General features: G+C 70.9%; 53 protein-coding genes and 1 pseudogene (1 of these 54 only partly in view). 23 read left to right on the forward strand and 31 right to left on the reverse strand.

The genetic code is table 11. From position 1 onward, the window contains the following. The first annotated feature begins 59 nt into the window (after positions 1-59). From HNR51_RS12815 to flbD, 8 genes are all read left to right on the forward strand, one after another. Positions 60-1,469, forward strand: a complete 1,410-nt coding sequence (locus HNR51_RS12815) for a flagellar hook-length control protein FliK (RefSeq protein ID WP_182555179.1) — start codon at positions 60-62, stop codon at positions 1,467-1,469. A 9-nt stretch (positions 1,470-1,478) separates the two neighbouring features. Beyond that, the gene (locus tag HNR51_RS12820) at positions 1,479-2,150 is read left to right on the forward strand and encodes a flagellar hook assembly protein FlgD (protein ID WP_182555180.1); all 672 of its coding nucleotides are present in this window, start codon (positions 1,479-1,481) and stop codon (positions 2,148-2,150) included. Between the two features lie 141 nt (positions 2,151-2,291). Further along, positions 2,292-2,567, forward strand: a complete 276-nt coding sequence (sciP, locus tag HNR51_RS12825) for a CtrA inhibitor SciP (RefSeq protein WP_009865968.1) — start codon at positions 2,292-2,294, stop codon at positions 2,565-2,567. Between the two features lie 232 nt (positions 2,568-2,799). Continuing rightward, positions 2,800-4,416 (forward strand): flagellar basal-body MS-ring/collar protein FliF, encoded by a 1,617-nt coding sequence (gene fliF / locus HNR51_RS12830; protein ID WP_012456273.1) that lies wholly within the window; start codon positions 2,800-2,802, stop codon positions 4,414-4,416. A 43-nt stretch (positions 4,417-4,459) separates the two neighbouring features. Then, a complete protein-coding gene (fliG, locus tag HNR51_RS12835) occupies positions 4,460-5,515 on the forward strand; it encodes a flagellar motor switch protein FliG (RefSeq protein WP_012456272.1) in 1,056 nt (351 codons plus the stop codon). Beyond that, positions 5,512-6,138 (forward strand): FliH/SctL family protein, encoded by a 627-nt coding sequence (locus tag HNR51_RS12840; protein WP_012456271.1) that lies wholly within the window; start codon positions 5,512-5,514, stop codon positions 6,136-6,138. The genes fliG and HNR51_RS12840 overlap by 4 nt, the downstream gene beginning before the upstream one ends. A gap of 5 nt (positions 6,139-6,143) precedes the next feature. Next, complete coding sequence (gene fliN, locus HNR51_RS12845; protein ID WP_012456270.1) at positions 6,144-6,491, forward strand: flagellar motor switch protein FliN; 348 nt, start codon at positions 6,144-6,146, stop codon at positions 6,489-6,491. Between the two features lie 119 nt (positions 6,492-6,610). After that, the gene (flbD, locus tag HNR51_RS12850) at positions 6,611-7,981 is read left to right on the forward strand and encodes a sigma-54-dependent transcriptional regulator FlbD (RefSeq protein ID WP_141953493.1); all 1,371 of its coding nucleotides are present in this window, start codon (positions 6,611-6,613) and stop codon (positions 7,979-7,981) included. Positions 7,982-8,007: 26 nt separating this feature from the next. On the opposite strand, the pseudogene HNR51_RS12855 reads toward flbD, so the two are convergent. The 3 genes and pseudogenes from HNR51_RS12855 to HNR51_RS12865 form a co-directional block, all read right to left on the reverse strand. Further along, positions 8,008-8,987: pseudogene (locus tag HNR51_RS12855) on the reverse strand (phosphatase PAP2 family protein). Between the two features lie 245 nt (positions 8,988-9,232). Further along, positions 9,233-9,517 (reverse strand): hypothetical protein, encoded by a 285-nt coding sequence (locus tag HNR51_RS12860; protein ID WP_141953491.1) that lies wholly within the window; start codon positions 9,515-9,517, stop codon positions 9,233-9,235. A gap of 216 nt (positions 9,518-9,733) precedes the next feature. Beyond that, positions 9,734-11,080, reverse strand: a complete 1,347-nt coding sequence (locus HNR51_RS12865; protein ID WP_012456266.1) for a KpsE/RkpR family capsule polysaccharide export protein — start codon at positions 11,078-11,080, stop codon at positions 9,734-9,736. Positions 11,081-11,336: 256 nt separating this feature from the next. Here HNR51_RS12865 and HNR51_RS12870 point away from each other — a divergent pair, with 256 nt between their 5' ends. Then, positions 11,337-11,795: a hypothetical protein gene (locus tag HNR51_RS12870; RefSeq protein WP_182555181.1), complete on the forward strand. Its 459-nt coding sequence runs from the start codon at positions 11,337-11,339 to the stop codon at positions 11,793-11,795. Continuing rightward, positions 11,788-12,990, forward strand: a complete 1,203-nt coding sequence (locus HNR51_RS12875) for a lysylphosphatidylglycerol synthase domain-containing protein (RefSeq protein ID WP_182555182.1) — start codon at positions 11,788-11,790, stop codon at positions 12,988-12,990. Before HNR51_RS12870 ends, HNR51_RS12875 begins: the two co-directional genes overlap by 8 nt. Before the next feature lie 60 nt (positions 12,991-13,050). Here HNR51_RS12875 and HNR51_RS12880 read toward each other — a convergent pair whose 3' ends face one another. The 4 genes from HNR51_RS12880 to HNR51_RS12895 form a co-directional block, all read right to left on the reverse strand. After that, positions 13,051-13,614, reverse strand: a complete 564-nt coding sequence (locus tag HNR51_RS12880) for a biliverdin-producing heme oxygenase (protein WP_182555183.1) — start codon at positions 13,612-13,614, stop codon at positions 13,051-13,053. A 67-nt stretch (positions 13,615-13,681) separates the two neighbouring features. Next, positions 13,682-16,306 carry a histidine kinase dimerization/phosphoacceptor domain -containing protein gene (locus HNR51_RS12885; protein ID WP_012456262.1) on the reverse strand — a complete coding sequence of 875 codons (2,625 nt, stop codon included), beginning with the start codon at positions 16,304-16,306 and terminating at the stop codon, positions 13,682-13,684. Between the two features lie 235 nt (positions 16,307-16,541). Next, positions 16,542-17,912 (reverse strand): dihydrolipoyl dehydrogenase, encoded by a 1,371-nt coding sequence (locus HNR51_RS12890; protein WP_182555184.1) that lies wholly within the window; start codon positions 17,910-17,912, stop codon positions 16,542-16,544. Positions 17,913-17,915: 3 nt separating this feature from the next. Then, on the reverse strand, positions 17,916-18,722 hold the full coding sequence (locus tag HNR51_RS12895) for an SDR family NAD(P)-dependent oxidoreductase (protein WP_012456260.1): 807 nt from the start codon (positions 18,720-18,722) through the stop codon (positions 17,916-17,918). Positions 18,723-18,990: 268 nt separating this feature from the next. On the opposite strand from HNR51_RS12895, the gene HNR51_RS12900 reads away from it, so the two are divergent. Then, complete coding sequence (locus HNR51_RS12900; protein ID WP_182555185.1) at positions 18,991-19,419, forward strand: VOC family protein; 429 nt, start codon at positions 18,991-18,993, stop codon at positions 19,417-19,419. A 20-nt stretch (positions 19,420-19,439) separates the two neighbouring features. Beyond that, the gene (locus HNR51_RS12905) at positions 19,440-19,910 is read left to right on the forward strand and encodes an SRPBCC family protein (protein ID WP_012456258.1); all 471 of its coding nucleotides are present in this window, start codon (positions 19,440-19,442) and stop codon (positions 19,908-19,910) included. A 67-nt stretch (positions 19,911-19,977) separates the two neighbouring features. Here HNR51_RS12905 and argF read toward each other — a convergent pair whose 3' ends face one another. From argF to HNR51_RS12925, 4 genes are all read right to left on the reverse strand, one after another. Next, positions 19,978-20,928 (reverse strand): ornithine carbamoyltransferase, encoded by a 951-nt coding sequence (argF, locus tag HNR51_RS12910; protein WP_012456257.1) that lies wholly within the window; start codon positions 20,926-20,928, stop codon positions 19,978-19,980. A 28-nt stretch (positions 20,929-20,956) separates the two neighbouring features. After that, the gene (locus HNR51_RS12915) at positions 20,957-22,147 is read right to left on the reverse strand and encodes an aspartate aminotransferase family protein (RefSeq protein ID WP_182555186.1); all 1,191 of its coding nucleotides are present in this window, start codon (positions 22,145-22,147) and stop codon (positions 20,957-20,959) included. A gap of 193 nt (positions 22,148-22,340) precedes the next feature. Further along, entirely contained in the window at positions 22,341-23,243 is a 903-nt protein-coding gene (locus tag HNR51_RS12920) for a helix-turn-helix transcriptional regulator (RefSeq protein WP_041372150.1), read from the reverse strand. Positions 23,244-23,580: 337 nt separating this feature from the next. After that, complete coding sequence (locus HNR51_RS12925; RefSeq protein ID WP_012456254.1) at positions 23,581-23,799, reverse strand: hypothetical protein; 219 nt, start codon at positions 23,797-23,799, stop codon at positions 23,581-23,583. Between the two features lie 479 nt (positions 23,800-24,278). Between HNR51_RS12925 and HNR51_RS12930 the strand changes: the two genes are divergently transcribed. The 4 genes from HNR51_RS12930 to HNR51_RS12945 all read left to right on the forward strand — a co-directional run bounded on the left by HNR51_RS12930 (position 24,279) and on the right by HNR51_RS12945 (position 29,051). Continuing rightward, entirely contained in the window at positions 24,279-25,568 is a 1,290-nt protein-coding gene (locus HNR51_RS12930; protein ID WP_182555187.1) for an HlyD family secretion protein, read from the forward strand. Next, the gene (locus HNR51_RS12935) at positions 25,565-27,736 is read left to right on the forward strand and encodes a peptidase domain-containing ABC transporter (protein ID WP_182555188.1); all 2,172 of its coding nucleotides are present in this window, start codon (positions 25,565-25,567) and stop codon (positions 27,734-27,736) included. The genes HNR51_RS12930 and HNR51_RS12935 overlap by 4 nt, the downstream gene beginning before the upstream one ends. A gap of 83 nt (positions 27,737-27,819) precedes the next feature. Next, entirely contained in the window at positions 27,820-28,293 is a 474-nt protein-coding gene (locus HNR51_RS12940) for a RidA family protein (protein ID WP_012456251.1), read from the forward strand. Then, positions 28,290-29,051, forward strand: a complete 762-nt coding sequence (locus HNR51_RS12945) for a glycerophosphodiester phosphodiesterase family protein (protein WP_182555189.1) — start codon at positions 28,290-28,292, stop codon at positions 29,049-29,051. The genes HNR51_RS12940 and HNR51_RS12945 overlap by 4 nt, the downstream gene beginning before the upstream one ends. 56 nt (positions 29,052-29,107) lie before the next feature. Here HNR51_RS12945 and HNR51_RS12950 read toward each other — a convergent pair whose 3' ends face one another. From HNR51_RS12950 to HNR51_RS12990, 9 genes are all read right to left on the reverse strand, one after another. Beyond that, a complete protein-coding gene (locus tag HNR51_RS12950; RefSeq protein WP_012456249.1) occupies positions 29,108-30,793 on the reverse strand; it encodes a methyl-accepting chemotaxis protein in 1,686 nt (561 codons plus the stop codon). Between the two features lie 177 nt (positions 30,794-30,970). Next, positions 30,971-32,134 (reverse strand): alpha/beta fold hydrolase, encoded by a 1,164-nt coding sequence (locus HNR51_RS12955; RefSeq protein ID WP_182555190.1) that lies wholly within the window; start codon positions 32,132-32,134, stop codon positions 30,971-30,973. Then, the gene (glpK, locus tag HNR51_RS12960) at positions 32,134-33,639 is read right to left on the reverse strand and encodes a glycerol kinase GlpK (RefSeq protein ID WP_182555191.1); all 1,506 of its coding nucleotides are present in this window, start codon (positions 33,637-33,639) and stop codon (positions 32,134-32,136) included. The genes HNR51_RS12955 and glpK overlap by 1 nt, the downstream gene beginning before the upstream one ends. 89 nt (positions 33,640-33,728) lie before the next feature. Continuing rightward, positions 33,729-34,271, reverse strand: a complete 543-nt coding sequence (locus HNR51_RS12965) for an ankyrin repeat domain-containing protein (protein WP_182555192.1) — start codon at positions 34,269-34,271, stop codon at positions 33,729-33,731. 77 nt (positions 34,272-34,348) lie between these two features. Then, positions 34,349-35,059, reverse strand: a complete 711-nt coding sequence (locus HNR51_RS12970; protein ID WP_141953459.1) for a di-trans,poly-cis-decaprenylcistransferase — start codon at positions 35,057-35,059, stop codon at positions 34,349-34,351. 73 nt (positions 35,060-35,132) lie between these two features. Beyond that, positions 35,133-35,585 carry a transcriptional regulator gene (locus HNR51_RS12975; protein WP_182555193.1) on the reverse strand — a complete coding sequence of 151 codons (453 nt, stop codon included), beginning with the start codon at positions 35,583-35,585 and terminating at the stop codon, positions 35,133-35,135. Continuing rightward, positions 35,572-36,207 (reverse strand): hypothetical protein, encoded by a 636-nt coding sequence (locus HNR51_RS12980; RefSeq protein ID WP_182555194.1) that lies wholly within the window; start codon positions 36,205-36,207, stop codon positions 35,572-35,574. Before HNR51_RS12980 ends, HNR51_RS12975 begins: the two co-directional genes overlap by 14 nt. Positions 36,208-36,294: 87 nt before the next feature. Next, positions 36,295-36,777, reverse strand: a complete 483-nt coding sequence (locus tag HNR51_RS12985; protein WP_182555195.1) for a VOC family protein — start codon at positions 36,775-36,777, stop codon at positions 36,295-36,297. Between the two features lie 24 nt (positions 36,778-36,801). Then, a complete protein-coding gene (locus HNR51_RS12990) occupies positions 36,802-37,197 on the reverse strand; it encodes a DoxX family protein (protein WP_012456241.1) in 396 nt (131 codons plus the stop codon). Between the two features lie 128 nt (positions 37,198-37,325). On the opposite strand from HNR51_RS12990, the gene HNR51_RS12995 reads away from it, so the two are divergent. Continuing rightward, positions 37,326-38,237: a LysR family transcriptional regulator gene (locus tag HNR51_RS12995; protein WP_182555196.1), complete on the forward strand. Its 912-nt coding sequence runs from the start codon at positions 37,326-37,328 to the stop codon at positions 38,235-38,237. Between the two features lie 6 nt (positions 38,238-38,243). On the opposite strand, the gene HNR51_RS13000 is transcribed toward HNR51_RS12995, so the two are convergent. Both HNR51_RS13000 and HNR51_RS13005 read right to left on the reverse strand, forming a co-directional pair. Next, positions 38,244-38,630 (reverse strand): type II toxin-antitoxin system VapC family toxin, encoded by a 387-nt coding sequence (locus HNR51_RS13000; protein ID WP_182555197.1) that lies wholly within the window; start codon positions 38,628-38,630, stop codon positions 38,244-38,246. Next, positions 38,600-38,875, reverse strand: a complete 276-nt coding sequence (locus HNR51_RS13005; protein ID WP_182555198.1) for a type II toxin-antitoxin system Phd/YefM family antitoxin — start codon at positions 38,873-38,875, stop codon at positions 38,600-38,602. The genes HNR51_RS13000 and HNR51_RS13005 overlap by 31 nt, the downstream gene beginning before the upstream one ends. A gap of 122 nt (positions 38,876-38,997) precedes the next feature. On the opposite strand from HNR51_RS13005, the gene uvrB reads away from it, so the two are divergent. The 5 genes from uvrB to HNR51_RS13030 all read left to right on the forward strand — a co-directional run bounded on the left by uvrB (position 38,998) and on the right by HNR51_RS13030 (position 46,170). Further along, positions 38,998-41,766 carry an excinuclease ABC subunit UvrB gene (gene uvrB, locus HNR51_RS13010; RefSeq protein ID WP_182555199.1) on the forward strand — a complete coding sequence of 923 codons (2,769 nt, stop codon included), beginning with the start codon at positions 38,998-39,000 and terminating at the stop codon, positions 41,764-41,766. Between the two features lie 116 nt (positions 41,767-41,882). Next, on the forward strand, positions 41,883-42,197 hold the full coding sequence (locus HNR51_RS13015) for a hypothetical protein (RefSeq protein ID WP_012456236.1): 315 nt from the start codon (positions 41,883-41,885) through the stop codon (positions 42,195-42,197). 90 nt (positions 42,198-42,287) lie between these two features. After that, on the forward strand, positions 42,288-42,965 hold the full coding sequence (locus HNR51_RS13020) for a YidB family protein (protein WP_182555200.1): 678 nt from the start codon (positions 42,288-42,290) through the stop codon (positions 42,963-42,965). Positions 42,966-42,975: 10 nt separating this feature from the next. After that, positions 42,976-43,704, forward strand: coding sequence for a glutathione S-transferase (locus HNR51_RS13025; RefSeq protein ID WP_182555201.1), 729 nt, complete (start codon positions 42,976-42,978; stop codon positions 43,702-43,704). A 108-nt stretch (positions 43,705-43,812) separates the two neighbouring features. After that, positions 43,813-46,170 (forward strand): PAS domain-containing protein, encoded by a 2,358-nt coding sequence (locus HNR51_RS13030; RefSeq protein ID WP_012456233.1) that lies wholly within the window; start codon positions 43,813-43,815, stop codon positions 46,168-46,170. 173 nt (positions 46,171-46,343) lie between these two features. On the opposite strand, the gene HNR51_RS13035 is transcribed toward HNR51_RS13030, so the two are convergent. The 5 genes from HNR51_RS13035 to mutM form a co-directional block, all read right to left on the reverse strand. Beyond that, the gene (locus HNR51_RS13035; protein ID WP_012456232.1) at positions 46,344-46,937 is read right to left on the reverse strand and encodes a chemotaxis protein CheB; all 594 of its coding nucleotides are present in this window, start codon (positions 46,935-46,937) and stop codon (positions 46,344-46,346) included. 152 nt (positions 46,938-47,089) lie between these two features. Then, positions 47,090-47,998 carry an NAD(P)/FAD-dependent oxidoreductase gene (locus HNR51_RS13040; RefSeq protein ID WP_182555202.1) on the reverse strand — a complete coding sequence of 303 codons (909 nt, stop codon included), beginning with the start codon at positions 47,996-47,998 and terminating at the stop codon, positions 47,090-47,092. Beyond that, the gene (locus HNR51_RS13045; protein ID WP_012456230.1) at positions 47,988-48,452 is read right to left on the reverse strand and encodes an Rrf2 family transcriptional regulator; all 465 of its coding nucleotides are present in this window, start codon (positions 48,450-48,452) and stop codon (positions 47,988-47,990) included. The genes HNR51_RS13040 and HNR51_RS13045 overlap by 11 nt, the downstream gene beginning before the upstream one ends. Before the next feature lie 148 nt (positions 48,453-48,600). Further along, positions 48,601-48,816, reverse strand: a complete 216-nt coding sequence (locus tag HNR51_RS13050) for a hypothetical protein (protein ID WP_012456229.1) — start codon at positions 48,814-48,816, stop codon at positions 48,601-48,603. Positions 48,817-49,034: 218 nt separating this feature from the next. Further along, positions 49,035-49,925, reverse strand: coding sequence for a bifunctional DNA-formamidopyrimidine glycosylase/DNA-(apurinic or apyrimidinic site) lyase (gene mutM / locus HNR51_RS13055; RefSeq protein WP_012456228.1), 891 nt, complete (start codon positions 49,923-49,925; stop codon positions 49,035-49,037). Between the two features lie 271 nt (positions 49,926-50,196). Here mutM and HNR51_RS13060 point away from each other — a divergent pair, with 271 nt between their 5' ends. Next, entirely contained in the window at positions 50,197-51,321 is a 1,125-nt protein-coding gene (locus HNR51_RS13060) for a carboxylate-amine ligase (protein WP_012456227.1), read from the forward strand. 3 nt (positions 51,322-51,324) lie between these two features. Here HNR51_RS13060 and HNR51_RS13065 read toward each other — a convergent pair whose 3' ends face one another. From HNR51_RS13065 to HNR51_RS13080, 4 genes are all read right to left on the reverse strand, one after another. After that, a complete protein-coding gene (locus tag HNR51_RS13065; protein ID WP_182555203.1) occupies positions 51,325-52,251 on the reverse strand; it encodes a sulfite exporter TauE/SafE family protein in 927 nt (308 codons plus the stop codon). A gap of 194 nt (positions 52,252-52,445) precedes the next feature. Beyond that, positions 52,446-53,786: a ribosome biogenesis GTPase Der gene (gene der / locus HNR51_RS13070; RefSeq protein WP_012456225.1), complete on the reverse strand. Its 1,341-nt coding sequence runs from the start codon at positions 53,784-53,786 to the stop codon at positions 52,446-52,448. Positions 53,787-53,877: 91 nt separating this feature from the next. Then, positions 53,878-54,591 (reverse strand): tetratricopeptide repeat protein, encoded by a 714-nt coding sequence (locus HNR51_RS13075; protein ID WP_012456224.1) that lies wholly within the window; start codon positions 54,589-54,591, stop codon positions 53,878-53,880. A 294-nt stretch (positions 54,592-54,885) separates the two neighbouring features. After that, on the reverse strand, positions 54,886-55,093 hold the final stretch of the coding sequence (locus HNR51_RS13080; RefSeq protein WP_141953434.1) for an NnrU family protein. It continues 398 nt past the right edge of the window; 208 of the gene's 606 nt are visible here — the last part of the coding sequence; its start codon lies off the right edge, out of view; it ends in the stop codon at positions 54,886-54,888.

Below are 55,093 nucleotides of genomic sequence, written 5' to 3' on the forward strand. Positions count from 1 at the left end.
AGTGGTGCGCGGATTGCTGGGCCCCTCACGGCTTCGACCCCGAAGGAAGGGACGGCATCGTGGTTTCGCGCGCAGATCTGGCGGAGGTGTTTTTCAGGCAGACCCTGCGGCCCGCCGCGTCCGCGGCGCGGGGCAGCGGGGGCACGGCGCGCTTCAGCCTGGAGGCCGCGGAGCGCAAGCCGGCGGCCCCGCCCCGGCCCGCCTCCCGCCGCGACGAGACGGCGTCCGCGCGGAGCGAAGCCGGCAGGGCGGACAGGGCCCAGGATGCACGGGCCCAGGATGCACGGGCCGAAGACGCGCGGGCCGAAGACGCCAAGAGCCGGGCAGCCCGGACCGATCGCGCCGCGAATGCACGATCGGCGACATCGCAGGAGAGCCGCGCGCAGGCCGCCCCTGCCCGGAGCAAGCCGCTCCCGGCCGGCTCGGTGCGCCCCGGCACGGAGGCCGCCGCGGCCCGGACGTCGGGAGCCGCCGCGAAATCCGCGGCGGAGGGGCCGGAGCGTCCGGCCGGCGACGGCACGGAGCCGGCGCAGAAGGCGGCTGCGGAAGAAGAAGCCGCCGAGGAGGCCGGCGCCGCGATGGCGTCGGAGAAGGACGCGCGGGAGACGAAGGAGACCGATTCCGGAAGCCCGGACGCGACCGCCGTCGCCGATCCCTCCGCCCTCCTCTCGCCGCCCGTCCCGACGCCCGCTCCCACGGCCGCGGGTGCCGCGATCGCGGGTCAGGGCGGACCCGGCGAGGGTGAACCGGTCGAGGCCGCGGGAAGCACCGCACTGGGACATGCGGCATCCACGGCCGCGACCGCCGCCGCCACGGGAGATGCCCCGGTGTCCGCCGCTGCGGGCGCGGCCGGCTTCGAGGCCGCGCTGGCCGGGATGCAGGAGGCCGCCGCCTCGGCCGCCCCGCCTCCCGCCGGCCCTGCGGCCGCCCTCCCCCCGCCCGGCAGCGGCGCCCCACAAGGCCTTCATGCGGCCGAGGCCGCGAGCCAAGCCGCGGGCATAGCGGCCGCGGCGCCTCCGCCCGCGACCCCGCCGATTCCCCTGGGCGCCGTGCCGATGACGATCGGGCTGCGCTCGCTCTCGGGCGTGAACCGCTTCGCGATCCGCCTCGACCCGGTCGAACTCGGCCGCATCGACGTCTCGCTCGACCTCGACAAGGAGGGCGGCAAGGCCCGCGCGCATCTCGTCGTGGACCGCCCCGAGACGCTCGCCCTGCTCCAGCGCGACGCGAGCGCCCTGCAGCAGGCCCTGGCGCAGGCGGGCTTCGACGTCGGCGCCGAGGCGGGCGGCGGCATCGACCTGTCCCTGCGCAGCGAGACCGGATCACAGCAGGGCAACCGGGACGGCGAATCCGCCTCCCGCGGCCGCTCCGACACCGGGCCGGGCGGGCGCGACGACATCGCCGCCCCCCTCGACCGCCTTCCGCTGCGGCACCTGCGTGCCGTCAGCGGCCTCGACATCCGAATCTAAGGCAGCGCCATGGCCTCCGGGATCACGAGCAGCACCAGCATCACCGGCACCAGTGCCGCCGCGACCGCCGACACCAAGTCGATCGCGGGCAACTTCACGCAGTTCCTGACGCTGCTCACCACGCAGCTCAAGAACCAGAACCCGCTCGATCCCCTCGACACCAACCAGTTCACCCAGCAGCTCGTGCAGTTCGCCGGCGTCGAGCAGCAGCTCAAGACCAACGCCTCGCTCGACACGATCCTGACGAACTCCAAGGCCGCCTCGGCCTCCTCCGCCTCCGGCCTGATCGGCCGGACGATCACGGCGGACGGCGCCAGCACCGACCTCGCCGACGGCAAGGCGACCTGGACGCTGACCCCGGAGCGGGCCGCCGCCAAGGCCGTCGTCACCATCAAGAGCAGCGACGGGACCGTGGTCGCCACCAAGACGACGACGCTCAAGGCGGGCGCGCAATCCTTCGAATGGGACGGCACCTCGACCTCGGGCCTGTCGGCCAAGGACGGACGCTACACGATCACCGTGGACGCCCTCGACACGACGGGCGCGCGGGTCACCGTCGATACCAAGGTGTCGGGCAAGGTGGACGGCGTCGATCTCAGCGGCTCTGAACCGGTGCTGACGATCGGCACAGCCCGCGTGCCCGCCTCCAGCGTGAAAACGCTCGCTGCGCCAAGCTCTTGATGCGCTGCAGCATTGATGGGAGCGCAATTGTCCACATCCGTTAACAACGAACGAATCGCATTCGAGCGGCCGACTTCAAGAACTTTTAAGCGGACGCAAGTAGCTTCCCTCTCGACAGGTCAGTCGAGTGTAGAGCGTATCATGACCGAAACACCCCGGCCCCGCGTGAAGTATGTGATTGGGCCCGACGGCAGCCCCCTGACGATCGCCGATCTCCCCCCCGTCACCACCCGCCGCTGGGTCATCCGCCGCAAGGCCGAGGTCGTGGCCGCCGTGCGCGGCGGCCTGCTCAGCCTGGAGGAGGCCTGCCAGCGCTACACGCTGACCACGGAAGAATTCCTGAGCTGGCAGTATTCCATCGACCAGCACGGGCTGGCCGGGCTGCGGACCACGCGGATCCAGCATTACCGTCACTGATCGTTTCAACCGTTCGATCCGTACGTTGCGCATGCCTGTTCACGCAACGCAGGAGGAGCCGCCTTCGGAGCACCGGGGCGGCTCTCGTCGTTTCCGGACCCGTTCGGCGGATCGCGGCGGCGACTTCGTGAACGGCACGGCGCAGGCGTTAACGCCTCGCTAACCACGGACCGGGCAATTCTTGCCGGGCGGACGCGTCTCCTCGCATCCGCTGTCGTAGGCGTGCCCGGCCGTGAAACCCATCCTCGATCTGGTGACGAAGCTCGGGCCCGCGCGCATCGCCGCGATGGCGGCCGTGACGCTGACGCTGGTCGGCTTCTTCGCCTTCGTGATCCTGCGGGTCTCGCGGCCCGACATGGGCGTGCTGTTCTCCGACCTGTCGATGCAGGATTCCTCCGCGGTGATCCGCGAGCTCGACGCGCGCGGCATCGCCTACGAGACCAAGGGCGAGCTGGGCCAGACCGTGCTGGCGCCCCGCGCCGATCTGGCCAAGCTGCGGATGGACTTCGCCGGCAAGGGCCTGCCCGCTCAGGGCGGCATCGGCTACGAGATCTTCGACAAGGGCGACGCCTTCTCCTCGACGAGCTTCGTCCAGAACGTGAACCACCTGCGGGCGATGGAGGGCGAGCTCGCCCGCTCGATCCGCGCCATCGGCCGGGTCCAGGCGGCCCGCGTCCACCTCGTCATCCCCGAACGCCGCCTGTTCGAGCGCGACCGCGAGGCGCCCTCGGCGGCCATCGTGGTCAAGCTGATGGGCGATCTCGACCCGAGCCAGGTGCGGGCGATCCGGCATCTGGCCGCCTCCGCGGTCGAGGGGCTGAAGCCCGAGCGGGTCTCGATCGTCGACGAGCGCGGCCGGCTGCTCGCCGACGGCGCCCGCGGCGCCGAGGCGGAAGGGGCGGGCGCCCTGGAGGAGCGGCAGGCCGGCATCGAGCGGCGGATGCGCGCGCAGATCGAGGAGATCGTGGCCGGCATCGTCGGCCAGGGCCGTGCCCGGGTGCAGGTCACCGCCGAACTCGACCTCAACCGGGTCGAGAGCCGCTCGGAGAGCTTCGACCCCGAGAGCCGCGTCGTCCGTTCCACCCAGACCCGCTCGGAGAATTCGCTGACCGGCGGGGCGGAGGGGCAGGTCAGCGTCGGCAACGAATTGCCCGGCGCCAACCAGAACCAGCCCCCGCCGCAGCAGAAGGATTCCTCGCAGAAGAACGAGGAGGTCACGAATTACGAGATCTCCCGCGTCACCAAGGTCGAGACCCTGGAGGGCGGGCGCCTCAAGCGCCTCTCGGTGGCGGTGCTGGTCGACGGCGTCTACGCCCCCGGCGCCGACGGCAAGGCCGCCTACCAGCCCCGCTCCGATGCCGAGATCGCGCGCATCGCCGCGCTGGTGCGCACCGCGGTCGGCTACGACAAGGCCCGCGGCGATCAGGTCGAGGTGGTCAACCTGCGCTTCGCCGAGACGCCCGCCGCCGCCGAATTCGCCGAGCCCGGCCTGATCCAGTCGTTCCTGAGCCCGAGCAAGGAGGACGTGATGCGCCTCGTGGAGCTCGCGGTGCTGAGCCTGCTCACCCTGATCGTGCTGATGGCGGTGGTGCGTCCGCTCCTGCGCCGCGTGCTCGAATCGGACGCGCCGGTGGCGGCGCTCGCCGGCCCGGCGCTGGCGCTGGCCGGGGCGGGCGGCGAGGGGCCGACCGAGATCGCGGTGCGCGAGAACAGCACCAACAAGTTCCTCGAATCGGCGAAGATCAACGGCCAGATCCAGGCCGAGACGGTGGAGCGCGTGGTCGACATGGTGCGGGCGAGCCCGACCGAGACGGTCGAGGTGCTGCGCAACTGGATCCACGATTCCTGATGAACGCCGTGGCCCCCCATAGCCGGGAGAGAGGAGAAGGTTCGTGTCCGCGGGCGTAAACTTCACCGCCGCCATGGAGAGCGTCGATGCCTCGAAGGCGTTCGCCGAGATGCCGGGGCCGCAGCGCGCCGCCGCGCTGCTGCTGCTGCTCGGCGAGGACGAGGGCGCGCCGATCTGGCAGCGCCTCGACGAGGACGAGATCAAGCTCGTCAGCCACGCCATGGTGCAGCTCGGCTCGCTCGAAGCCGGCACCGTCGAGAAGCTGATCGTCGATTTCGTCTCGCGGCTGTCGTCCGGCGGGGGCATCACCTCGAACTTCGAGCGCACCGAGTCGCTCCTGCTCAAGATCTTCCCCCCTGAGCAGGTCTCCTCGATCATGGCGGAGATCAAGGGGGCCTCCGGAAAGCGCGTCTGGGCGAGCCTGACCCAGATCGACCCCGAGATCCTCGCGAACTTCCTGCGCAACGAGTACCCGCAGACGGTGGCGGTGGTGCTGTCGAAGGTGCGGGCCGACTACGCCGCCAAGGTGCTCACCATCCTGCCGGAGGAGTTCGCCATCGACGTGCTCAACCGGATGCTGCGCATGGAGACGGTGCAGAAGGAGGCCCTGCGCCACATCGAGGAGACTCTGCGCACGGAGTTCGTCTCGACCATCGCCCAGACCACGCGGCGCGACGCGCACGAACTCATGGCCGAGGTGTTCAACGCCTTCGACCGGCAGACCGAGACCCGCTTCCTCGCGGCGATCGACCAGGCCAACCGCGGCTCGGCCAAGAAGATCCGCCAGCTCATGTTCACCTTCGAGGATCTGCTGAAGCTCGATCCGGGCTCGGTCCAGACCCTGATGCGCAAGGTCGACAACGACACCCTGTGCCGGGCGCTGAAGGGCGCCGACGAGCGGGTGCGCGCCTTCTTCATGCGGCAGATGTCGACCCGCGCGGCCAAGAACCTCACCGACGAGATGGGCTCGATGGGACCGATCCGCCTCAAGGAGGTGGATGAGGCGCAGGCCAAGATGACGGAACTTGCCAAGGAGCTGGCCGAGAAGGGCGAGATCATGATCGCCAAGAACGGCGGCGAGGAGGAGCTGGTCTATTGAGCGCGCGCGCCTCCCGTCCCTTCCTGTTCGACACCGATTTCGGCCGCCCGCGCGGCCCCTCCCCCGCCGACGCGGAGGCCCTGGCCCGGGCCGAGGCCGAGCGCGCGGCCCTGGAGGCGGCGGCCTATGCCCGCGGCCTCCAGGACGGCCGCTCGGAGGCCGCGCTCCAGGAACAGGCCCGTCTCGCCGACGCCCTGACCCGGGTCGGCCTCGCCGCCGCCGGCCTCCTCAACCAGTCCGACCTCCGCGACGGCGAGCGCGAGGCGCAGGCGCTCGCCTTCGCGGGGGCGCTGGCCCGCCGGATCGCGGGCGAGGCCCTCGACGCGCGCCCCCTGGCGGCGGTGGAGGAGGCGGCCCGCTCGGCGCTTCGCCACCTGCGCGGCGTGCCCCACCTCGTCCTGCGGGTGAACGAGGGGCTGGTCGATGAGGCCGAGACGCTGATGCGGCGCCTGTCGCGCGAGCACGGCTTCGAGGGCCGCCTCGTGGTGCTGGGCGAGCCCGACATGGCGCCGGGCGACGCCCGGCTCGAATGGGCCGACGGCGGCGTCGTGCGCGAGCGCGCCCGCATCGAGGCGGCTTTGGACGCCGCCCTCTCCCCCAATTTCGCAAACGCCGAGGCCTGAGCCCGATGTCGAGCGACGATTTCAGCCTGCCCCAGCTCAACGAGGGTGACCTGCCCTACGACGAGGGCGGCCCCGGTTCCGTCCGCGACGCGCCGACGAGCCCGAAGAACGCGGCCGACCTCGAACAGGTCTTCGACGTGCCGGTGGTGGTCTCGGCGGTGCTGGGCTCCTCGCGCATGCCGATCGGAGACCTCCTGCGCCTCGGCCCCGGCGCCGTGCTCGAACTCGACCGCAAGGTCGGCGAGGCCATCGACATCTTCGTCAACAACCGCCTCGTCGCCCGCGGCGAGGTCGTGCTGGTCGATGAGCGCCTCGGCGTCACCATGACCGAGATCATCAAGAACGATCACTGATCCTTTGGTGTGCCGATCCCGGCCTGCGGCCCGGATCGGTACGTCCGGCGGACGGCCGCCGCCCCGCCTTCGCGGGGGGCAGCCGTCCGAACCGGAAGAATTTTCGGAGACACCACGCCATGCGGCTGCTCATCGTCGGACGGCTCTCGGGCGAACTCGTCACCGCCTCGAAGATCGCCCTGAACCGGGGTGCCTCGGTCACCCATGCGGACGGGATCGACCAGGGCCTCGCGGCCCTGCGCGCCAAGGGCGGCGACCTCGTCATGGTCGATGTCGGACTCGATATCCGCCGGCTGGTCCAGGCCCTGTCCGACGAGCGCATCCGCACGCCGGTGGTGGCCTGCGGCATCGCCTCGGATGCCCGCGCCGCGGTGGCGGCGATCCAGGCAGGGGCCAAGGAGTACATCCCCCTCCCCCCCGATCCGGAGATGATTGCCGCCGTCCTCGAGGCGGTGGCGGCCGATACCCGCAGCTTCGTCTGGCGCGACCCCTCCATGGAGCGGGTGGTCCGGCTCGCCGAGCAGGTCGCCCGCTCGGAGGCCTCGGTGCTCATCACCGGCGAGAGCGGCACCGGCAAGGAGGTGCTCGCCCGCCACGTCCACGCCAAGTCGAACCGGGCGGGCCGCCCCTTCGTCTCGGTCAATTGCGCGGCGATCCCCGAGGCGCTGCTCGAATCCGAACTGTTCGGCCACGAGAAGGGCGCCTTCACCGGCGCCATCGCCCGGCGCATCGGCCGCTTCGAGGAGGCCAACGGCGGCACGCTGCTCCTCGACGAAATTTCCGAGATGGACGTGCGGCTGCAATCCAAGCTGCTGCGCGCCCTGCAGGAGCGGGTGATCGACCGGGTCGGCGGCGCCGCCCCCGTGAAGGTCGATATCCGCGTGCTCGCCACCTCCAACCGCAATCTCGCCGAGGAGGTGAAGAAGGGCACGTTTCGCGAGGATCTGTTCTACCGGCTGAACGTGGTGCATCTGCGCCTGCCCCCGCTGCGGGAGCGGCTGGCCGATATCCTCGAACTCGCCGCCCATTTCTCCCGCAAATACGCCGAGCTGAACGGGCTGCCGCTGCGTCCGCTGGCCCGCGAGGCGCAGGCGCTGGTCGCGCGCAACCCCTGGCGCGGCAACGTGCGCGAGTTGGAGAACACGATCCACCGCGCCGTGCTGCTGGCGCAAGGGCCCGAGATCGGCCCCGAGGCGATCCTGAGCCCCGAGGGCGAGGCGCTCGCCGCGCCCCCCGCCTCCGGCCCGGTCGAGCGCGCGGCGAGCGCGGCGGAGGCGGCGACCCGCGGCCTCGTCGGGCGCACCGTGGCGGATGTCGAGCGCGACCTGATCCTCGACACCCTCGACCATTGCCTCGGCAACCGGACGCACGCCGCTCGCATCCTCGGCATCTCGATCCGGACGCTGCGCAACAAGCTCAACGAGTATGTCGAGGCCGGCGTGCAGGTGGCCGAGCCCGGCGGCGTGCGGGCGGTCGCGGCCTACGGGTAGGGTAGGGTCGGCCCGATACGCCGGTCCTATGACATCAGCGCCGTTGGGGCGAGAGCGGAGGGCAGCACAGCCGCGCTGCGCATCCGCGCAGAAATTCTCTCACTCCAGGCTCCCAGCCGCCCGGCGGCATGGAACGCGGCGGCGGCGACCAGCAGGCCGGCAACGCAATCGCAGGCATAGTGAGCACCGTGTGTCACGGCCGAAGCCGCCATCACGGTATTCAGCAGGACCACGGCCCAGCGCAAACGCTTGAGTGGCCAGAACGCAGCCGTAACGAGGTAGGCGACCGCGCAGTGGAGTGAGGAAAGGAGATCACGGGCCCGACCTCGTCCAGCCAGACTACGCGCAGTGTGCCGTCACGCAGAGCGCGCAGCTCCGTGAGCGGTGTCGCGCCCTGGAACAGCAGATGCACCTTGTCCGGACCGACGAGACTTGCAGCGCCCTCTGCCGGCAGCAAGGCGCTGACTGCCACCATGATCATCACGCACAGGATAAAGGACGATACGAATCGGTCGGACCGGCGCACCTCGCCGAGGGCCACAAGGATGACGGGCGCGAAACCCAGTTGCGGGAAGAATGCATCGTAGGCCCAACCCAAGACCTCGATCAGACCGCTCCGATCAACCATAGCCGATTGAAAATTCATCCAATCAAAACCAAATGCGCGATCAATACTGACAAAAAGGTCATCGCGCAGAGGCAGCCCAAACGATTGAACTCCGTAGCCAAGAGCACAGGTCGCAGGAAGCTGTATGATCATTACAGAAGCAAGAGCAAGAGCAGCACTGAAGCGGGGCCATGGGATTGTGCGAGTACCGAAATAGACAGCGCCGGCCATCATCGAGATCGGGACGAGCCATTGGGACATAGGAATGCGGACCCAAACCCCCGTCAGACTTTGAATGCAAAAGGCAGCTGCAACCGACAGGAGCAGCAGGACGCAGGTCGGAGGCGATAGGCCTACAGCCTCCACCATCCTGGCTGGAAAGGTGCGCCGGAAAAGCATGGCACGCTCACTCGCAAGATGCCGGACTCTCGCGCAGTGCGTGTTTCAATCAGATGAAATCAACTTTTGCGTCACAACATTTTTAAACAGGAGCCGTCGGACTGCCGGTCGCGGCATCCGTTCGACGGGTCCGGCGGGCGCGAACATCGTGGGCTGGTACGTGGGCACCCGCTCGATGACAGGTCGCAACGCGGTCATCGAGCAAAGCTCGGGCAATGGGGCCTGCCACGCAGTCCAGCGCCCCCTCACCGCTTCTTGGCGAACTGCGCCTCGTACTCGGCGTTCTGCGCCGCCCGCGCCTGCTCGATCTTGCGCAGGGTGAGGAAGCGGACGATGTCGAACTCGACGTCGCGGATCGTCTCCTCGATCAGGTGGCGCTGGAGCAGGATGCGGGGATCGTCCCCGGCCAGGTTCTCGCGGTCCTGCAGCCGCTGCACCGCCTGCCGGACGACCGTGTAGACCTGCTCGCGCTCCTCCCGGCTCATGGACGGGCTGACGGCGCGGGCGATGAGGTCGGTGAAATCCGCCATGACAGTCGTTCGATGAGAGCCGTTCCGGGGTGAGCCGTTCGCCCGCCGCCGCTTAGAGCGCATCCCGGCGAAGGGGAAGCCGGTTCGTCGGAACGCGCGTCGGAACCGAGGACCTAGAGCGCATTCCGACGAAGTGGAAACCGGTTCGTCGAAAGAATGCGCGTCAAAACAAAAACCTAGAGACGCCGACCTGATGCAACCAGGTCGGACACGGCTCTAGAGCCGGTTGTCGTTGATCGCTGCGGTCACGAGCGAGACCGAACTCCACAGGACGGTGAAGCAGAACAGGGCGGCGAACACGGCGTAGAAGGGCGCCGGGTATTCCGAGTAGGTCGGCAGCAGGGGCGGCACGAAGGTCGCGAGGTAGATCTGCTGCTTGGCCGCCGCGATCCGGGCACGGTCGAGGATCAGTTGCAGCGAGGCATTGAGCTTCTCCGCCACCGTCTGCTCGACCATCAGGCTCTCGTATTCGAGCAGGGCCTGGGTGAGGTTGTGCTCGGAATTCGAGACGATGCCGTCGGTGGTGAGGCGGCTCTGCAAGTCCTTGATCTGCCCGTCGAGGGCGCCGACGGTGGCCACGAGCACCTGGATGCCGCGGCTCTTCTCGTCGAGCTTGGAGTCGCGCAGGACGCGCAGGTCGTTCTCCGCCTTGATCTTGTCCTTGCGCAGGAGTTCGATCGTGGTCACGGCGGCCTCGGCCGACTTGACCGGATCGATGATGCCCCAGCGGTTGCGGAACTCCTGAAGCGCGAGCCGCGCCTGCGTGAGCCGCGCGGCCGACTGCTCCACCTCCTTCGTGGCGTTGGCGATCATGTCGGCCTGGGCCCGGCGCGAGATGCCGTTGATCAGGGTCTCGGACCGGGCGATCACCTCCTGCGAGATCGCGACCGCATCTTCGGGCTTGAAGGCGCGCACCTTGAGGTGGATCACGCCGGAGATCGCATCGATCTGCGCGATCACGTGCTGGCGCCAGTAGCGCACCAGCTTCTCCACCGGCTGACGGTCGTCGTAGCGGGCCCAGAAGTCGATCCCGCCTTCCGAGAACATCTTGCCGAGCCCGAGCTTGGAATCGATGCCCTCCACCATCGGCCGGCTGCCGATGTAGTCGCGCAGGATGAAGCTGTCCTGGCTGTTGTGCTTCTGGATCAGGTCGGTGTGCAGGCCGAGTTCGGCGCTGGCCATCGGCTCGACGTTGCCGCGCACGGCGAACTGCGATTCGACGATGTATTGCGGGCTGGCGATCACGAAGACGTAGAGGCCGATCACCGCGGTCGGCGCCAGGGCGAACAGGGCGTAGCTGCGGAACAGCCGCTTGGCCATCCGCTCCGGCGGACGCGCCTCCCGCGGGCGCAGCCCGGGCAGCCGCGTCCATTCGAGGGTGCGGCGCGCCCGCGCGACCAGCGCCCCGCCGCGGCGCCGGCCCTCGCCCGGGGTGACCGGCTCGATCGTTTCGGCGTTGCGCCGCAGATCCGGCACGGAGCGCCGGGCGAGATCCATGAGCGACTGGACGCTCGGGCTCGGCCGGACCCTGGTCGCCTGCTTGACCTCGTCGTCGGAACTCATCGAATGGGGGTCCTCACGGATCCGCTTCCGGAGCGCGCCCGTGCGGGAGACCGCGCGCCAGTCCCCTCGCGATACGCTCGGGCCAGGCTCGTCGGCAAGCTCGGGGCGGCATCCTGTCTGTCGGTTCAGGTCACGTTCTTTTCGGCCCTTTTTAAGGCGCGGCGATCCGCCGGGATTGCGCCCCGGGCGGGGGGCTTGCGATACCGCCCCCGAAACAGGGAGCGGCCCGAATCGCGCGGGGCCGGCGGGAGGACACGTGGCACGGTGGCAGGATTCCGGCGGGGCGGCCCGCGCGGATGCGATCGGAACCGGCAAGGTCGGAACCGGTCAGCTCGAGACGGCCAACGGCAGGACAGACAAGGTCAGGACAGCCAAGGCCGGGTTCTCGGACCTCGTGCTGGTCTGCCGCAAATGCGCCAAGCGCCAGGGCGTCGACCGCAAGCAGATCGGCCGCGCGATCAAGCGGGCGTTCAAGCAGGTGCCGCGCGAGAAGGGCGCAGGAAAGGATACCGGCAAAGGTTTCAAGGTCCGGGTGCTGGAGACGGGCTGTCTCGGCCCCTGTCCCAAGCGGATGCTGACGCTGGCCACGCCGGATTCCCTGGCCCGGCGGCGCGTCCTCCTCGTCGACCCGGCGCTGGACGCCTTCGGTCCCGAGGCGCTCGTCCTGGCCCCTTTGGACCCGGAGACTCCGGCCGTCGGAGCCGGACATGGCTGAGGCGCCCATCGCCCGCCGCTCGGACCGGTGCGACGAGCGCCCCGCGGAACAGCCGCTGCCCCAAAGCCTGTCTCAGCGCCTCCTGCGGGGGCTGCTGCGTCGGCTGCCGCTCATCGGCACCGTGGCCGGGCTGGGGCTGGGGGGCTGGCTCGTCGCCACGAACGACCTCGCGGCGATCGGGGCGGCCTTCGGGCGGATCGGCGCGGGCGGGCTGGCCGCCATCGTCGGGGTGCGGGCCGTCATCGTGCTGCTGTGCGGGCTCGCCTGGGCGCGCGTGCTGGCGGGCATCCCGCCCTCCGGCCGCCCGCGGACGGCGTCGGGCGCGCCGGTCGAGCCCCCCATCGAGTCCCCTCTCGCATCCTCAGCCGAGCCTTCGATCGAAACCGGCGCCTTCGTGATCCTGCGCTTCGTCCGGGAGGGCGTGAACGTGCTCCTGCCGGTCGCCTCGGTGGGCGGCGAGGTGGTGGGCGGGCGCCTGCTGACCTTCTGGGGCGTCGCGGGCAGCCTCGCGGCGGCCTCGCTCCTGGCCGACATGCTGATCCAGGTCGCGACGCAGGTGGCCTTCACCGGGCTCGGCGCCGGCCTGCTCTGGCGGCTGCCGGGGGAGGCCGCCGCCTCGCTCGCCCGCTGGACGACCGAGGCCGCCGCGGTGTCGGTGGTGGCGGTCGCCGCCTTCTTCGCGCTGCAGACGCTCGGCGCGGCGCGGGGGCTGGAGCGGCGCCTCGCCGGCCTCGGGCGCCGCTTCCTGCGCTCGGCGGCCCCCGGCGGCACGGACGCGGAGGCGGGCGCGGCGGGCCTCCTCTCGGTGCAGGAGGCCCTCGACATGGTCTGGGCGCGGGGCCGCCGGGGCCGCATCGCCCAATCGGTCGCCCTGCACGCCCTGGCCTGGGGGCTCGGCGCGGCCGAGATCTGGATCGTGCTCGCCTGCATCGGGGTCGAGGTGAGCCTGACCGAGGTTCTGGTGCTGGAATCGCTCTCGCAGGCGATCAAGTCGGCGGCCTTCGCCGTCCCGAGCGGGCTCGGCGTGCAGGAGGGCGGCTTCGTCGTGGTGGGCGCCCTGTTCGGACTCGACGCCGGCACCGCCATCGCCCTGTCGCTCGCCAAGCGCGTGCCCGACGTGGCTTTGGGCCTCCCCTCGCTGATCGTCTGGCAGACCCTGGAAGCGAAGCGGGCGCAGGTGCTGCCACCGCGCTGAGTCCAGGTTTCGAAGGGACGTGTCCTTTCGCGGGTCCAGGGCAGAGCCCCGGAGGGCAGCTCAACCCATCCCTGCCACGAGCCACGCCCGCATCGCCTCGAAGGCGGCGATGCCGGCGGCGAAGGCGGCGGCGGCCTGCGCCTCCGGCAGGCCGTCCAGGCGCTCGCGGAACGCCCGCCAGAGCGGCCCGGTCGCCCGGCCGCGGCCGGCGTAATAGGCCAGGGGCACGCCCGCCCCGTGCAGCTGGGCGACGTGGCGGCCGATGACGGCGCCGCCGAGCGTCGAGCCCTCCAGAACGTAGAGCGCGCCCAAGGCCGCGCCGGGGCCTTCGAGCCGGGGCGCGGCGGGGGCCGGCAGGGCGTCGGGCGCCGCGCCGCCGGGTGCGAGGGCGCGCAGGTCCGCGTCGAGGGCCGCCAGCCGCCGGCGCGGTTCGAAGAAGGGCGCATCCGCGATCGCCGCGCCGATCGCCGGCTCGTAGGCGGCATGGAAACCGCGCAGGCGGCTCAGGAGGTCCCGGTAGCCGGCAAGCGTCGCCACACGGGCCTCCCAATCGAGGTCGCGCTCCAGCGCCGCATGCGCCGTTCCCGTGGCCTCCCGCAGGCGGGCATGCAGGCTGTCACTCAAGGAAGGGCTCGGGCTGGGCAAGTCGGGCTGGGCAAGTCAGGGTGGGCAGGGTTCAGGCTTGGCAGGGTCAGGCGTGAACCGTGAAGCAGGCGCCGTCGGCGTTCTCGACATCGAGGCGGGCTCCGATCTGATCGAGCATCGCCCGGATCAGCTTCATGCCGAGCCCGGTGCCCTGCGCCTTGGCGTTCTCCCAGCCCGGCGGCATGCCCTCGCCGTCGTCGCAGACCCGGAGGCGGACGGCGCCCGCCTCGCCCGCGACGGTGACGCTGATCCGCGCGCCCTTGTCGGGCCGCCCGGCATATTTGAACGCGTTGGTCACGAGTTCGGTGGTGATCAGCGAGAGCGCCACCGCGTGCCGGTAGGGCACCATCAGGCCGGGCTCGGCGGTCAATTCGACGCTGTGCTCGTCGCCGGTCATGCCGGCGAGATCGTTGCACAGGGTCTGGATGGTCTGGCCGAGATCGACCTGCTCCATGCTCTCGCCCTGGTACAGGCTGTCATGGACGCGGGCGACGCTCATCACCCGGGCCGAGGTCTCGGAGAAGGCCTGCCGCGCCTCCGGATCGGCGATCTGGCGGCGCTGCATGTGCAGGAAGGCCGTCACGATCTGCAGCGAGTTCTTCACCCGGTGGTCGATCTCGCGGGTGAGCAGGTCCTTCTGCTCCAGCAGGCGCTCCTTGTCGGCCAAGAGCCCCGTCAGCTCGTCGATCTTGCGGCGCTGGCGCAGCACCACGCCGTCCACGGCGTCGGCGAGCTGGGCGGCGAGCGCCACCTTCCACGTCGCCCAGGGGGTGGAGTGGCCGCGCCGCTCCTCGATCCAGCGCTCGAACGAGCGCCGCGGCAGCACCGCCACCGGGCCGCTGCCGGGCAGGACGGGTTTGCGGGGATCGCCGCCCCAGGTCACGGTACTCGGCACCTCCGGCTTGAGCCAGAACAGGAGGTGCTGGCGCGAGGTGCCGACGAAGGCCGCCAGAAGCCCGCTCGCGATCTCGGTATAGGCGGAGGCCGGCGCGTGGTGCAGCACCAGGGTGTCGGTGACGAAGGTGGTCTCGCCGGGAGGGAGCGTCTCCCGCAGCCAGTCGGCGAGCGCGCGCACCGCCGCCTCGTCCGGCGTCGCGCCGACGAGGCAGACGGCCTCGTCCGAGACGATGCCGGCGCCGGTGGCCCCGAACAGGTCGAGCAGGGTCGGGTTGCCCTGCGTCAGGGAGGCGACGAAGTCGTCGGAGCGGGTGAGCCCGCGCACCATCCGGCCCTGCACGTCGAGATGGCGCTGGCGCTCGCTCCACAGCGCCTTGCCCTCGATCTCCTGCACCCGCATGGCGAAGGCGTCGGTGAGGACGGTCGCCGCGGCCCGGGTCTCCGGCGCGACGTAGTGCGGCCGGCGGTGATGGCCGATCATCAGGCCCCAGAGCCGGTTCTCGACCATGATCGAGATCGACATCGAGCCGTCGACGCCGAGGTTGCGCTGGTATTCGAGGTGGATCGGCGAGAGCGAGCGGTTCTGCGCGAAGGTGAGGTCGATCGGCGCATTGCCGGCGGAGCGGTCGGCGACCAGCGGCACCGGCACGCAGTCGCGGTCGATCACGAAGCGGCTCTTGGCCTTGGTGTAGAGGGCGCGGGCCTGGGCCGGGATATCGGAGGCGGGGAAGCGCAGGCCGATCAGCGGGCGCTGCCAGTCCGGCACCATGTCCTCGGCGATGGCCTCGCCGTTCCAATCCAGGTCGAAACGGTAGACCAGCACCGATTCGAATCCGGTCATGGCGCGGATCTCGAGGGCGGCGATCTGCGCCGCCTCGGTCAGGGTCTCGGCGGCGCGCAGCCGCATCATGGCAAGCTCGGCGTCGAGCGGGCTCGCGGTGAGGAAGTCCTCGGGCCGCTCCGGCGCCAGCTCCAACTCGACGATCACCCGGCCGAGATGGGCGTGCGCCACGAGGTGGAAGCGCTCCTCCCGCGGCGGAAGGGCGAGGGTGCGGCGCAGGAGCCGCCCGTCGGTCAGGGTATGGGCCGCCAGCCCGTCGCGGATCGCGGAGACGATCTCGCCCGGCAGCACCGCCTCCAGGCTCAGGCCGCTCGGCGGAAACAGCTCGGGCGCCAGCACGTCGGCGGCATTGGCGCTGAAGGCCAGGATCTCGAGGGTCGCGGCGTCGGCGGCGAGCATCACCGCGTTCGGCTGGATCGAGCCGGGGATGTGGATCGGCTCGCGCTCGCACAGGCTCGGATCGACCGGCTCGGCCCGGCTGCGCTGGGAAATCGCGGCGAGGACCGCCTCGCGCGAGGGGCCGGCGGCGATCTGCTCCAGCGGGCTGATCGTCAGCCAGGTGCAGCCGTTCGCTCCGGCGCGCAGGCCGATGCGCGCCCGCAGCGGGGCCGGAACGCGGCCGAACACGAATTCGAAGGCCTGATCGGTCAGGGCCCGGCGCTGACTGCCGAGAAAGCGACCGTAGAAGCCGGGCACGTGGGCGCTCGGCACGAGATCACGGAAGAAGTTGCGCCCGATCATCGCGTCAGGCGAGAGGCCGCACAGTGCCCCGGCCGCGCGATTGCAGGTGAGCACCCTCCCGACCGGGTCGAGAGCGAGAATGCCCGCGCCGAATTCATCCCGCTGCTCGGGGGACAGCGCATCGAGATCGACCGGAAGGTCGACCGGACCCCCGTTCGGCCCCTCGGCGTGCATCTGCGATGGATCGACCATTATGGCAGTCGGTATGCCTGCCGCGGTCCGGTTACGCAATGCCGGGACGCTCCCTGCGGCGCGTTTGCGCCTCACGAAAAGTCTCACCAAGTGTCTGACACGTCCCGGTTTTGTCTGAAATCATACAGAGCCGCGACACAGTGCGTAGCCCCGGCGCAGATCCAGGCGGCGCGCGGAGCGTGGGACGAAGGCAGCCTCAGCGCAGCCTTGAGGTCGGGAGGCAAAACCTGATCGACTACGCGAGATCCGAGAGGGCGCTGTCGAGCCCCTCCTCCAGGGTCGGATGGTAGAAGGGCCGGTCGCGCAGGCGCCGCACATCGAGCCCGTCCTGCACCGCGTAGGCGAGGAGATGGCCGAGATGCTCCACCTCCGGGCCGATCAGCTCGGCGGCGGCGAGGCGCCCGTCGGCCTCGGCGTAGAGGCGGATGCCGCCCTGCGCCCGGTCCATCACGCGGGCGCGGCCCTGGTCGCAGAAGTCGGCGCGGCCGACGCGATGGCCCGCTTGGCGGTCGAAGCCGCCGCCGATCACGGCGATCTGCGGATCGCTGAACACCATGGCCAGCGCCACCCAGCGCTCCGGCCGCGCGGCGCCCTCCCCGCGGGCGAGCCGCGCGGCGTTGCGCCCGGCGATGCGGCCCTGGCGGCTCGCCTCGTGCAGCACCGGGCGGTCCGCGTTGGCATCGCCCGCGATCAGGATCGGCGCCCCCTCGCAGAGCAGGGAACGGGGATCGTGGACCGGGCCGCCCTTGTCGTTGAGGGTCATACCGGTCTGCTCCAGGCCGATCCCGGCGACGTTGGGCGGACGGCCGGCGGCGGCGAGCACCCGCTCGAAGGTCTTTTCGCCCTCACCCTCATCTCCTTTCCAGCCGAGGCGCGCGCCCTCCCCCTCGATTGCGCCGCTCTCCACCTTCGCGCCGAGATGCAGGTCGAAGGCCTCCGAAAAGATTTCGCGGGCGGCCCGCTTCAGGTCGGGGTCGCCTAAGCCCCCGAGGCTGTCGCCGGGATCGAACACGCTGGTCGCCACGCCGAGCCGGGCCATGGCCTGCGCGAGTTCGAGCCCGACCGGGCCGGCGCCGAGCACGGCGAGCGAGGCGGGCAGATCCGCGATCTCGAACACCGTATCGGTGGTGAGGATTCTGGACCCGAGGCCCTTCAGCGGCTCCGGGACGCTCGGGCTGGAGCCGGTCGCCAGCACCGCCGCCTTGAAGCGCAGGCGGGTGTGATCGTCGATGCGCAAGGCGTCCGGCCCCTCGAACACGGCCCGGCCGTGCAGGCGCGTGTCCTCCGGCAGCCCGTCGAGCCCCTCGAAGACGGAGGCGACGAAGCGGTCGCGCAGCGCCCGCATCCGCACCAGCACCGCCGGGCCGTCGACGCGCACGTCGCCGATCCGGATGCCGAGCCGGTCGGCCGCGCGGGCCGCATGCGCGGCCTCGGCCGCGGTGATCAGCAGCTTCGAGGGCATGCAGCCGACCCGGGCGCAGGTGGTACCGCCGGGGCCTTGCTCGATCAGCACGGCCTTCACCCCGGCATCGAGGGCGGCGCGGTGGGCGGCGATGCCGGCGGTGCCGGCCCCGATCACCGCGACGTCGCAGGACAATTCCCGCATCGCTCACGCCGCCATGGTGAGGACGGCGCCGCCGTCCACGCGCAGGTTCTCGCCGGTGATGAAGCTCGCCTGCTCGGAGCAGAGGAAGGCGACCGCGGCGGCGACCTCCTCGACCCGGCCGCGGCGCTTGGCAACGATGCCGGGACGCTTCTCTTCGAGGAAGCTCTCGACCGCCTCGTCGAAGGAGACACCGAGTTCGGCGGCGCGCTTCTCCATCATCGCATCGGTCATGGGCGTCGCCACGAAGGCGGGCGCCACCGAATTCACCAGCACCCCGTCCGGGCCGTAGGCCTTGGACAGGCCCTTGGCCAGGTTCATCAGGCCGGCCTTGGCGGCGCAGTAGGGCAGTTCCTCGACATAGGGCTGCACCGCGTCCTCGGAGGTGAAGAGCACGATCCGCCCCCATTTCTGCGACCGCATGCCGGGGATGAAGGCGCGCGCCACCCGCACCGCCGCCATCAGGTCGGCCTGGATCGTCGACATCCAGCCCTCGTCGTCGATCTCGAGGAAGTCGCCGGTGGCGCCGGTGACGCCGGCGGCGTTGACGAGGATGGTGGGGGTCTCGCCGAAGGCTTGGTCGGCGAAGTCGCGCAGCTTGCGCGCGCCCGCCTCGGTGGCGAGGTCCGCCTGGCACGCCTTCACGGGACCGAGGGCCGCGAGCCGCCCGGCCGCCTCTTCCAGTTCCTTCTCCTTCAGATCGGAGAGGACGACCTTGACGCCCTCGCGCAGGAGGTACTCCGCGCTGGCAAAGCCCATGCCGGAATCGCCACCGGTGATCACCGCGACGCGGCCGCTGATGCCGAGATCCATGAACCGATCCTCTTCGTTGGCGGCGTCCGGTTCGGCCCTTCGGCTTCGGCAGCGACCATTTGATAAAAACCGCGGGCCAACGGGGGGCGTGGAGGATCGTTCCAGCGGGGCCGGAGGCTGCGGCGATCCGACCGTGACGGGCCGGGACGGCGAGGCGGGCGCCGCCCGTGACCGCACGATCGCCCGGAGACGAAAATCTTTGCGCGGGCCGCCGACGCACGGCACCCTCCGCCTTCTCGAATCCGCGAAGCGAACAAGGAGAGCGACGATGAGCGAGAGCGATGCGACGCCGCCGGCCACGGCCGTGCCGCCCAAGGGCGGCGTGGTCGCCTACCTCACCCTCGACGGCGCCCTGCGGGCGGCGGAGTTCTACCGGGAGGCCTTCGGGGCCGAGGTCGTCGCCTCCGTCCCGCCGGACGAGAAGGGGCGGACCATGCATGTCCACCTTCACGTGAACGGCACGTCGGTGATGCTCTGCGACGCCTTTCCCGAATACGGCCACCCGCTCCAGGCGCCGCAATCCTTCAGCCTGCTCCTGCCGGTGGCGGACATCGCCGCGTGGTGGAACCGGGCGGTGGCGGCGGGGGCCGAGGTGGTGACGCCCTATCAGGAGATGTTCTGGGGCGACCTCTACGGGCAGCTGCGCGACCCGTTCGGCGTGATCTGGGCGATGAACCAGCCCAAGCGCCCCGCCTGACCGCGAGCCGGAGACCCACCATGAGCGAGACCGACGATCCGCGCGACCTCGTGCTCACCCGCCTGATCCCGGCACCCCGCCGGGCGCTGTGGCGGGCCTGGACAGAGCCGGAGCTGGTGAAGCGCTGGTTCGCCCCGAAGCCCTACACCACGCCGGTCGCCGAACTCGACGTGCGGCCGGGCGGGTCGAACCTGATCGTGATGAGGAGCCCCGAGGGACAGGACCTGCCCAACCGGGGCGTCTATCTCGAGGTGGTGCCCGACGCGCGCCTCGTCGTCACCGATGCCTATACCTCGGCCTGGATGCCTTCCGAGAAGCCCTTCCTGACGGTGATCCTCACCTTCACGGACGAGGCCGGCGGCACCCGCTACACCGCACGCGCCCGACACTGGACGCTCGAGGACCGCGAACGGCACGCGGCGATGGGGTTCGAGCAGGGGTGGGGGATCTGCGCGGATCAGCTTACCGAGGTGGTGCAGGGGCTGGGCTGAGGGCTGACGACAGCCCTCCTTCGGGGGCCCCTCTCCCGCGGAGGAGAGAGGGAAGCCCTGCCTCCTCTCAGGCCGCCTCGCCGAGGCACCAGGCCAGGATCCCCTTCTGCGCGTGCAGACGGTTCTCGGCCTCGTCGAACACCACCGATTGCGGACCGTCGATCACCTCGGCGGTGACCTCCTCGCCGCGATGGGCCGGCAGGCAGTGCATGAAGATCGCGTCCTTGGCCGCGGCCTTCATCAGCGCCGCATCCACCCGGTAGGGCGAGAGCAGGTTGTGGCGGAAATGCTCGTCGTCGTCGCCCATGGAGACCCAGCAATCGGTCACCACCGCGTCCGCTCCCTCGACCGCCGCGTAGGCGTCGGTGGTGGCGTGGACGCGGGCGCCCTCGCGCTCGGCCCAGGCGGTCAGGGCCGGCGGCATCGCCAGCTCGTTGGGGGCGGCGACGTTGAGGGTGAAGTCGAAGCGCGCGGCGGCGTGGACCCAGCTCGCCAGCACGTTGTTGGCGTCGCCCGACCACGCGATGGTGCGGCCCTTGATCGGCCCGCGATGCTCCTCGAAGGTCAGCACGTCGGCCATGATCTGGCACGGATGCGAGGCCTTGGTCAGCGCGTTGATGACCGGCACCTCGGCGTGCTCGGCGAGTTCCATCACCAGGCCGTGGTCGAGGGTGCGGATCACGATCGCATCGACGAAGCGCGAGAGCACGCGGGCGGTGTCGGACACCGTCTCGCCGCGGCCGAGCTGCATTTCCTTGCCCGTCAGCATCAGGGTGTCGCCGCCGAGTTCGCGCATCGCCACGTCGAAGGAGACGCGGGTGCGGGTCGAGGGCCGGTCGAACACCATCGCCAGCATCTTGCCGGTGAGCGGTCGCTCCGCCGCGGGCTGGCCCTTCACCCGCGCGCGCTTCATCGCGGCGGAGGCGTCGAGGACGCCGCGCAGGGTCTGCGCGGAAAAATCCTTCAGGTCGAGGAAGTGGCGGACATGCGGGCCGCTGCCGTTCAGGGTCGTGGTCATCTCAAATTCTTCGCTCGCGGTTCCGCCCTCAGGCGGCCCCGCGCATCTGCGCCTCCAGATCGGTCGCCGCGGCCTCCAGCCGGACCACGGCCTCCTCCACCTCCGCCGCGCCGACGATCAGCGGCGGCAGCAGGCGGATCACGTTGTCGCCGGCCGGGATCACCAGAAGGTGGCGCGCACGCGCGGCGGCGGTGAATTCGGTGTTCGGCACATTGAGCTTCAGGCCGCGCATCAGCCCTTGCCCGCGCAACTCGGCAAAGACGTGGGGATGGCGGTCGATCAGCCCGGCGAGCTTCTGCGTCAGCAGCAGGCCCATGCGCTCGACATGCGCCAGGAAGCCGTCGCCCAGCACCACGTCGAGCACGGCGTTGCCCACCGCCATGGCGAGCGGGTTGCCGCCGAAGGTGGTGCCGTGGGTGCCGGCCGTCATGCCGCGGGCGGCCTCGGCGGTGGCGAGGCAGACGCCGAGCGGGAAGCCGCCACCGATGCCCTTGGCCGCGCTCATGATGTCCGGCGTCACGCCCGACCATTCATGCGCGAAGAACTTGCCGGTCCGCCCGACGCCGGTCTGCACCTCGTCCATGATCAGGAGCAGGCCCTGCGCATCGCAGAGCGCGCGCAGGCGCCGCAGCGTCTCGCCGGGAATCACCCGCAGGCCGCCCTCGCCCTGGATCGGCTCGATCATCAGGGCGGCGGTCTCCGTGCCGATCATCGCCTCCAGCGCGGCGAAGTCGCCGACCGGCACCTGATCGAATCCCTCGACCTTCGGGCCGAAGCCCTCGATGTACTTCTGCTGGCCGCCCGCCGCGATCGTCGCGAGCGTGCGGCCGTGGAAGGCGCCCTCGAACGTGATGATGCGGTAGCGCTCAGGGCAGCCGCCGACCGCATGGTACTTGCGCGCCATCTTGATGGCGGCCTCGTTGGCCTCGGCGCCGGAATTGGCGAAGAAGGCGACGTCGGCGAAGGTCGCCTCCACGAGCCGCCGGCCCAGCCGCTCGCCTTCCGGGATCTGGAACAGGTTCGAGGTGTGCCAGAGCTTCTGCGCCTGCGCCGTCAGGGCCTCGACCAGATGCGGATGCGCGTGGCCGAGCGCGTTCACGGCGATGCCGGCGCCGAAATCGAGATAGCGGTCGCCGTCCTCGGCGACCAGCCATGCGCCCTCGCCTCGCTCGAAAGCGATCGGGGCACGGGCATAGGTCGGCAGCAGGGCGGAGGTCACGCGGGTCCGTCTCCTCGGGCTTGATCCAGGGAACGCGATGGCTCCCGAAGTCGCCAAAAGAAAGTGCCGCCTCGGGGGACGGGCGGCACGCGCGCGATTACTATGGAAGCGACCGTGTCTGTCAATCGCGGGGGCGGCTTCGCCGAGCCCGATTCGACCGAAGGTGGTGCCGTGCGGCACCCCACCTGCGCGGTCAGGCGCGCTGGAGCCGGGCCGCCTCGGTCGGCGAGCGGCCGATCATCTTGCGGAAGGTGCGGCCCATCCGCCGGGCATCGGGAAAGCCGGCGCGCTCGGCCGCCTCGCGCAGGGAGACCGTGCCGGAGCGGATCAGCGACTGCGCCAGGGTCACGCGCTCGCGCAGCACGTATTGATAGGGAGTCACGCCGAAGGTGCCCTTGAAGGCACGCACGAAGTAACCCTCGCTCAAGCCCGCCGCCTCGGCCATCTCCCGTAAGGACAGCGGCGTACCGATCCGTTCGGCGACGAGATCGCGCACCCGCCGCGCCTGCCGGGAACTGAGCGCCGCGCTCCGGCGCGGGGCAGGCGGCGCCAGCGCACCGGAGGCCCGCAGCGCCGCGAGCGCCACGCTGTCGATGAGGAGCGCGTCGGCCCCGCCGTTCCGGCTGCCCGCCTCCTGCCCCAGGGCGGCGAGCAGGTGGAACACGGTCATGCGCTCGGCGAGGTCGTAGGTGGCGGAAGCGATGGACACGCGCGAGAGCGGCGCCTCGATCATCCGCTCCACCGCCGCGGGCATGAAGGCGAGGTAGCGTCCGCGGCACGGCCCGCTCCAGAGGGTGGTGCCGGCAAAGCCGGGGCCGCGCAGCACGAACGCGTCGGCGGCGCCCTCGTCGTCCCGCTCATCCGTCAGGTCGGCGCCCCAGAAGGTGAGCCGGGTCCGGGCATGGCCGCGCCGCTCGCCGTGCCACGTGCCGATGACGAGGCCGTCGACGCGGTGCGTGCTGCGGCCCGCCGCCTCATAGGCGAAATCGAGGAAGGCGATGCCGTCGAGGCCGCTGGCGGGGATCTGTCCGAAGATCGCGTCGGGCGGGGCGCTGAGCTCACCCTGCACGGAGGCATTCGCGAACGGAACGCTCATCGGCAGCATCGGTCTCCCGGTCGGTGCCGCGTCGAGGCGGCGCGTCGCAGCGGTCCTGGCTGTGCCGCCGGCCGGTCGCGAGGGGAAGCCGGCTGGCCACATACGTGGACCGACGCAGGTGAACGGCCGAGGATCGCGCGCGTTCCCACGGGACGGCGGGCCCCGGCCGCTCCGGCATCGGCAAACCCCGCGGAGGCGCCGGGGTCGGGCGCCTCCGCGGGAGCGGGAGCCTCACGGGGAGGTTCCATGGCCGAAGCCTGGATCGGCTTGGAAGCCTGACTCAGCTTGCTTGCCGAGTGACTCGCTTGCCGATCGACTGATCGGATTACTTATCGGGTTACTTGCCGAGCACGCCGCCGAGCAGGCCGCCTACCGCGCCGAGCACGGTGTCGAGCGTGCCGCCGACGAGACCACCGACCTGATCAATCGTACCGGACACAGCCCCGAGCTCCTGGCTGAGGTCGAGATTGAGGCCGACCCCGAGGGACAGGCCGCCTCCGACCTGATCCAGCTCCGCAGCGTTGAGTTCCCGCACGGTGTCGATGTTCTGCTGCATGATTTTTTCCTTTGTCCGATCGATATTGGAAGAGCGTTCTATATTTATGTCTTCCTGTCGACTAAGAGCGGCGCCGGTGCGCTGCTCTGCTGGATAAGGTACGGATATTATTCCGATAGGCAAGCCGGGGCGCCATGTACGCTCGGCCATGATGGAACGGGGACGCCGAAGATGAACACATCTTGCCCTTCACGATCGCGACCGAGGGTTGACCGCCTTGCATGCCACGCGCGTCCGGGGAGCCCCTCGCGGAAGCAAAGATTTCCCGGTGGAACCATCCGGTGGAAGACCGTCCGGATGAGCCGGACGCGGTGGGGAGGGAAGCCGGTGGAGTGGACAAAAATTGACCTCGCCGCGCCCGCACCGGACCGACGGACGGCCTATCCCGCTAAAAACCTGATTTCGTTACGGATTACGCCGCACGTGCGTCAGAATAGCGCAGTTGGTCAGGCTGTCGCAGGGTGGGAGGAGGCTCGTCCGTGAACGCCCCCCTGTTCCGTCGCGAGGTCGTCGAGGCGCGCCGCAGTGCCTGGCTCGGCGAGGCCCAGGTGATCCAGCCGCTCTCGGTCCGCATCGTGGTCGGGCTCTGTCTCGCCTTCGTTGCCCTGGTCGGCCTCTATGCCTGGCTCGGCAGCTACACCCGCCGCGTCCATGCGGACGGGCTGCTCGCGCCCGATGTCGGGCTGATCACCGTGGCGAGCCCGCTCGCGGGCCGGGTCAGCGCCTCGGGCGTGAAGGAGGGCGACCGGGTCGAGCGCGGCCAGCTCCTCTTCACCATCGACCTCGACGCGGTCTCGGCGAGCGGGCCGACGCAGGAGCGGGTGATCGCTCAGCTCGGACGCCAGCGGGAGAGCGTGGAGCGCCAGCGCGCCGCCCGCGCCGCCATGGCCGAGGCCGAGAAGGAGGGGCTGAAAGAGCAGATCGCCAATCTGGAGGCGCAGCGCGCCAAGATCGACGAGCAACTCGCGCTCCAGGAGAAGCTGGTGCCGCCGCTCAAGGCGCGGGCCGACGAACTCGCCGACCTCGTGACCCGGGGATTCGCCCGCGCGGCGGACTTCCAGAGCCAGAACTACCTCTACCTCCAGGCCACCTCGCAGCTCGCGCAGTTCCGCCAGGGCGGATTGCAGGTCGAGGGCAAGCTCGGGGATCTCAAGGCCAAGCTCTCGACCTTCGACGAGACGCTGGCGCGCGACCTCGCCGAACTCGACCGCACCGCCGCCCAGCTCGAACAGCAGCGGGCCGAGAGCGAGGCGCGCCGCGCCATCGAGGTGCGTGCGCCGGAGCGCGGCATCCTCACCTCGATCCGGGCCCAGGCCGGGCAGACGGTGGCGGCGGGCGCGAGCCTGCTCACCCTGCTGCCAAGCGACGGGCGGATGCAGGCCAATCTGTTCGTCGATTCCTCGGCCATCGGCTTCATCGAGCCGGGCGCCAGCGTGATGCTGCGCTACGCCGCCTTCCCGTTCCAGCGCTTCGGCCTGCACCGGGGCGTGGTGACGGAGGTGACCCGCGCGCCGCTCGAAGGCGACGGCCAGCCCGAGGCGGCGCGGGACGCCGCCAGAAGCGCGGGCAGCGGCGGCGTCTACCGCATCGTCGTGCGGCCGGACGAGGACAGCGTGACGGCCTATGGCGAGCCGCGCCGGCTCGAGGCCGGGATGCGGGTCGAGGCCGACATCGCGCTGGAGAAGCGCCCGCTCTACCGCTGGCTCCTCGACCCCCTCTACCACGTCAAGCGCAGCGTCGATCTCGTCACGGAAGGAGGCGGCCGGTGAGTCTGCTGTCGGATCTTCAGTTCGGTTTCCGGCGGCGCCTGCCGGTCGTGCTCCAGGCCGAGGCCGCCGAGTGCGGCATGGCCTGCCTCGCCATGGTGCTGGGCTATCACGGGCGCCGGGTCGATCTCGGAAGCTTGCGCGCCCGCCACGCCCTCTCGCTGAAGGGCATGACGCTGCGAAACCTCATGGACCTGTCGGGCACGATGGGGCTCTCGACGCGGGCGCTCCGGGTGGAGCTGACCGATCTCGGCCGTCTGCGCCTGCCCTGCATCCTCCACTGGGGGCTCAACCACTTCGTCGTGCTGGCGCGGGTCGGGCGCCGGGAGATCGTGATCCACGATCCCGCCCGCGGGCGCCGACGTTTGAGCCTTGCGGAAGCCTCGCGGGACTTCACCGGCGTGGCGCTGGAGGTGAGCCCGAACCAGAGCTTCGTGCGCGAGCGGGCGGCGCGGGGGCTGGCCCTGTCCGACCTGTTCCGCGGCATGGCCGGCATCCGCTCGGCGATGATCCAGATCCTGGCCCTGTCGCTCGGGATCGAACTCATCGCGATCCTGATGCCGATCGCCTCGCAGATCGTCATCGACGAGGTGATCGTGAACGGCGATCTCGACCTGTTGCTCGTCGTCGCCCTCGGGCTCGCCCTGCTGCTGGTGCTGCAACTGGGGCTCGGCGTCGCCCGGAGCTGGGCGATCATGCTCACCGGCACGGGGCTGAACTACCAGTGGTCGGGCTCGCTGTTCGACCACCTCTCCCGACTGCCGCTGGACTATTTCCAGAAGCGGCATGTCGGCGACGTGATCTCGCGCTTCGGCACGCTGGCCACGATCCAGAAGGGCATCACCACCGACCTCGTCCAGGCGCTGCTCGATGGGCTGATGTCGGTCGGCATGCTGATCATGCTGTTCCTCTACGGCGGCTGGCTCGCCCTGGTGGCGCTCGCCGCCACCGCCCTCAACGCCGGCCTGCGCATCGCCGCCTACAAGGCCTATCGCGAGGGCACCGAGGAGGCGATCGTGGCGGAAGCGCGCCAGCAGAGCCACTTCATCGAGACCGTGCGCGGCATGGCGAGCGTCAAGCTCCTGAACCTGCGCGAGCGCCGCCGCGGCACGTGGATGAACCAGTTCGTCCAGGCGCTGAACGCCCGGCTGCGGCTGCAGCGGCTCGACCTCGTGTTCGGGCGCGGCAACGAGTTCCTGTTCGGCGCCGACCGGCTGATCCTGCTGGTGCTGGGCGCCCGCGCCGTCATCGACCAGTCGATGACGCTCGGCATGCTGGTGGCGTTTCTGGCCTATCGCGACCAGTTCTCGACCCGCATCGGCAACCTGATCCAGTCGGGCTTCCAACTGCGGATGCTCAACGTGCAGACCGACCGGCTCTCGGACATCGTCATGACCGAGCCCGAGGAGGCCGCAGCCCCCCTCCCCGCCGCGATGGAGCCGGTCGCGGGCCCCGCCCTCCTCCCCTCCGGCGAGCGCCCGCCGGTGCGCGGGGCGGCCCTGCGCGCCGTCGGCCTGTCCCTGCGCTACGGCGACGACGAGCCCTCGGTGTTCCGCAACCTCGGCCTGGAGGTGCCGCCGGGCGAAAGCCTGGCCATCACCGGCCCCTCGGGCTGCGGCAAGAGTTCGGTGATGAAGATCCTGATGGGCCTGCTGCCGCCCTCCGAGGGTGCGGTGCTGGTCGATGGGCGCGACATCCGCGCCGGGGGGCTCGCCGCCTACCGCGCCCGCATCGCCGGAGTCATGCAGGATGACGGGTTGTTCGCCGGCTCGATCGCCGAGAACATCGCCTGTTTCGACGAGCGGCCCGATCCCGGCTGGATCCGCGAATGCGCCGCCCGCGCCGCGATCCTCGACGACATCGCCCGCACGCCGATGGGCTTCGAGACGCTGGTCGGCGACATGGGCTCGACCCTGTCCGGCGGTCAGCGCCAGCGGGTGATCCTGGCCCGCGCCCTCTACCGGCGCCCGGAGATCCTGTTCCTCGACGAGGCGACGAGCGCGCTCGACGAGCCGACCGAGGCGGTGATCGCCGCCGCGCTCCGCGACCTGAAGATGACGCGGGTCATCGTCGCCCACCGCCCAGCGACCGTGGCCCATGCCGACCTGCGCTACGATTTTGCCGCAGACGCGCCGCGGGTGTCAGTGCAGGCGACGGAGACCGCCGGTTGAGGAAGCTTGGCCCTACCCCTCCCCCCTTGCGGAGCGGCCCGCGCCCATGCTCAGAGCCGCGCAGCAACATGCGGGAGACGGCGATGAACTCGGTCAAGGAACGTCTGGAAGCGCTCGGCCTGACGCTGCCGAAGGCGGCGGCGCCGGTCGCGAACTACGTGCCCTATATCCGCACCGGCAACCTCGTCGTCATCTCCGGCCAGATCTGCTTCGGGCCGGACGGCACCCTCGACCCCGCCCACAAGGGCAAGCTCGGCGCCGAGGTTTCGGCCGAGCAGGGGATCGCGGCGGCCCGGCTCTGTGCGCTCAACGTGCTGGCCCAGGTGCAGGCGGCGGTGGGCGACCTCGACCACGGCGTCGTGCAATGCGTCCGGCTCGGCGGCTTCATCAACGCGGTGCCCAGCTTCGCCGGACTCGCGCCGATCATGAACGGCGCCTCCGATCTGATGGTCGAGATCTTGGGCGACCGCGGCCGCCATGCCCGCTCGACGGTCGGCGTCGCCGAGCTTCCCCTCGACGCCGCCGTCGAGGTCGAGGCGATGTTCGAGGTCGCGTGAGCGGGACCCTGGGTCGGGCGCCGGACTGGCTCACCGCCCGTCCGATCGCCCATCGCGGCCTGCACGACCGCGCCGCCGGCATCCCTGAGAACACCCTCGCGGCCGCCGAGGCCGCGGTCGCGGGCGGCTACGCCATCGAGTGCGACGTGCAGCTCAGCGCCGACGGCGAGGCGATGGTGTTCCACGACGAGGCGCTCGGGCGCCTCACCGAGGCCGCCGAGCGGGTCGACGCCCGCACGGCCGCCGAACTCGGCACGCTCACGGTGGCCGGCACGAACGAGCGCATCCCGACCCTGCCGGACTTCCTGGCGCGGGTGGCGGGCCGCGTGCCCGTCATCGTCGAGATCAAGTCGCGCTTCGACGGCGACCGGCGGCTCACCCGCCGCACCGCCGAGATCGTCACGGGTCTCGACGCGCCGGTGGCCTTGAAATCCTTCGATCCGGGCATCGTCGCGACGCTCGCCGAGATCGCGCCCGCCCTGCCCCGCGGCATCGTCGCCGAGGCGAGCCAGGACGATCCGCACTACGCCCTGCTGGCGCCCTCCGTCCGGGCCGAACTCTCGGGCCTGCTCCACCTGCATGTGAGCCGGCCGCACTTCCTGTCCTGGCGCGTCGGCGACCTGCCGGGCCCCGTCCCCTATCTCTGCCGCCGGCTCGGGAACATGCCGGTGATGACCTGGACCGTGCGCACCGAGGCGCAGCGGGCGCTGGCCCGCGAACACGCCGACCAGATGATCTTCGAGGGCTTCCGCCCATAACGGGTTCCCAAAGGGCAAGCCCTTTGGCGGGTGCAGGGCAGAGCCCTGCCCCATGCTCAGGCCGCGCGAACCGTGTCGAGGAAGCGCGTGACCTCGGCCGAGAGATGCTCGGACTGGCGCGACAACTCGGTCGCCGAGGCTAGAACCTGGGCCGCCGCCGCGCCGGTCTCCTCGGCCGCGCCCGCCACGCCGGCGATGGTGCGGGTGACGGATTCCGTGCCGCCCGCGGCCTGGGCGACGTTGCGCACGATCTCCTGGGTCGCCGCACCCTGTTCCTCGACCGCTGCCGCGATGCCGGTGGCGACGCCGCTGATCTCGCGGATGCGCCCGGCAATGCTGTCGATCGCCCCGACCGCCTGACCCGTCGCGCCCTGGATGCGCCCGATCTGCCCGGTGATCTCCTCCGTGGCCCGCGCGGTCTGGTTGGCGAGTTCCTTCACCTCCGCCGCGACCACGGCAAAGCCGCGGCCCGCCTCGCCCGCCCGCGCCGCCTCGATGGTGGCGTTGAGCGCGAGCAGGTTGGTCTGGCCGGCAATGGTCGAGATCATCGCCACCACGTCGCCGATCCGCGCGGCGGCCTCGGAGAGGTCGCGCACCAGGGCCGCCGTCTGCCCCGCCTCGGCCACGGCCGCCTGCGCCAGGGAGGCCGAGCCGTCGACCTGCCGGCCGATCTCCTGCACCGAGGCGCCGAGCTGCTCGGCCGCGGCGGCGACGGTGCCGACATTGGAGGCGGCCTCCTCGGCGGAGGCGGCCACCGTGCCGGACTGCCCGGCGGTCTGGCTGGCATTGGCGGTCAGTTGCTGCGCGGTGGCCTGCAGCTCGGTCGCGGCGGCGGTCACGCCCTGGACGATGCCGCCGACCGCGCGCTGGAAGTCGTCGGCGAGCGCGCGCGCGGTGGCCCGGCGCTGCGCCTCGGCGCCGGCGCGGGCGGCCCGCGTCTCCTCCTCCAGGGTGCGGGCGCGGATGAGGTTGTCCTTGAACACCTGCACCGCTGCGGCCATGGCGCCGATCTCGTCGCCGCGGCCCTGCCCCGGAACCGAGACCGTCGCGTCGCCGTCCGCGAGCACGCCCATCGCCCCGGTCATCCGCGTGATCGGCCGCGAGATCCCGAACCAGCCGAACAGGGCGGCGGCGAGCGCCGAGAGCAGCGTCACGGCCATGGCGATCCAGGCGGCGGCCGTGGCGGAGGCCGCACTGCCGACGGCGCCCTCGACGCTCTCCTTGGCGCCCCGCTTGTTGAGGACCAGGTTCTCCTGCAGCGTCTTGGTGGCCGACTGCGCGAGGCCCAACGCCTCGGGCCCGGTGAGGAGGGCCAGCGCCTCGGCCCGGCGCCCCTCCCGCATCAGGGCGATGATGCTCTCGACCCGCCCCGTATAGGCCGCCCAGGTCTCGGAAAAGCGCTGGTAGAGCGCCCGCTCCTCGGGCGAGGCGATCAGCGGCTCGTAGGCACGCCGCAGGGCGTCGAGGGCGGCTTGGCTCGTCCGCACGCTCTTCTCGTTCTCGGCGAGGAGCTGGTCCGTCGGCGAGGCGGCGACGAAGCGATACGTCTTCACCCGCTCGTCGCGCGTCGCCGTGCTGATGTCGCCGAGCAGCCCGACCGAGGGCAGCCAATTGTCGGCGATCTCTCGGACATTCCGGTCGATGGTCGAGAGCTTGACGACACTAAGACCGCCCTGAACCGCAGCAACCACGGCCAGAAGGCTGAACGAGCCCGCCAGGGCAGCCTTGAGGGATATGCGCATGATGGATCCGGTACGATCGTGGGGACGCTCAGGGTCGCCAATCTCCACCGGAATACTTAAGGTTTTCTCGATTTCTGCAAGAAAGTGCATAGTCCCGGCACGGGGCTGCACCCGGGCCCCTCCGCCGCGCGAGGCGCCGGAGGTGCGGGTGCGATGGGGCCGGCGGCTGTCCGGCCGCTACCGGCTGCCCTCCGGCCGTTCCGACGAACTCGCCTTCTCCGTGGCCGCCTCCGGCTGCTTCAAAAACTCGGCGAGGTAGCCCTTCCACAGGCCGGCGAAGCGCAGCGACTGGTGCCCGTGCGTCTCGGGCGAGGTCGGCACCAGCACGAAGCGGCCGTCCTTCACCCGGGCCAGCGCCGCGTTCATGACGTCGAGCTGGGGCGGATTCAGTTCGTCGTCGGCGAAGTTCACCGCCAGCACCTTCGCGGTGATCTTTTCGAGATCCGGCGAAGGATCGTAGTCGTAGGAGGAATCGAACCAGTACATCCAGTCGTTGGCGTCGGCCTTGTTCTCGTAGCCGGCGATCATCTTGTCGTAGGCCTTGTCCGCCGCAGCCCGGGTCGGCGCCTGCTTCTGCAGGCCCAGCACGCTCTCGGTCATGATGTTGAAGATCGGCAGGATGCGCCCGAAATGGCGCGGCTGCTCGGTGTACTCGCCGCCCTTCCAGTCGGGATCGGTGCGGATGCCCTCGATCAGCAGGCGCCGCCACAGGGCGTTGCGCCCGCTCACCGGGATCGGCTGGCTCGCCACCGCCATCAGCAGATCCATCGCGCCGGGATAGCGCTCGCCCCACATCCAGGCCTGCATCCCGCCCATGGAGGTGCCGAGCACGAGGCGCAGGTGCTTGACCCCGAGCGCCTCGGTGACGACCCGGTGCTGGCCCTCCACCACGTCGCCGTAGCCGTAGCGGGGGAAGCGCGCCCGCAGCCCGTCGGAGGGCTTCGAGGAGCCGCCGCGGCCGAGGCCATCGGGTAGGATCACGTACCAGCGCTTCGCATCGAGCGGCGCGCCCTCGCCGAACAGCTCCGGCCCCAGCGTCGGGATCAGGAAGCTTTTTCCGGTGCCGGTGGTGCCGTGGAGGACCAGCACCGCGTTGTCGATCTCGCCGTCGGCGCCGCGATGCGGCGTGCCCAGCGTGGTGTAGTGCAGCTTGATCCGGTCCAGGCTCTCGCCGCTCACGAATTTGAAGTTCTCGACGACGTGGTCGCCCTCCCGCTGCTCCGGATAGGCCGCAGCTGGCGCGGCCCATCCGGGCGCCGGGGCGAGGCCGGCGGCGAGCGGGGTCAGCGCCATCGCCGTGACCAGTAGAGCCGCGCGAAGCGAGCGTATCCGAGCACCCATCAAGCGTTTTCCTCGACCCAGCCGAACGAGCGTTCCACCGCCCTTCCCCAGCCGGCAAAGAGTGCCCGACGTTCTTCCGCCGCGATATGCGGATGCCAGCGCTTGTCCACCGCCCAGTTGTCGCGAAGATCTTCGATCGTCTTCCAGAAACCGGTGGCCAGCCCCGCGGCATAAGCTGCGCCGAGCGCCGTCGTCTCGGATACCTTCGGGCGCAGGGTCGGCCGGTCGAGGATGTCGGCCTGGAACTGCATCAGCAGGTCGTTGACGGTCATGCCGCCGTCACAGCGCAGTTCGGACAGCGGACAGCCGGAATCGCGCTCCATCGCCTCCAGCACCTCGCGGGTCTGGTAGGCCGTGGCCTCCAGGCAGGCGCGGGCGATGTGGCCCTTGTTGGCGTAGCGGGTGAGCCCGATGATGAGGCCGCGGGCGTCGTCGCGCCAGTGCGGGGCGTAGAGGCCGGAAAAGGCCGGCACGACGTAGACGCCGCCATTGTCCTCGACGCTGCGGGCGAGCCCCTCGATCTCGCTCGACGCGCCGATCAGCCCGAGATTGTCGCGCAGCCACTGCACCAGGGCGCCGGTGATGGCGATGGAGCCCTCCAACGCGTAGGCTGGGGGACGCCCGTCGAGCCGGTAGGCCACCGTGGTGACGAGGCCCGCCGTCGAGGCGACGGGCTCGGGGCCGGTGTTCATCAGCGCGAAGCAGCCGGTGCCGTAGGTGTTCTTGGCCTCGCCCGGCGCGAAGCAGGTCTGCCCGAACAGGGCCGCCTGCTGGTCGCCGAGGATGCCGCCGACCGGCACGCCGGGGAACGGGTCGCGGGTCTCGCCCAGCACGGCGCTCGATGAGACGATTTCGGGCAGCACCGCCCGCGGGATGCGGAACACGCCGAGCATGGCCTCGTCCCAGTCGAGGGTCGCGAGCGACATCAGCTGCGTACGGCTGGCATTGGTCACGTCGGTGACGTGCAGCCCCCCGTCGGGGCCGCCCGTGAGATTCCAGACGAGCCAGGAATCGATCGTGCCGAACAGGGCGGTGCCGTCCTCGGCCTTGGCCCGCGCCCCCTCCACGTGGTCGAGCAGCCACGCGAGTTTGGAGGCGGAGAAATAGCTCGCCAGCGGCAGGCCGGTGACGGCGCGGAAGCGGTCGCGGCCGCCGTCGCGGGCGAGCGCGGCGACGGTCCGGTCGGTGCGGGTGTCCTGCCAGACGAGGGCGTTGTGCAGCGGCTCGCCGGTCCGCCGGTCCCAGAGCAGGGCCGTCTCGCGCTGGTTGGTGAGGCCGATCGCGGCCAGATCGCCCGGCACCAGCCCGGCCCGGGCCAGCCCCTCGCGCATCACCGCATGGGTGTTGCGCCAGATCTCGCGCGGGTCGTGCTCGACCCAGCCGGGGCGGGGAAAGATCTGCTCGTGCTCGCGCTGGGCCTGCGCCCGGATGGTGCCCCGGCGGTCGAACACGATGAAGCGCGTGCTCGTGGTGCCTTGATCGATCGCCCCGACCGCATCCGGCATGGCCCGTCTCCCGGCGTCCCTCGCGTCCGGGATCGTTTGTGGCCCGGCTCGGGCCCGATCCTACACGAGGCGGAGCCCGCCGGAACCGGTCAGCCCGCTTGTGAGCTCCCTTGCGCCCGCTCCAACTGGGCCGGGGTGTTCTGGGCGCCCATCTGCCGGGCCATGTCGGCGGCGCTCATCCCCGCGGCATCGCGCTTGGCCGGATCGGCGCCGTGGGCGAGCAGCAGCTCGACGATCTCGGTGCGGTCGAACATCGCCGCCACCATCAGCGCGGTGCGGGTGCCGTCGCCGGCCCCGTCGACCTGCGCGCCGTGCTCCAAGAGCAGCCGGACGATCTCGGCCTCGCCCTTGAAGGCGGCCCCGGCAAGCGGGGTCTGGCCGCGGTCGTTGGCGAGTTCCGGGTCGCCCCCGGCTTCCAGGATGACGCGGGTGGCCGCCGCCTGCCCGTTATAGGCGGCGAGCATCAGGAGGCTGTCGCCCTTGTCGTTGCGCAGGTTCGCCGGCAGGCCCTGGCCGAACAGCTCGGCCAGTTCCTCGGCATGGCCCATCCGGGCGTACTGGAAGACGCGGGCGGCGAAGGCGAGGGTCTCGTCGTCGAGAGCGGGGGGTGCAGCGTTCGGATCGGCCTGCATCGGATTCTTTTGGGGGCTGTAAGACGGGATTGGCCCGTGCATGTGGGATTGTCGGGCCATTCGTCCAGCGGCTTGGATCAGGCCGCCGCGGTCAGAAGGGGCGGGTTCAGCCCGCCGAACCGCCGGTCGCGGGCGGAAAAATCGGCGACCGCCGCGGCGAGGTCCGCGGCCCCGAAATCGGGCCACATCCGCTCGGTGAAGTGCAGCTCCGCGTAGGCCGCCTCCCAGAGGAGGAAGTCGGAGAGCCGCTTCTCGCCCCCCGTGCGGATCAGGAGATCGACGTCGCCGGGCCCGCACAACGCCTCGCTCATCGCGTCCCGGCTCAGGCCCTCCGGCCCGAGCCGGGCGGCGGCCGCGAGGATCGCGTCGCGGGACGAGTAATCGACGGCGATGCGCAGGTTCAGCCGGTCGCCCGCTTCCGTCGCGGCCTCGGCCCGCGCGATCGCTTCCGGGATGCCCGCGGGCAGGCGGTCGCGGCGGCCGATCACCGTGAGGCGGGTGCCGCTGCGGGCGAGGCGCTCGGTCTCGCCGCGCAGATAGGCCCGCAGCAGCCGCATCAGCCCGCCGACCTCCTCGGCCGGGCGGCGCCAGTTGTCGCTGGAGAAGGCGTAGAGCGTCAGCGTGCCGATGCCGAGGGCGGGGGCGGCCTCCGCCACCTGCTGGATCGCCTTGACGCCCGCCCGGTGGCCCGCCCCCCGCGGCAGGCCGCGGGCACGCGCCCAGCGGCCGTTGCCGTCCATGATGATCGCCGCGTGAAGGCCCGATCTGCGGTCGAGAGGGCTTTGCATCGTAAAGTCTCCGGGCGGCATTCGAAGCGAGGGCGGGGGGAAACGGTTCGGGTTCCGGCGGGTGGTCCGCCCGTCAGACGGGTTCGGCGAGGCCGGAGCGGTCATGGCCGGCCGCACCTTGGGTCTTGCCGGCGGCATTCTGGGGCTTGCCGGCGGCATTCTGGGGCTTGCCGGCGGCATTCTGGGGCTTGCCGGCGGCTTGTGCGGCATCGCGCACCACCTGCTCCAGCACCCCGAGATAATCGAGGAAGCGGGTGCGGCCGGAGGGGGTCAGGCGGCAGAGGGTCTGCGGGCGGTTCTGGTCGTAGCCCTTCTCCAGGCTGACGAGATCGGCCTCCTGCAGCACGGCGAGGTGGCGGCTGAGATTGCCGTCGGTGAGCCCGCACAGGCGCTTGAGGTCGGGGAAGGCGAGGCCGCGGGGATGCGAGACCAGGGAGGTCAGCACCGAGAGCCGCGCCCGCTCGTGGATGATCCGGTCGAGCCCCTCGTAGGAGAAGCGGGCCTCGGGGCGGTCAGAGGTCGGCATCGGCGTCTCCGTGACCGGAGTGGCGGTGGATGATGAGGGCCATCAGCCCCTGCCCCACGGCGAAGGGCAGGCCCATCAGCCAGGGCGAGAGGTGGCGCGTCTCGCTGGCGAGCGCCAGCACGGTGAGCCCGGCCAGCAGGTACCAGGCCCCGGCGAGCGGCACGGGGCGGGGCAGGACGCGGACCGAGGCGAACAGGCCGAGCCCGACCAGAACCTGCCACAGGCCCGGCAGCATCCAGAGCTGGTCCGGCGCGAAGCGGGCGAAGACGAGGCCGAGGCACAAACCGGCCCCGCCCGCGGGCAGAAAGCCCTCAATGGCGCTGAACACCATCGCGTCGGCGAGCCCCGAATGGACCTGGCGGGAGCGGCGCACCGCCTCGAAGCCGATCAGGGCGCAGGCGGTGACGGCGGCGCCGATCCATAGGCCGAAGAAGAGGATCGGCCGCGCGGTCGGATCGTCGAGCAGCAGCGCCTGGGCGCCCGCCACGACGAGGGCGAGACCGCCGGTCGCGGCCAGCGTCGCCGTGCCGAGGCCGCGAAAGGCCGTGTCGCGCGCGATCTGCATGCGGATCGCGACGATGTCGGCCAGCGCCTTGTCGAGGTCGCCGTGGGTGTCACGCATGGGGCTGGTCTTCCCGCGTCGGGGCGTGCTTTGCATTGCAAAGTACACGCGGGCGCAGAGTCGTCAAGCGGGAGGTCCGTCCACGGCTCAGGCCTCCGCCCGCAGCCCCGCGAGGTCGAGGCGGCGGGTGAGCATGGCGAGCTGTCCTTGCGCATCGCGCGGCCACTCGGCCTCCGGGCGGTCGCGGTACAATTCGACCCCGTTGCCGTCGGGATCGCGCAGGTAGAGCGCCTCCGAGACGCCGTGGTCGCTGGCGCCGTCGAGGGCGATGCTGGCCGCCTCGACCCGGCGCAGGGCGTCGGCGAGCGCGGCCCGGTCGGGATAGAGGATCGCGAGGTGGTAGAGGCCGGTATGGCCGGGCGGCGGCGGCGAACCGCCCGCGCTCTCCCAGGTGTTGAGGCCGATATGGTGGTGGTAGCCGCCGGCCGAGACGAAGGCGGCCTGGGCGCCGTAGCGCTGCGTCAGCGCGAAGCCGAGCACGCCGCAATAGAAGGCCAGCGCCCGTTCGAGGTCGGCCACCTTGAGGTGGACGTGGCCGATGCGGGTCTGCGGATGGATCGGTTCGCTCACGGTGACTCTCCTCGGGTCCCTGCCTCACGCGCGCCGCAGGGCGTAGGCGCCGTCGCCGAGCCCGGCCTGGACCAGCAGCATCACCGCCCAGAAACCGGCGAACTCCCAGCCGCCGCCGGGATTCTGCGCGAAGAAGCCGTTGGCGCCGTGCACGGTGACGATGGCGCCGATCAGGACCGGGACCAGGGCGAGGGCGACGAGGCGGGCGTGGAAGCCGAGGATCAGGGCGAGGCCGCCCACGGCCTCGACGGCGATGACCGCGTAGCCGAGGGCCGGCGGCAGGCCGAGGGAGCCGAAGAAGGCGGCCGTGCCCGCCGGGGTGAACACGAACAGCTTCAGCCCGGCATGGGCCAGGAACAGGCCGCCGAGGGTGAGCCGCAGCAGGAGGGCGGCGTAGGGGGCGGTGCGGGGGTCGGTCATGGTCGTCCTGTCCGGTCGGTTCGATGGGTGCCGCGGTGGCGGCGATGACCGGACCATGCCTTGCCCATGACCTTGCGATAATCCGCGCCCCTTGCCATTCACCTCACCCTGAGAGAGTGAGGCGAACGATGCTCGACCGCGTGATGGGGATGCAGGTCTTTGTCCGGGTGGCGGCTTTGGGCAGCTTCTCGGCGGCGGGTCGGGCGCTCGGCCTGTCCCAGACCGGGGTCACCAAGCACGTGGCGGCCCTGGAGGCGCGGCTCGGCACGCGGCTCCTGCACCGGACCACCCGCCGCCTGACCCTGACCGAGGCCGGCCGGACCTATCTCGAGGCCTGCGAGCGCATCCTCGCCGAGATCGCGGAGGCCGAGGCGGCGGTCGGCGCGGAGGCGGTGGAGGCGCACGGCACCCTGCGGCTCAACGTGCCGCTCTCCTTCGGCGTGCGCGAGATCGCCCCGGCGCTTTCGGACTTCTCCACCGCGCACCCGGCGCTGACGATCGAACTCGGCCTCAACGACCGCCGGGTCGACCTGATCGAGGAGGGCTGGGACCTCGCCGTGCGGATCGGGGCGCTCGCCGATTCGGGGCTGATCGCCCGGCGCCTCGCCGCCTGCCGCCTCGTGACCTGCGGTGCCCCCCGTTATTTCGAGCGGCACGGCACGCCGCACCGACCCGAGGAGCTGAAGCACCACAACTGCCTCGGCTACACCCTGTCCGATGCCAGTGGCTGGCGCTTCGGCGAGCAAGCCTATCCGGTCTCCGGCAACCTGCGGGCGCCGAACGGCGCCGCCCTCACGGCCGCCGCGGTCGCGGGCCTCGGGCTGATCTACCAGCCGACCTTCCTGGTGGCGCAGGCCCTGCGCGCGGGCACCCTCGTCGCCCTCGATCTCGGCGCGCCCTGCCCCGTCCTGCCGATCCACGCCCTGATGCCGCCGGGCCGCCGCCCGGCCAAGACCCGCGCCTTCGTGGACTTTCTGGTGCAACGGTTCGCAGGCGAGCCGGCCTGGGAACGGGGATTGCCGGCGGCGGTGCGGGGGTGAGGGCGATCAGACGCGTCGGATCGGGACGGGATAGCGGGCGACGTGGGCGTCGGAGGTCAGGAGGGTGATACCTTCCACCGTCGCCTGAGCGACGAGGAGCCGGTCGAACGGGTCCTTGTGGATGAGGGGAAGTCCGGCAACGGCCGTCGCATGAATGCCGAGCACCGGGAGTTCCTCGTAACCGTCCCTGAGCAGGGTGCGCCGGAGCAAGGCGGCGTCGATCGGATTCCCCGAACGCGCAAGGCTTTGCTTGATCGCGAGCTCCCAGATGCTGGCCGTGCTGAATGCCGGCAGATGGATCGGATCATCGATGAGCTGTCGAGCGCTGCTCGGCAGTTTTTCCGGAGCACCGAGCGCCCAGATCAGCAGGTGGGTGTCGAGGAGGAGCCCCACCTCTCCTCTCCGCCCTCGAACAGCCGGATGATCTCGTCCTGAAACATCGTATCGAAGTCGTCCGGCACCGAAATCTGTCCGGCAAGGAAGCCGAGGCGGCGCGTGCGCGGCGGCTCGGCTTCCGCCGGCACGACCCGGACCAGGGGCCGGCCGTTCTCGGCGATCACGAACGGCTCGCCGCGCGAGGCCGCCTCGATCAGCCGCGACAGATCCGCCTCGGCCTCGCGGAGGCTGACCGTTTTCATGACGCTCTCCCTGCGCTGAGAACACACCAACGCTAGTGCGGGCCCGAAACGGCCGCAAGCACCGGCCATGTCACACCATTCGAACTCTTCCTGAGACCGCCCGACGGGCCCATATTGCCGCTATGCCCGCATCCAAGACACCGCGCGTGAGCCCCGCCGAAGCCACGGCCAAGGCAACTTCGAAGGCAGCCTCGAAGGCGCCTGCGAAGACGACGTTCAAGACGACGGCGAAGGCCGACCGGCCGGAGCTGATGCCGCTCGACGAGCATCTCGCCGCGCTGCTCAACCCGGCCCTGAACCGCAACCGTCCGAAGGCGATCGAGCCGGTGCCCCCGCCGGAGCCGGCCCGGAAAGGGCGCAGCGCCAAGGGCGAAGCGAAAGCCTACAAAAAAATCGCGCAGGACGGCTTCGCCGAGGCACCGCAGGCGGGCTTCGCCATCGGCGACGCGGCCGATGTCGATCCCAGGCTCGCCCAGGCGCTCGGCCTCGTCCCGCCCGACGACGGACCGGCGCCGGAGCCCGCGCCGGACGCGGAGGCGCCCTCACTGGCGACGGAGGGTGTCTCGGCCACGGTCGAGGCCCTGGAAAAGCTGCTCACCGAGGGCAACCCGCTGTTCAAGAACGGCGAGGCCTGGGTGCCGCACCGGCCCGAGCGCCCGGCCAAGTCCGAGGGCGGCGTCAAGTTCACGCTGAAATCCGACTTCACCCCCGCCGGCGACCAACCCACCGCCATCGCCGCCCTGGTCGAGGGCGTGAAGTCGGCCGAGCGCGATCAGGTTCTGCTCGGGGTCACCGGCTCCGGAAAGACCTTCACGATGGCCAAGGTCATCGAGGAGACGCAGCGCCCGGCGCTCATCCTCGCACCGAACAAAACGCTCGCCGCCCAGCTCTACGGCGAGTTCAAGAGCTTCTTTCCGGACAACGCGGTCGAGTATTTCGTCTCGTACTACGACTACTACCAGCCCGAGGCCTACGTTCCGCGCTCGGACACCTTCATCGAGAAGGAATCTTCGATCAACGAGCAGATCGACCGGATGCGCCACTCGGCCACCCGCGCCCTGCTGGAGCGGGACGACGTCATCATCATCGCCTCGGTCTCGTGCATCTACGGTATCGGCTCGGTCGAGACCTACACGGCGATGTCGTTCACCGTCTCGCTCGGCGAGCGGATCGAGCAGCGCCAGCTCATCGCCGACCTCGTGGCGCTTCAGTACAAGCGGATTCAGTCGGACTTCGCCCGCGGCACGTTCCGCGTGCGCGGCGACGTGATCGAACTCTGGCCGGCCCACTTGGAGGATCGCGGCTGGCGCATCGGCCTGTTCGGCGACGAGGTGGAGTCGATCGTCGAGTTCGATCCGCTGACCGGCAAGAAGCTCAACGAGCTGAAGTTCGTCAAAGTCTACGCGAATTCGCACTACGTCACGCCGCGTCCGACGCTGCAGCAGGCGATCAAGGGCATCAAGACGGAATTGAAGCAGCGCGTCGAGGAGCTGACCCGGATGGGCCGCCTCATCGAGGCGCAGCGGCTGGAGCAGCGCTGCACCTTCGACATCGAGATGATCGAGGCGACCGGCGCCTGCAACGGCATCGAGAACTATTCGCGGTATCTGACGGGGCGCAAACCCGGCGAGCCGCCGCCGACCCTGTTCGAGTACCTGCCCGACAACGCCCTCGTCTTCACCGACGAGAGCCACGTCACCGTGCCGCAGATCGGCGGCATGTATCGCGGCGACTTCCGCCGCAAGGCGACGCTGGCCGAATACGGCTTCCGCCTGCCCTCCTGCCTCGACAACCGCCCCCTGCGGTTCGAGGAATGGGACGCGATGCGCCCGCAATCGGTCCACGTCTCGGCGACCCCGGCCAAGTGGGAGATGGAGCGCACGGCAGGCGTCTTCGCCGAGCAGGTGATCCGCCCCACCGGCCTCGTCGATCCGGTGATCGAGATCCGCCCGGCGCGCTCCCAGGTGGACGATCTTCTGGGAGAAGTCCGCGCGGTGGCTCAGGCGGGTTACCGCACGCTCGTCACCACGCTGACCAAGCGCATGGCCGAGGACCTGACCGAGTACCTGCACGAGAACTCGGTGCGGGTGCGCTACATGCACTCCGACATCGACACCCTGGAGCGCATCGAGATCATCCGCGATCTCCGGCTCGGCGCCTTCGACGTGCTGATCGGCATCAACCTGCTGCGCGAGGGCCTCGACATCCCCGAATGCGCGCTGGTGGCCATCCTCGACGCCGACAAGGAGGGCTTTCTGCGCTCGGAGACCTCGCTGATCCAGACCATCGGCCGCGCCGCCCGCAATGCGGACGCCCGCTGCATCCTCTACGCCGACACCATCACCGGCTCGATGGAGCGGGCGATGGCCGAGACCGAGCGCCGCCGCCAGAAGCAGCTCGCCTACAACGCAGAGCACGGCATCACGCCGCAATCGGTCAAGCGCGGCATCGCCGACATCCTCGAGAGCGTGTACGAGCGCGACCATGTCCGCGTCGATACGGGGCTGGCCAAAGACGCGATCACCGTGGGCCACAACCTCAAGGCGGTCATGGCCGACCTGGAGAAGCGGATGCGCGCGGCGGCCGCCGATCTCGACTTCGAGGAGGCGGCACGGCTGCGCGACGAGCTGAAGCGGCTCCAGGCGACCGAACTCATGGTCTCCGACGATCCCATGGCCCGCCAGAGCGATGTCGAGCGCGAGGCCGGGCGCTACGGCCAGAAGGGCAGCCGCATCGCCAAGCCCACCCTCGACAATATGGGCCCCGGCACCGACCGCGAACTGCCCGCCGGGGCCGTGCCCTGGCAGGAGCGGCCGAAGGCGCGCTCGACGCAAGGGCTCGGCGGCCAGAAGCCCCGCTACAAGGGCGGCGGCGGGCGCAAGCGCGGCTGAGACCGCCGAAACGCGGAACCTCGGCCGCCGCCTGCGATTGGCTCTTCAGACCCTGCAACCGCCGGTCGGCTCCGCCGTGAGCCCGGCCGGCGCGCACAACCTGATGGAGCCGACCGATGCGATCCCCCTCCAACCTCAGCCGGGTTGCTCTCGGCGCCCTCCTCGGTAGCCTGATCCTGTCCGCCCCGGCGCTCGCCCAGAGCGCGGCCAACCCCAACGACCAGCCCACCGCCGCCACCCTCCCCCCCGGCACCGACACGGTGCGGGGCAGCGACCGCTCGGCCGAGCGGCCGACCGGCGAGGTCTCGGCGCCGAGCGCGATCCGCTCCTCGACCGCGGTGGTGCCGGAGGGCCGGGGCAGCGGGAAGGCCGTGCGCACCAACCCCACCGACCACCTCTCGAAGCCGTTCCGGACGAGCTACGAGAACTAATCCGCAACCCTGTTCCCTTCCCCGCCGTTTGAACCGGCACGGCTGCCTCAAGCGGCGTGACAGGCGGCCTGGACAGGTGGGAGGCGAGGCATGGGGCTGCTCGATCAGGTCATCGGCGGAGTCGTCGGACAGGTTCTGGGGGGCGGGCGCGGCGGGGCTCTGGCCTCGCCGGTGATCAAGGCGCTCCTCATGCTCCTGCTCACCAAGGGAGCGGGCGGCCTCGGCGACATGCTGGGCCGCGGCGCGCCCGAATCCGGCGGCCGCCCCCTCCCCGGCCCGGGTGCCGACGACGGCGATCTCGGCGGGTTCAACCAGGGCCGCCGCAGTGGACCGCCCGCGCAGGGCGGCGACCCCGGCAACGATCTCGGCGGCGACTTCAGCGACCTCGCCGGCATGCTCGACGGTCCGGGCGGCGGCCATTCCGGGCCGCGCTCCCCCGGCGAGGGCCCCTATGCCGGGCTCGACCGGGAGCCGCAGGACGGGAGCGGCGCGGCCGCGGGCGGGCTCGACGATCTGATCCGGGGCTTCGAGCGGAGCGGACTCGGCGACGTGATCGCCTCCTGGATCGGTCGGGGTCCCAACCGGGAGATCCCGCCGAACCGCCTCGCCGATGCCCTCGGCCCCGAGACGGTCGAGACGCTGAGTCGGGAAACCGGCCTGCCGCAGAACGAGCTGCTGGCTCAACTCGCCCGGGCCCTGCCCGGCGTGATCGACACCCTGACGCCCCAGGGCCGGGCGCCGAGCCGCGAGGAACGCGGCGGCTGGTGAAGGAGCCCGCATGACCTACGAGCTGCATTACTGGCCGATGATCCCCGGTCGGGGCGAGTTCGTACGGCTCGCCCTCGAACAGGCCGGTGCGGATTACATCGATGTCGCCCGCCGGCCCGAGGCGCAGGGCGGCGGCATCGCGGCGATGATGGAGCGCCTGGAGGACGAACCGGTCCGCCCGCCCTTCGCCCCGCCCTTTCTCAAGGACGGCGACCGCGTGATCGGCCAGACCGCGGCGATCCTGCTCTATCTCGGGCCGCGCCTCGGCCTCGTCGGCGAGGATGAGACCGACCGGGTCTGGACGCACCAGATCCAGCTCACCATCGCCGACATGGTGGCGGAGGCGCACGACACCCATCACCCGGTCGGCGTCGGCCTGTACTACGAGGACCAGAAGCCCGAGGCGCGTCGCCGCGCCGAGGATTTCTGCGAGAACCGCATTCCGAAATTCCTGGGCTGGTTCGAGCGGGTGCTCGCCGGCAACCCGGCGGGGCCGGCGCATCTGGTGGGCGGCGCGGTCAGCTATGCCGACACCTCGCTGTTCCAGCTCGTGGAGGGCCTGCGCTACGCCTTTCCCCGCGCCGCCTCCCGCGCCCTGGCACAGGCGCCGCACGTCGCCGCCCATGCGGAGCGGATCGGGCAGCTACCCCGCATCGCGGCCTACCGCGCCAGCGAGCGTTGCCTTCCCTTCAATGAGCAGGGCATCTTCCGGCACTACCCGGAGCTCGATTTCGGCTGACGCTCCGGCCCGCGCAGATTCACATTTGACATTGTCGTGAGGACGGCTTCGCGGCCAAACCGTCGCGCTTGTGCCGCCCGACGGCGTGCTACACCTGCCTTCGTGAGCATGCTCGTGAGTCTTCCCACCGCCGAGGAACCGAGCGTCGAACCGGCGCGCTTCCGGATCGCGGAGCCGTTGCGGGCGGCGCAGGAAGCGCTTGCCCGGGCGCAGGATGCCGCCGGTATCGGCGTGTTCACCCTCGACCTGCGCGAGGGCCTGCTGCATCCGAGCCCGGCCTTCTGCCGGCTGCACGGCTTGGAGCCGCGCGAGCACTATCCCCTCGCCGCCCTTGCCGAGCGGCTCGCGGCGGAGGACGCGGCGGCGATCCCATCGGGCGACGCACCGCCCGGCGAGACGTTCTACCGCGTCCGCGATCCGCTGACCGGCGCCCTGCGCTGGATCGCCCGCACCCTCGAGATCGAGTGCGACGTGTACGGCAAGGCCGCGCGCCTGTTCGGCGTGGTGCGGGACGTGACCGAGCAGCGGGCCCAGCGCACGACGCTGGCCGAGAGCGAGCAGCACTACCGCACGCTGTTCGAGCAGATGGACGAGGGCTACTGCGTCATCGAGTTCATCGACGGCCCGCACGGCCCCCTGAGCGACTACGTCCACGTCACCGCCAACCGCGCCTACGCGCAGCATGCCGGCATCGAGAGCGTCGCCGGCAAGCGCCTGCGCGAGATCGTGGGGGAGGAGGCCGAGGGCTGGCTCGCGCTCTACGGCGACGTCCTGCGCACCGGCCGGCCGATCCGCTTCCAGCGCGAGCTGGTCGCCACGGGCCGCTACCTCGAACTGGCCGCCTTCCGCATCGAGCCTGCATCCCGGCGCCAGGTCGCGGTGCTGTTCCAGGACATCACCGCGCGCCGCCGCGTGGAACACCTGCTCCATTCCAAGGCCGCCGACCTGGAGGCGGAGGTGGTGGCGCAACGGCGCGACCGCGACCGCGTCTGGACCCTCTCGCCGGTGCTCAAGGTCGTGACCACTCCCGATGGGCGGATCGAGGCGGTGAACCCGTCCTGGAGCCGGACGCTGGGCTGGTCGGCGGGCGAGACGGTGGGCCGGCACGTGCCCGACTTCTTCGTCCCCGAGGAGCGTGCGGCGGCCGAGGCGGCGCTGGAGCGGCTCGCGGCCGGCGGCTCGACCGATCTCGAACTGACCTGCCTCACCAAGGATGGCGGCGCCCGCCGGGTGCTCTGGACCATCGTGCCCGCCGACGGCCTGCTCTACGGCTTCGGCCGCGACATCACCGAGCAGCGCCAGGCCGAGGAAGCCCTGCGCCAGTCGCAGAAGCTGGAGGCGGTGGGCCAGCTCACCGGGGGCGTGGCCCACGACTTCAACAACCTGCTGACCATCATCCGCTCCTCGGTGGAGTTTCTGCGAAGGCCCGATCTCGCGCCCGAGCGCAAGGCGCGCTACCTCGACGCCGTTTCCGACACCGTGGACCGCGCCGCCAAGCTGACGGGCCAGCTCCTGGCCTTCGCCCGGCGGCAGGCGCTCAAGCCCGAGACCTTCGACGTGGGCGAGCGGCTGCGCAGCATCTCGGAAATGCTCGACTCGGTGACGGGGGCGCGCATCCGCGTCGTCACCGACCTGCCCGGCGCCCCCTGCTTCGTGCGCGCCGATGCCAGCCAGTTCGAGACGGCGCTCGTCAACATGGCGGTGAACGCCCGCGACGCCATGGACGGGGAGGGCTGCCTGACGCTGCGCCTCGACGGGACCGCACCGATGCCGCCGATCCGCGGCCATGCCGGTGCCGCCGGGCCCTTCGTCGCGGTCTCGGTCGTCGACACCGGCACCGGTATCGCGAGCGCCGACCTGACCCGCATCTTCGAGCCGTTCTTCACCACCAAGGAGGTGGGACGGGGCACGGGGCTCGGCCTCTCCCAGGTGATCGGCTTCGCCAAGCAATCGGGCGGCGACGTGGACGTGAAGAGCCGCGCGGGCGAGGGCACGACCTTCACCCTCTACCTGCCCGAGGTCGCCGCCCCCCTGGCAGCCCCTGCCCCCGCCGGACCGGGGCCGGATCCCGGCACCGCGGCGCATCTGCGCATCCTCGTGGTCGAGGACAACCTCGAAGTCGGCCGCTTCTGCACGCAGATCCTGGAGGAACTCGGCCACCGCCCGGTCTGGGCCGAGAACGCCGAGGCCGCCCTGGTCGAGCTGGAGCGGGCCGCGCCGCCCTTCGACGCGGTCTTTTCCGACGTGGTGATGCCGGGCATGGGCGGCATCGCGCTCGCCCGCATCCTGCGCGAACGCCTGCCGGATCTGCCGGTGGTGCTCACCTCCGGCTACAGCCACGTCCTGGCGCAGGACGACGCGCACGGGTTCGAGCTGCTGCGCAAGCCGTATTCGGCGGAGGAGCTGGGGCGGGTGCTGCGTGAGATGGCGGGGCGGCGGGGGACGCGGGACGCGATGCCGGCCTGAGGTCGAGCCCAATCCGCTGACGATAAACCGGACTGCTTGCGACCCTGATCGGAGGTTCCGAGCCCCCGTTCGAGCGCAATCCGACGAAGTGGAAACCGGTTCGTCGAAAGAAGGCGCGTCAAAACAAAAACCGAGAGACGCCGACCTGATGCGATCTCAGGTCGGACACGGCTCTAGTGGTCGCCGCGCGCAACAGCTTCGACGATGGCGGCGGCAATCGTCTGGGGGCTCCCGACCACGTCGATAGGACCACTGTAACCGATTGCGTTCTCGGGCATGCCCCGGTGGAGCTTCGAATTGGGCGTAATCACCATCGTCAGACCGCCGGCCTCATGGATCGCCGCGACGCCGCGCGACCCATCATCCAGCGATCCCGACAGGACGACGCCAATCACCCGCTTCTTCGCGTACCGGGCAACCGACCGGAAGAGCAGATCGACCGTGCGGTTCCTGTGCTGGCGATCGGGATCATCGACCAGTCCCCCCAAGCTGCGCGCTGCAAGCGTGAGATGCTGGCCGGGCTCGCCGATGTAGACGGTGCCCCGCTCGAACTTCTCGCCTTCCTCGGCAATCAGGACCGGATGGGAGCAGGCACGCTCCAACACGGGTCTCAGATTGCTCGGTCTATCCCAGGGCCTATGCAACACGACGAGGATCACGGCTTGGATCGACGGCGGAAGAGCAGCGAGCAACGCCTCGATATCCCTCAGGCCCTCGCCTCCTGAGGCACCAACGGCAACAAACCAGGGCGAGCCATCGTCCGTCATGCCACCTGATTACCAGTGGACGCGCCTGGAAGTCACGCGCGGGCTCAGGTCCCGATCCTCCCGTTGAAAGACGGACCGCTCCCCACCCTCGGCAGCGACTTATACAGCCAAATAGATTCCCTTTTCTCCCGACGCTGCATTCACATCGCGCCTCACGCGGCCAAGCGCGGAAACACCAGCGTCTGGTGCAGGGAAACACCGGCGGTCACGCCGTCGGCCGACGCCCAGGCCACGCTGTGCGGGAAGCGCGCTGCGTCGCCGGCCGCGTAGACACCGGGAACCGTCGTCTCCTTCATCGCGTCGGTGCGGATCGTCGGTCCCAGCATTCCCTCGTCCACGGCGCAGCCGAGCTGCTCCGCGAGCGGGCTGTTCAGGCGGTATCGCGGGCCGACGAAGAGCGCCTCCAGCGGGATCGTCCGGCCATCCGCCATGGCGAGCGCCGACAGGGCGCGCCCCTCGCCCGCAAGGGCCCGCACGGAGCCGGTCTCGATCCTGATCTTGCGGGCGGCGAGCCGCGTGCAAGCCTCCGCGTCGGGGGCCGGGTTCCCGTTCAGAAAGAGCGTGGTCGGCCCCCATTCCGCGATCAGCTCCGCCTGATGGAGCGATTTGGGTCCGGCGAACAGAACGCCGAGCATCCGCCCGGCAAATTCGAAGCCGTGGCAATAGGGGCAGTGCAGCACGCTCGCGCCCCAGCGCTCGGCCAGCCCGGGGAGGTCCGGCAGGATGTCGCGGATGCCGAAGGCCAGGACGAGTTTCGAGGCTTCGAGCCGCTGGCCGCCCGCGAGCGAGACGGCGAAGCCGTCGCCTGCGGCGCGCGCCGACACCGCCTCCCCCGCAACGAAGCTGGCGTTCGGATAGCCCGCGAGCTGTGCGCGGGCGGCGGCGATCATCGCCAGCGGGTTCTCTCCATCCTGCGCGAAGAAGCCGTGCGAGGCATCGGCGAACCGGTTGCGGGGGGCGCCGGCATCGATGACGCAGACCCTGCGGCGGGCGCGGGCGATGTAGAGCGCCGCGGACAGGCCGGCGAAGCTGCCGCCGACGATGATCGCATCATAACGCATGGGCGGTCTCCGGGTTGACGTCGCCGCCGCGCGCGGCGAGGCGGGCGTGGAAATCGGCGCTCAGCGCGGCGAGCGTGATCCGGCCGAGCTGCGCCATCAGCAGCGCCTCCGCCTCGCGGAAGCTCGCATCCATCGCGGCATTGACCGCCTGCTCGACGAGGCAGCCGGGCGCCTCGCTCCGGTTGCCCATGGCGAAGATTTCGGGGGCGCCGAGCGCCTCGTAGATGTCGCGCAGCGTGACCGCCTGGACATCACAGGCGATCCGCCAGCCGCCGCCATGCCCCTTCTCGGAACGGACGTAGCCCCGGTCCCGCAGGCCCGCCATGATGCGCCGGACCACGACGGGGTTGGTCTGCATCATGCCGGCCAGGAACTCGGAGGTCACCGGCCCCTCGATCTCCGCCATGTGCAGGAGGACGTGGAGGACGCCCGAAAGCTTGCTGTCGCGTCTCATGTAACTTTACATGTTTCATGATAGGACGCCTGTCAAGCGCGCGGTGCGGCGTGCCCCGAAACGCAAGAAGGCCCGCCTCCCGGCGAGCCTTCCCCTGTCCGAGCCGCCCGGCCATCGGCCGGGCGGACCCGAGAATCTCTCGGAAAGATTACGGCTGACCGGCCGGCTTGTTCGCGGCGGGCGGGTTGGTCGGCGCCGTGGTCTGGCCGGCGGCCGGCGGAGTCGCGGGCGGCGTCGCCGGGGCGGTGGTCGTGGTGTTGGCCGGAGGCGTGGTCGTGCCGGTGGTGTCCTTCTTCTCGTCCTTGCAGGCGGCGAGGCCGAGGGCGAGCAGGCCGAGGACGGGAAGCAGCTTGATGGCGCGCATGGTGTTCCTCCGTATCGTTGAGCCCTTCGCGCGCCGCCCCGGACGGACCGGCGGAAGGGCGAAAACGGGCTTTGCCGTGCTGTGGCAAAGCTGAGAACGCATTCCGGCCCCGGACCGTTCAACATTTGCGCGCCGACGGCCCCGAAGAACCGGGAAAGACCAAGCTTCCTCAGGAAAAGATAAGCGGGATGAAACCGGCAGTCCCGCCGTTGTGCCCCCTATCGGACCTGACAGGTCTCGCAGAAGAACGTCGAGCGTCCGCCCTGAACGATCCGGCCGATCCGCCCGGTGCAGCCCTTGGTCGGGCAGGCATGGCCCACCCGGTCGTAGACGCGGAAGCCGTGCTGGAAGGCGCCGCGCTCCCCGTCCGGCCGGGCGTAGTCGCGGAGGGTGGAGCCCCCGGCCGCCACCGCCTCGGTGAGCACCGCCTTGATCTCCTTGACGAGTTTCTTCGCCTTCGGCGTCGGGGCGCCGTCGGGCTTGGCGAGCGCGCCCGCCGGCAGGGCCGGGTGGAGGCCGGAGCGGTGCAGCGCCTCGCAGACATAGATGTTGCCTAAGCCCGCGATCAGGCGCTGGTCGAGGAGCGCGGCCTTCAGCGGCGTGATTTTTCTCGCGAACAGGCGCGCGAGCACCGCACCGTCGAGCGCGTCGGAGAGCGGCTCGACGCCCATCGCCGCGAAATGGCGGCAGGTTTCGAGGTCGCGCGTGGCCACGAGGTCCATGAAGCCGAAGCGGCGGGCGTCGTTGTAGGTGACGGTGGCGCCGTTGGCGAAGGCCATCACCACGTGGTCGTGCTTGGGCGTGCCGAGCGCCCCTTCGAGGTAGAAGTCGCCCGGCGAGAGGTTCGAGCCGTCGGGCATCCGCACGTCGAAGCGCCCGCTCATGCCGAGATGCAGGATCAGGCTCTCGCCGGAATCGAGATGCGCCGTGAGGTATTTCGCCCGGCGCGCCAGCTCCCGCACGGTCGTGCCCTCCAGCCGCTCGGCGAAGCGCTCGGGGAAGGGGAAGCGCAGGTTCGGCCGGCGCAGGGTCACGCGGGCGAAACGCGCGCCGACCATCGCGGGGGCCAGGCCCCGGCGCACGGTCTCGACTTCGGGCAGTTCGGGCATGGTCGTGGGAGAGAAGCGGCACAAGAGAAGGGACAAGAGAGCTGTAGCGCCCTCCCCGCCCCCAGTGCGAGCCCTGCCGGCCCGCCCCGGGCGGCCACGGTGTCGCGCTTGCGGCCCGCTGGCCCGGGGATCGATCCGAGGAGACTTGCGGGAACCGTTGCCCGCGCAAACGGCTTGCTCCCGGCCAAGGTCCTTTCGGCGCGCGTCTCTGGCCGGACCGGCCTCCCCTTCCGGTGCGCGCGCGTCAGCCGGTCGTCGGAGTCAGTACGGCATGAGCGCCCATCCCTACCGGTTCGGGATCGAGGAAGAGTATTTTCTCGCCGATGCCGAGACCCGCGGCACGCCGCGCCGCTCGGTCAAGCCGTTCCATCAGGCGGCCGGCGAGCGGCTGCCCGAGATCGGGCGCGAGCTGCTGCAGTGTCAGGTCGAGGTCTGCACACCGCCGTCCACGGCCTTCGCCGAGGCCCGCGAGGCGTTGCTGCGCCAGCGCCGGCAATTGGCGGAGCTGGGGCGCGAGCACGGACTCCTCGTCTTCGCCGCCGGCACTCACCCCATCGCCGACTGGGCGCGGCAATTGCCGACCAAGGGCGACCGCTACCGCGGCATCCTGCGCGATGTCGGCCTCGCCGGGCGGCGTAGCCTGATCTGCGGCATGCACGTCCATGTCGAGGTCTCCGACCCCGACCGGCGCGTGGCCCTGATGGACCGGCTGCTGCCGTTCCAGCCCTTGCTGTTTGCCCTCTCCGCCTCCTCGCCGTTCTGGCAGGGCAAGCCGACGGGGCTCGCCGCCTACCGCCTCAGCGCCTTCGGCGAGTTGCCCCGCACCGGCCTGCCCGATCTGATGGGCGATGCGGGCGCGTACGAGCGCTACGTCCGGATCATGACCAATGCCGGCTCGATCCAGGATGCGAGCTTCCTGTGGTGGTCGCTCCGCCCCTCGATCAAGTTCCCGACGCTGGAACTGCGCATCGCCGATTCCTGCACGCGGCTTTCCGACGCCATCGTGGTGGCGGCGCTGTTCCGCTGCCTCGTGCGGCTGGTGGAGCGCCGGCCCGACATCAATGCAGGGCTCACCGGCGTGTCGCGGGCGATCGCGGCGGAGAATCTGTGGCGCGCCCAGCGCAGCGGCATCGAGGCCGAGCTGATCGACGAATCCGCCGAGCAGGCCTTCGCCTTCCCCGCCGCCCTCGACACGCTGCTCTCGCTGATCGCGGAGGATGCCGAGGCGCTGGGCTGCACCGCCGAGATCGCCGACGCCCATCGGATCCTGCGCGAGGGCACCAGCGCCGACCGCCAGATCGCCGCCTTCGAAGCCACCCGCGGCGGCGACACCAGCAACCGTCAGGCTCTCGACGCGGTGGTGGACTGGCTGGCCGAGACCACGCGCGACGGGTGAGAGCTAGCCGAACAATCCGGCGAGGCTCACGAGGCTGAGGCTCGCGATCAGGAGCCCCACCACGACCATCAGCACCCGCGCCGGGATCACACGCACCAGCAGGGCGGCGAGGGGCGCGGCGAACAGCCCGCCGAGGATGAGGCCGGCGATGGTGGTCCAGTGGGTCAGCCCACCGAGCAGGGTGAAGGAGAGGCCGCTCGCGAGCGCGATGAAGAACTCCGCGGCGTTGACCGTGCCGATCGTGGTGCGCGGATCCTGCCCGCCGCCGACGAGCGTCGTCGTCACCACCGGCCCCCACCCGCCGCCGCCGACCGCATCGACGAAGCCGCCGCCGAGCGCCAGCGGCACCACGGCGCGGGGCGGCTCGCGGCGGGTCTTCAGGGTGCGGAACGCCTTCGACAGGACGTAGAGCCCCATCCCGAGCAGATAGACCGAGACGAACGGCTTGATCGCCTCGCCATCGACCGAGGTGAGGAGGGTGGCGCCCGCCACCGCGCCGATGGCGCCGGGGATCAGCAGGCGCCGGAACAGCCTCCCGTCCACATTGCCGAGCCGCCAGTGCGAGAGGCCGGAGAAGGCGGTGGTGAAGATCTCGGCGACATGCACGGAGGCCGAGGCGGCGGCCGGCGGCACGCCGGTGGAAAGCAGGAAGGTGGTCGAAGTGATGCCGTAGGCCATGCCGAGCGCACCATCGACGGTCTGCGCCGCGAGCCCGACCGCCGCGGCAGTCCAGAAGCCGCGGCTTGCCAGCCCCTCCATGACGGTGTGGACGACGCCCCCGCCCGCGCCCTGGGCGAGCACGGCCAGAACCGCCGCGATCACCGCGAGGGTGGCGAGGGCGGCGACACCCAGGAGGGCAAGCGTGAGGGCGAGCGTGCGCGGCTCGCCGAATTTCGTCGGCCGCGCGGCGGCGGAGGACGATCCGGCCATCGGAAAGCGATCCATGCGAGAAGGAGCCGAGAAGCTAAGGGCTCGGCCGGGGCAGGCAAGGCTTCGGGTTTTCCAAAGTTCAACGCACGGGGAGGCCAACATTCTCCGCAGTCTCCCTGCGCAAGAATGTCGTTCTCCGCCGCCGCGACAACCGTCGATGCGCGATCAGCCGGCCGCCGTCATGGCCGGCCGCCTCACCCCTTGTCGAACGGGTTCTTGGTGGTGCGCAGGGACAGCCGGATCGGCGAGCCGGGCAGGTCGAAGGCCTCGCGCAGGCCATTGACGAGGTAGCGGGTGTAGGATTTCGGCAGGGCGTCGAGCTGGTTGCCGAACAGGGCGAAGTGCGGCGGACGGCTCTTCACCTGCGTGGCGTAGCGGATCTTGATGCGCCGGCCGGAGACCGCCGGCGGCGGATTGCGCTGGGTCGCGTCAGTGAGCCACGCATTGATCCGCGCCGTGGAGACGCGCCGGCTCCAGACCTCGGAGGCGTCCACCACCGCCTGCATCAGCTTGTCGATCCCGTCGCCGGCCAGCCCCGAGAGCGGTACGACCGAGACGCCGCGCACCTGCGGCAGCAGGCGGGTGCAGTCCTCGCGCAGGGATTTCAGCAGCCCCGGCTGGTCGGCCACGAGGTCCCATTTGTTGAGGCCGATCACCAGGGCGCGGCCCTCGCTCTCGACGAGATCGACGATGGTAAGATCCTGCTTCTCGAACGGGATCGTCGCATCGAGCAGCACCACCACGACCTCGGCGAAGCGCACCGCGCGCAGGCCGTCGGAGACCGCGAGCTTCTCGAGCTTGTCGTCGATGCGGGCGCGGCGGCGCATCCCGGCGGTGTCGTGCAGCTTGATCCGGCGCCCGCGCCATTCCCAGTCGAGGGAGATCGAATCGCGGGTGATGCCGGCCTCGGGGCCGACGAGAAGCCGGTCCTCGCCGATCATCCGGTTGATGAGGGTGGACTTGCCGGCATTCGGCCGCCCGACGATGGCGACGCGCAGGCCCTTGCCGCCCTCCTCGTCCTCTTCGTCCTCGTCCGGCTCGGGCAGCACCTCGCGCAGGGCATCCTGCAGCGAGCCCAGGCCCTCGCCGTGCTCGGCGGAGAAGGGGATCGGGTCGCCGAGGCCGAGCGAGAACGCCTCGTAGGCACCCGCCATCCCGGCGCCGCCCTCGGCCTTGTTGGCAATGAGGATGACGGGGCAGCCGGAACGGCGCACCAGCTCGGCGAAGGGCCGGTCGGCCGGCAGCACCCCGGCGCGGGCGTCGATCACGAACAGCACCGCATCGGCTTCGAGGATCGCGGCCTCGGTCTGGGCGCGCATCCGGCCGAGCAGCGAATCGGCGTCCGCCTCCTCCAGGCCGGCGGTGTCGATGACGCGGAAGGCGACGTCGCCGATGAAGCCCTCGCCCTCCCGGCGGTCGCGGGTCACGCCGGGGCGGTCGTCCACGAGGGCGAGCTTGCGCCCGACCAGCCGGTTGAACAGGGTCGACTTACCGACATTCGGGCGTCCGACGATCGCGACGGTCGGCAGATCCATGGAACTAACAGTCTCGTCAGGCACGCGGACTTCGAAGAGTCCGCGGCGCAGTCTCAGGTTTCTCGATCATAGCGCCGTCGCGCGCCCGCCGTCAGCGGGTGATCGGCGGCGGCGGCGCGGCGTTCTCGGGCTTGGCCTCGGTCACGGTGACCGGACCGCCGGCCACCAGCGCCTCGTAGACCTCGACGCGCTGGCGCAGGCCTTGGGGCGTCTCGGCGTCGGCGCTGATCTGGTCGAACCAGCGGCCGGCGCCCTCGATGTCGCCGCGCTTGAGCGCGGTCAGGCCGAGCATCTCGCGGGCGGTGTGGCGGAAGGCGTTGGTCGGGGCGGCCAACCCCTGGAGGCTGGTCAGCGCCGGGTTCGGATCGGTCCCGTCGAGGCGCAGCAGCGCCGCACGCAGCCGGGCGAGATCGCGTAGGGAATCGCCGATGCCGGTGTCGTTGGCCAGCCCATCATAGGCCTGCGCCCCGGCGGCCGCATCGCGCTTGGCCGCCTCGGCGGCGAGGCGGAAGCGCGCGAGCAGGGCGTAGCCCCCCGGGGCTTCGGCCCGGATCGCGGCGAAGTCGCGATCCGCCTCCTCCGCCTTGCCGTCCTTGGCGAGGCGGTTGGCCCGATCGAACTGCTCGGAGGCCGCCTCGGCGCGGGTGCGCTCGGCGTGGCGCCAGTAATTGTAGCCGCCGACGCCGGCCACGAGGAGGATCGCCCCGGTGATGATCAGCGCGTTGTAGCGCTTCCAGATCTTGGCGATCTGGTCGCGGCGGTAATCCTCGTCGACCTCGCGGATGAACTCGTTGTTCTCGGCCATCTTCGAAAAAATCCGGGCGCCCCTCGCGGAAGCGCGCTCGCCTCGCCTGTCGTCGTATCGTGGGCGCCTAGCACAGCGCCCCCGCTTTGGCGAATGGAGAGCTCAACCTATCAGGGCCTTCGCTCGAAGCCGCTCAAGCGGCTTCGCGGCGCGAAGAGCGCCGCGCGCAGCGGGCTTTTCGGGGCTTGAGCCCCGGAAGGCATCGAGCGGAGCGAAAGCCTGAGCCCGCGGAGGCGGGCGCCGGCGACTGAGGCCAGCAAAAAACCACGGCGATCGCTTCAAGCGATTGCCGGGTCAGGCCTGACCCGGCCAGGCGGCGACGCCGATGAGCAGCGGGTGCAGGTACTTGCCGAACACGAACCATGCGACCACGCCGACGACCACGGCGATGGCGTCGTTGCGCCAGCCGGCCGGGGCGGCCTGCCCGCCATGCTGCTGCGCCACCTGCCCCGCGGTCAGCGCCCGGCGCTTGGCGCTGATGCGGGCGGCCACCGCCCAGGCG

Origin of the sequence: Methylorubrum thiocyanatum, assembly GCA_014138645.1 — a bacterium.
Classification (GTDB): domain Bacteria; phylum Pseudomonadota; class Alphaproteobacteria; order Rhizobiales; family Beijerinckiaceae; genus Methylobacterium; species Methylobacterium thiocyanatum.

Excerpts from the sequence above, each read along its gene's own strand:
- HNR51_RS13005 (WP_182555198.1), bottom strand. The coding sequence starts at position 38,875 with ATGAAAACGGTCAGCCTCCGCGAGGCCGAGGCGGATCTGTCGCGGCTG.
- HNR51_RS12990 (WP_012456241.1), bottom strand. The coding sequence starts at position 37,197 with ATGACCGACCCCCGCACCGCCCCCTACGCCGCCCTCCTGCTGCGGCTC.
- uvrB (WP_182555199.1), top strand. The coding sequence starts at position 38,998 with ATGCCCGCATCCAAGACACCGCGCGTGAGCCCCGCCGAAGCCACGGCC.
- mutM (WP_012456228.1), bottom strand. The coding sequence starts at position 49,925 with ATGCCCGAACTGCCCGAAGTCGAGACCGTGCGCCGGGGCCTGGCCCCC.
- glpK (WP_182555191.1), bottom strand. The coding sequence starts at position 33,639 with ATGCCGGATGCGGTCGGGGCGATCGATCAAGGCACCACGAGCACGCGC.
- HNR51_RS13015 (WP_012456236.1), top strand. The coding sequence starts at position 41,883 with ATGCGATCCCCCTCCAACCTCAGCCGGGTTGCTCTCGGCGCCCTCCTC.
- HNR51_RS13020 (WP_182555200.1), top strand. The coding sequence starts at position 42,288 with ATGGGGCTGCTCGATCAGGTCATCGGCGGAGTCGTCGGACAGGTTCTG.
- HNR51_RS12860 (WP_141953491.1), bottom strand. The coding sequence starts at position 9,517 with ATGGCGGATTTCACCGACCTCATCGCCCGCGCCGTCAGCCCGTCCATG.
- HNR51_RS13030 (WP_012456233.1), top strand. The coding sequence starts at position 43,813 with ATGCTCGTGAGTCTTCCCACCGCCGAGGAACCGAGCGTCGAACCGGCG.
- HNR51_RS12970 (WP_141953459.1), bottom strand. The coding sequence starts at position 35,059 with ATGCAAAGCCCTCTCGACCGCAGATCGGGCCTTCACGCGGCGATCATC.
- fliN (WP_012456270.1), top strand. The coding sequence starts at position 6,144 with ATGTCGAGCGACGATTTCAGCCTGCCCCAGCTCAACGAGGGTGACCTG.
- HNR51_RS13050 (WP_012456229.1), bottom strand. The coding sequence starts at position 48,816 with ATGCGCGCCATCAAGCTGCTTCCCGTCCTCGGCCTGCTCGCCCTCGGC.
- HNR51_RS13075 (WP_012456224.1), bottom strand. The coding sequence starts at position 54,591 with ATGGCCGAGAACAACGAGTTCATCCGCGAGGTCGACGAGGATTACCGC.
- argF (WP_012456257.1), bottom strand. The coding sequence starts at position 20,928 with ATGACCACGACCCTGAACGGCAGCGGCCCGCATGTCCGCCACTTCCTC.
- flbD (WP_141953493.1), top strand. The coding sequence starts at position 6,611 with ATGCGGCTGCTCATCGTCGGACGGCTCTCGGGCGAACTCGTCACCGCC.
- HNR51_RS12895 (WP_012456260.1), bottom strand. The coding sequence starts at position 18,722 with ATGGATCTCGGCATCAGCGGCCGCGTCGCGGTGATCACCGGTGGCGAT.
- HNR51_RS12885 (WP_012456262.1), bottom strand. The coding sequence starts at position 16,306 with ATGGTCGATCCATCGCAGATGCACGCCGAGGGGCCGAACGGGGGTCCG.
- HNR51_RS13025 (WP_182555201.1), top strand. The coding sequence starts at position 42,976 with ATGACCTACGAGCTGCATTACTGGCCGATGATCCCCGGTCGGGGCGAG.
- HNR51_RS12820 (WP_182555180.1), top strand. The coding sequence starts at position 1,479 with ATGGCCTCCGGGATCACGAGCAGCACCAGCATCACCGGCACCAGTGCC.
- HNR51_RS12975 (WP_182555193.1), bottom strand. The coding sequence starts at position 35,585 with ATGCCGACCTCTGACCGCCCCGAGGCCCGCTTCTCCTACGAGGGGCTC.
- der (WP_012456225.1), bottom strand. The coding sequence starts at position 53,786 with ATGGATCTGCCGACCGTCGCGATCGTCGGACGCCCGAATGTCGGTAAG.
- HNR51_RS12995 (WP_182555196.1), top strand. The coding sequence starts at position 37,326 with ATGCTCGACCGCGTGATGGGGATGCAGGTCTTTGTCCGGGTGGCGGCT.
- HNR51_RS13045 (WP_012456230.1), bottom strand. The coding sequence starts at position 48,452 with ATGAGACGCGACAGCAAGCTTTCGGGCGTCCTCCACGTCCTCCTGCAC.
- HNR51_RS13040 (WP_182555202.1), bottom strand. The coding sequence starts at position 47,998 with ATGCGTTATGATGCGATCATCGTCGGCGGCAGCTTCGCCGGCCTGTCC.
- HNR51_RS12900 (WP_182555185.1), top strand. The coding sequence starts at position 18,991 with ATGAGCGAGAGCGATGCGACGCCGCCGGCCACGGCCGTGCCGCCCAAG.
- HNR51_RS12865 (WP_012456266.1), bottom strand. The coding sequence starts at position 11,080 with ATGAGTTCCGACGACGAGGTCAAGCAGGCGACCAGGGTCCGGCCGAGC.
- HNR51_RS12950 (WP_012456249.1), bottom strand. The coding sequence starts at position 30,793 with ATGCGCATATCCCTCAAGGCTGCCCTGGCGGGCTCGTTCAGCCTTCTG.
- HNR51_RS12905 (WP_012456258.1), top strand. The coding sequence starts at position 19,440 with ATGAGCGAGACCGACGATCCGCGCGACCTCGTGCTCACCCGCCTGATC.
- HNR51_RS12955 (WP_182555190.1), bottom strand. The coding sequence starts at position 32,134 with ATGGGTGCTCGGATACGCTCGCTTCGCGCGGCTCTACTGGTCACGGCG.
- HNR51_RS12965 (WP_182555192.1), bottom strand. The coding sequence starts at position 34,271 with ATGCAGGCCGATCCGAACGCTGCACCCCCCGCTCTCGACGACGAGACC.
- HNR51_RS12875 (WP_182555182.1), top strand. The coding sequence starts at position 11,788 with ATGGCTGAGGCGCCCATCGCCCGCCGCTCGGACCGGTGCGACGAGCGC.
- HNR51_RS12980 (WP_182555194.1), bottom strand. The coding sequence starts at position 36,207 with ATGCGTGACACCCACGGCGACCTCGACAAGGCGCTGGCCGACATCGTC.
- HNR51_RS12920 (WP_041372150.1), bottom strand. The coding sequence starts at position 23,243 with ATGAGCGTTCCGTTCGCGAATGCCTCCGTGCAGGGTGAGCTCAGCGCC.
- HNR51_RS12890 (WP_182555184.1), bottom strand. The coding sequence starts at position 17,912 with ATGCGGGAATTGTCCTGCGACGTCGCGGTGATCGGGGCCGGCACCGCC.
- HNR51_RS12925 (WP_012456254.1), bottom strand. The coding sequence starts at position 23,799 with ATGCAGCAGAACATCGACACCGTGCGGGAACTCAACGCTGCGGAGCTG.
- HNR51_RS13065 (WP_182555203.1), bottom strand. The coding sequence starts at position 52,251 with ATGGCCGGATCGTCCTCCGCCGCCGCGCGGCCGACGAAATTCGGCGAG.
- HNR51_RS13035 (WP_012456232.1), bottom strand. The coding sequence starts at position 46,937 with ATGACGGACGATGGCTCGCCCTGGTTTGTTGCCGTTGGTGCCTCAGGA.
- HNR51_RS13060 (WP_012456227.1), top strand. The coding sequence starts at position 50,197 with ATGAGCGCCCATCCCTACCGGTTCGGGATCGAGGAAGAGTATTTTCTC.
- HNR51_RS12940 (WP_012456251.1), top strand. The coding sequence starts at position 27,820 with ATGAACTCGGTCAAGGAACGTCTGGAAGCGCTCGGCCTGACGCTGCCG.
- sciP (WP_009865968.1), top strand. The coding sequence starts at position 2,292 with ATGACCGAAACACCCCGGCCCCGCGTGAAGTATGTGATTGGGCCCGAC.